We start from the raw sequence: 57,671 nt of genomic DNA on the forward strand, positions 1-57,671 counted from the left end.
CTCGGTACGCCGTCCCGCATGATCGATGAACGGGGCTTCGTCCTCTGATCGAGGGAGTGCGCCATCGATTTCGATCCTAAAGGTGTCCAGATAAACGTTGAGGTTGCGGTGCTTGAGCGGGGACAGCCGGGCAATGTCCTCGTCCCGCAGCTCGTGGCCCTCGGCGCGGAGCTGGGCGACGGCGGCGTCGATGTACTTCGTCGTCCACAGCACGATGGCGTTGAGGACCAGGCCGAGCGCGCCGAGCTGGTCCTCCATCCCGTCCCGGTACGCCTGGTGGATGGTGCCGCGCTTGCCGTGGCACACGTCCCGGGCCAGCTTGTGCCGGGACTCCTGCACGGTGAGCTGCCGGTTCATCTGCCGGCGGTAGGTGTCATCCACCGGGTCGACCATCCGCATCAGGTGCTCGGTCTTGGCGATCCGCCCGTACTCCGCGAACGCCTGACCCAGCGGCGTGGGGTGGCCCTCGCGGCCGAACATCCGCAGCAGGTCATAGGCACGGACCTGGTTGGTGACCAGCGAGCCCGCGACCCGGAGCATGTCCGGCCACCACGTCTCGATCTTCTTCAGATTGACCCGGTTCCGCGCGAGCGGCTCCAGCACCCTGTACGTCCCCGTCTCCACCCCGGGCATCGCCGCCCGCCAGAACCTCTGGTCGTCCAGGTCCTTGAAGCGGGGGCTGAAGTTGTAGCCCAGGATCTTGAAGATCCCGAACACGATGTCGGAGTAAGAGGCGTTGTCGGTGGCCACCATCTCCGGCTTGCGCCCGCCGTCCAGGTTCAGCAGCGCGTCCAGGATGTGCAGGGAGTCGCGCGGCGTCCCGGGCACGACCATCTGCCCGATCCCGGCGACCTGATCGTTGACGGCGTTGAGCCACGTGATGCCGCGCTTGAACCCGAAGTACTTCGGGGAGGGCGCCGCGCTGATTGTCCGGACGGGGACGACGAACCGCAGTCCGTCGACCGAGGCCAGCAGCCCGTCCCCCCAGAACTGCACGATCGGCACCTCGGACTGGGCCTCGATCAGCAGGGCGTTCGCCGCGGCGATCGTGTCGGTGCGCAGGTAGAACTGGTCGACGTGGACCAGGCGGGAGCGGGTCAGGGCCTCGTGGCCGGGGTTGGTGACCGGGGTCATGCCGATGTTGCACGCCTCCGAGACCAGCAGCGCGACCACCGAGGTGGTCAGGTCCTTCATGCGGGTGGTGCCGTCGCCCAGGTGCACGAAGGCATCGAGGAACCCGGTCCAGGAGTGAACCTCGAACAGCAGGTCCGGCAGGTCGATCTTCGGGAGCATCTTCTCGACCCGCTTGCGTAGCCAGGCCAGCGACTTCGGCTCGCCGAGCGCGCCGAGCTTCTCCACATTCAGCTTCACCCGCCCGTTCGGCAGGACGTCCAGCGACACCTTCGCGTCCTTGCCCGCTGACTCCAGGCGCTCGGCCATCTGCTTCCAGCCCGCGTCCAGGGCCCGCACCAGCTCCGCCAGGTGCTCCGCGACGGGCATGTCCAGGCTCAGCCCGGCCAGTACGTCCTCGCAGACCGCGTCCCACGCCGCCCCGTCCAGGAGCCGGGCGCGCGGGTCCGACCACCGGTGCGACGGGGAGGCGAACACGTTGCGGTTGTTCAGCGCCCGGTGCAGCTGCTCCAGCACGCACACCACGTACGCGTCCCGGTCCACCGACCCCTGCGGCAGACCGGCGTTCGCGTACACCGCCTTGCGCCACGCGGCCGGCACCAGCTTGTCGTCGACCTCGCGCGGCAGCAGCGGCTTGTCCTTCACCCGCCGCCGCGCCAGCGCGGGCAGACGCTTGACCCCGGCGAGCACCCGCGCGCCGCCGGTCGACGCCGCCAGCGCCTTCGACTCGCCCAGCAGCGCCAGGAACGGGCGCACCGTGTTGTAGCGGGTGGTCAGCGCCGCCCGCATCGCTACATCGGCCGAGTCCTCGTCCTCGGGCACCAGCGACACCACCAGCGCGGCCGCGCCCATCACCGTCTCCCGCGGGGCGACCTCCTCGACCGCCGCCCACAGCGCCGCCGCGTCCAGGTCGGCGCCGTGCGTCTCCACCAGCTCCAGCTCCTCGAACAGCACCTTCGCCGCCCGCGCGAGCGTCCGGGACGCCTTCTCCAGCTGCGGCAGCGTAGACAGGCGCTCCTTCTCCGTCGCCCGCTTCGCCGTGCTGATCAGCCGGGTCGCCATCAGGACCTGGAACAGGTCCAGGGCCTCGTCGATGGCCTTCGCCTCCAGGTGCCGCATCACCGCGGTCATCATCGCGGTGCGCTTGGGCTCCTCCGCCCGCTCCAGGCTCGCCGCCTTCGACCCCAGCCCGTACCGGGCCAGCGCGGCCAGCCGGTTCGGCGGGACCTGCGACAGCCGCACCCGGCCCAGACCGAACGCGCCGATCTCATCGACCCGCTCCAGCGACCGCGCGAACGCCGTGCCCGTCGTCCGCGTCGGCGGCCGGCGCAGCCGCTCCAGCTCCGAGAACCGGGCGCCCTCCGGCGTCACCAGCGTGGCCACCAGATCCCCCGGCAGCGCCGCGTCCGCCCGGTGCGCGGCCCTGGCGACCGTGGCGTGCAGCCGCTTCTCCGCGACCGCCCGGACCTCCGACACCTTCCGGGCCAGTACCGACACCCCCGGCAGCAGCACCCGGTGCCGGCGCAGCCAGCCCACCGCCTGGTTGAACAGCGCCACCGGCCCCTCGGCGTGCGTCCAGGCCCGACCGTGCAGGAACGTACGGAACCTCCGCCCCCACTCCGCGACGTCGTACTCGTGGTACTCGTACACGTCCCGGATCTCCCACGCGTGCTCGTAAGCCGTCGGCTTGCGCTCGGTGTACTGCTTCACGCAACTGACGTCCTCGATGTCGAGCTGCTCCCCGAGGTACTCCACCACCGCCCACGGAACGTCCAGCGGGTCGTCCGGGAGGAACCGGCCGATGTAGCGCACGGTGCACATCTGAAGGGCGAACCCGAGCCGGTTGTGATCACCGCGCCGCTTCGCGATGAGCTTGCGGTCCTCGTCGTCGAGGAAGAAGAACCGCTCCAGCTCCGGCCGGGTCGGCTCCTCGTTGAACTTCCCGTACGAAGCCGCCTGCTCGTCGGTCAAGAACTGCACTGGCATGGACCTGACGCTAACGACGCCCGCAGCCGCTCAACGATCTTCCGCCGAACCCCCGCGCCATGCCGATCGCCTGTGCTAGAAGCCCATGATCACCGGCTTAGCGTTAACCGCTGTACCGCTGTTCCCCGAGGCCGCACCCGGCGGCGGCAGCCTTTGAAGGACGGCCCCAACCCTGGCCCCGGTCGATCGCCGTGAGCAGCGCAGGCTCCCAGCCGGCGGCCGCGAGCGACGCATCGTCGGTCAGGCCCGCGTCGGCGAGGACGGACAGCTGCAGTGTGTGCTCAACGCCTTCCGCCCACGCGTCGCGTACGGCCTGACGGGCGGCGACGCGAGCGGCCAGTTCGGCGGTGGTGCCCTTCTCCTCCTCCCGCAGCATCGACAGCTCTGCGCCCCGGGCGGCGACGAGGTCCAGAAGGATCGCGGCCTTCTCGGCGTCCGGCTGCATTGGCGCGGTCTTCGCCTTGGGGGTCACCCCGCGCCGTAGCCGCTCCATGCGCGTCGGCAGCGGCTCCCATCCGGGTTCCCCGGCCATCGCATCGTTCGTCTCGGCTACCGCACGGGTCCAGGCCCGCGCCAGCCCCCGCGGCTGCAGCGGCGTGCCGGCCGGCACCTTCTGCCCGTCGTGGTGGTTGCCGTGCAGGGACACCCACAGCGCGGTGGTCGTACCGCCGACTCGGGCCATGAGTGCACGCCGCTCGGGCAGCCAGCGGCGCACCGCGTCCCGGGACAGGCCGGACAGGGCCAGCAGTTCCGTGTAGGCCTCCGCTTCGCTGGCGCCCTGGGGCCGGCGCACCACCCGCAGCTCCTCGACCGTGGGGGAGAGGTCCTCCACGGTGCAGGCGCACTGTTCTCCGGCGCGGACTCCGGTGTCGCAGACGGTCGCCCCGATGGCGAGCATCCGGATCTGGCTCGTTGTGGAGCCCGGGGCGTCGGCGAGCTGCTGCAGCTGTTCCCGCAGCAGCGCGCGGGGCCGCTTAGCGACGGGGTTCTTGCTCGGCGGGTCGGGCTGCGGCGGCAGGTCGGCGTAGTCCTCGATCCCGAGTGCGCGCACTAGGAGTTGCAGGACCTCCAGCCGGATCTTCTCGCTGTGGTCAGAGGCCTTCTTCGGGTCGCGGGCCGCCCGCAGGCGCAGGGCCCCCGTTCCGGCGAGCTCCAGGTACTTCTCAATGGGGCCGCGGGCGAACAGGTCGTTCATCGTCGCGTCCTTGCCCAGCGGATGCTCCGGCTTCTCCAGGGCCCGGCCGTACTCGCCGACCACCCACGTCACCTGGCGTGCCCGGGAGGGGCTCGTCGATGGCCAGCCGGCCACCTCTGCAGCCGCCGCCGAAAGCAGGTCGCGGCCCAGCAGGCGCCGGTCCACCGCCCCGGTCACTGGCCTGCCTCGCGGGCGGAGCAGACGCTGAGCTGTACGGCTTCCTGCTCGGCGAGCAGAGCCGTCACCTCGTTGCGGACCTTCACGGCTGCCGCTGCCTGCTGCCCGAAGGGCTCCGGCTGCGGCTTGCCGTAGGGCGACAGGAAGAGATGCAGACGGGACAGAACGCGCATCAGCGTCACCCCGTTCCCGCCGGCGGTCAGCGTGGCGACCAGTTCGTGGACGATCGAGGCGGCGTGCGGGTCGGACGTGAGGTGTGTCCACGCGCTGGAGCTATCCACCAGGCGGTCACAGAGGTCGCGAATGCGGTCATCGTGCTCCAAGCACCAGGCCTCGCCCGCCCGCTGGCGCGCCTGGGACAGGCGCTGCGCGGCGACGTCGCGGCCGCCGGAGATGCTCGCGGCACGCTGCAGGCGAAGTGCCCTGGACTCTGCGGACTGTCGAGTGGCGAAGCCCTGAGCGTCCGCGAGCCTCTGCCAGGACGCACCACGGTGTCGGGCCTGCTCGATCAGCCCCCGCTCCAGGGAGTCGAGGCGCTGGCGCGCCTCGGCCACCTGGGTGAGCGCGGCCAGGACGTCCTCCTGCGGGACCGGGCCATTGCCGCCTGGGTCGCAGCCGGACGCTGCGGTGTGCACCTTGCGCATCGCCTCGAAAGGATCCCAGTAGGGACTGCCGCCGAAATAGCGGTCGGTGAGCCGGTCTCGGGCCGCTTCGTGGAGCTCGCGACGCTGCGCTTCATCCATTGCCATGGGTGTCAGCATTTCACTGACACATCGCAGATGTCAGCGAATCGCTGACATTCGCCCCAGGTGAGTGACCCCGACCCGGTCGCGGCATGCGTCGACGGGTTCCGCCCCCCAGGACACCTGACAGGTGCTCAGCACTGGTAACGGATTGATTGCAGCTGGCTCCCTGGAGGCGCCTTGGAGTTCTTTCGGAGGGCTCTGTGGGTTCGCATTTGCCCAGCTCAGCGGCACAGCAGGGGACGTGCATGAGTGCCGGAAAACCGAGGTGGCGCGGGCCTTTCGGAACCCGACAGAATGCACGGCATGACGAAAAGAAATCGAGCGTCCCGATACAGCTCACCCAATGCCCCGACATCGGAGAAGCAGGTCCGGTACATGAGTGTGGAAATAAGGGAGCCGAAGGTAATCGAGTTCTCCGAGATTTCACGTGACGCAGTGCGTGGACTCGAAATCGAATGCAGCTATGCGGACTGGTGCGGATTCGCTGCCGTGGCTCCCACTTCGACTGGATGGGGGATGCTCCATTGCACGGTCCGTGATAAGCGGGGGCGCCGTGCCCGGATGACTCTGGCGACCAATGACCTGACCTATCACCGTGCTTTTGCAGCGGCTGGCCAGTGCGAGCGTCAAGCGGTCGTGGAGCTTGCTGTGGCCCGCTACCCGTTCAGACGACCGGGGTGGCCGGGGCCTCCACGGCAGGGTGGGAGTTGGCCTCTGGGGGATCCCATCCCTTGGACGGCGACCTATCGCGACGCTTGCCCTGACACGAGCGACGCGGGGCATCTGCACGGAGTACAGATAACCGCGTCAGGGGCAGCTAGGGAAATCTGCGCGGTGTTCGTCGAAAGCCCCAGCGGGGCCAAGTGGACCATGCTCGACGACGACCCCGTCCACGAACACTCGAAGGTCGCGATCCCGCAGTCCGCGCTCGAATTCCACATCCCTCCCGGGGTGGCGGTCATTCCCGGCTGGCCCTTCCTGTCCGGACCTGGCCGGTGCTCCCTTCCCGGCTGCGAGTGAATAAACAGGCCGCGCATTCCGATCGGGGGATGCGCGGCATCAAATCGCCCAGAAAGGAACCCCCGAATGTTTTCACAGAACCTTGCCGCCCAGTACGGCTTCCTCGCCCTTCTGGCTCCGCCGGCCTTCACCTGGTACCTGCGCCAGGTACAGCGGCTCGCGCACCTCGCTGGTAGCTGGCTCCGCCAGTTCCGCGCGTGGCTGCGCAAGAGCGGACGGCGCCTGCTGCGGTGGATGCTGGCAGGAGGCGATGAGTGAGTCGTCACCCCACCGCAGACCAACAGCCATAAGGGAGACCCCCGGCAGCTACTGCCGGGGCTCTTCATGCGCAGGTAGTGGGGTGAGCCGGAACCGCCGCTCGTTCAATACCAGGGGTCCCCCGGTACCCGCATCGATCTTGCACAGGGCTTTCAGGTGAGGTCGGCGGAGGCGTTGTCGTCCCACCCGTCCTCGCGCTGCATGTAGCCGAGCATCGAACGGGAGTGGCGTGCCCACCCGCCCTGGTCGGCGATGGCGATGGCGTCCTTGCCCTTCGTCCGGCCGATGGAGGCAAGGCCGATGCGCAGGGAGTGCCCGGTCCAGGAGATCGGTACCCCGGCCCGGGCGGAGATGCGTTTGACAGCGCGGGTGACGCTGTCGGGGACCAGCCCGCCAGTGATGTGGCCGTGCTGATCAATGCCAACGAAGGCCGGGGTGGAGGGGGCTGCCCACCGCGGCCCGTGCTCGGCGACCAGGCGCTCGCGGTAGGAGGTGTACGCGCGGACCGGGCAGATTTCCGGATCCTGGGCGTAGCCGATCTTCGCGTTGCGGACGGAGTGCTTGGTCTTGCCGGTGAGGACGGCGACGACCAGGCCGCGCGGGTGGAGGGTGACGTCGCCGCTCTGGAGTCCGGCCGGGTCCTGGGAGCGCGAGGCGTAGTGGAAGCCGGTGAAGACGAGCGCCTTGTCGCGTAGACCGGCCAGGGTGTCGGGGCAGGAGCGGGCGATAGCGTACAGGCCGTCGATGTCGGCGCTGACCGCCTGGCCGCGGCCGCGCCGCTCCCCGGCCTGCAGGAGTTTGACCTCCAGCCCGCCCAGGGCCTTGCGGGCCATGGCCTGGTCATCGCCGCTGACGGCGACCCCGCGCTCGCGCAGGCCGACGACGACCGCGGCAAGGTGGGTGCCGGCGGAGCTCGGCGCGTACCCGTTCCCGTTCTGCTGGCCCTCGCGCAGCATCCAGGCCACGAAGGCGACCAGGGCGCCGCGGGAGCCCTCCAGTTCGGGCAGGCCGGCGCCGGTACAGAACCGGGTCCACACCCGCCACGACTTCTTGTACGTGTCGACGGTGTTGTCCGGGGTGATCTCGGCGGCGACCGCGTCGGCCAGGTCCTCGGCCTCGGCCAGCCGACGGGCGGCGTCCACTCCGTGTCGTTCGGCCCACCGCTCGATTAGTGCGTGTCTCTCGGCGGTCGGGCCCGGTGCGGTCATGGGCTGGTGCCCGCCGAGGCCATCGGCTGGCGCCAGGAGAGGCGGGGTAGCCGTCGTCACGGGTGAGCCCGCTCGGCGCGCTTCTTCTCCGCGAGCTGCTCCCGCGACTTGAGCAGGCGGCGGGCTCCCTCCACGGCGTCCTCGATGTCGGTGTGCTGCACTCGCCTCCACCGCTTCACGTCGTACCCCTCGGTGCCCTTCCATCCAAGCCAGACGGTGAACACGACAGCGTTCCAGGCGTCCATACGGGCCTTGAGGGTCTCGGGGTCCTCGTCGTGGAACAGAAGGTTGAGCTGGTCGACCAGCGTGCCGGCGGACTCCTGCAGCGCACGGGCGGCACGTGCCTCGGCACTGCCCGCAGGGTGGCGGTCGAGCAGGTCCTGCACGCGGGCCTTAAGGAAGGCCGAGATGGCATCCGAGTCGGCCTTGGTCAGCTCGTCGGCGTTGAACGGGGCAGGGCGAGGCTCGTCGCTCATGAAGTAGGACACGGGTTGGTTTCCCCTCCGTTCGGATGCGCAGGCGACGGGGCGTCATGTCCCGTTCTGTCGCATCGGATAACGGGAGGTTATCCGACGTGAAGGGATGTGAATTGCATCAGACGCGAGAACTCGCCCCTCCGCGATAGGAGCCGCCGGAGCAGGCAAGATCCGACGGCTCGCCACGTGGGTGAGCCGTCCACGAGCCCCTTGAGCTGCGCCGCAGCACCCCGCGTGACCTGCCAAGACCTCGGTCGTTCTCATCTAATGAACGATTCATTCGCCCTACTCGCGGCGTGTTGGGGGTTGGCGTGGGCGGTTCTTCATGGAACGTGCCGGGGGCGGCACCGTCGCTGTTCATCGTGGGCGGTGCACCCCTGCTTCATCCGGAAACTCAGGTCTTCGAAGGCATGCTCGCGGGGTGGCGGGACCAGCAGCTGGCCCGAAACCTGAGCAAGGGAACGATCGAGGACCGCCTGTCGGCGGTCCAGCGGTTCCAGCGCTTCACCAACGAGTGGCCGTGGACTTGGCGCCCGGCCGATGTCGAGGAGTACACCGCCCACCTCAGGAGCGATGGCCGGGAACGGTCCCACTCCACCATCCGCGGATACCACGGCCACGTCCGACTGTTCCTTGAGTACGCCGCCGACCCTCGCTACGAGTGGACAGCCGTCAGCGAGCGGCTCTTCGGCACCCATCCGTCGCAGGTGTTCTTCGAGTGGAACACCGCCGTGCACGTGGCCGAGTACGAAGGCCGTCCCGGGCGGCGAGCCCTGACCAAGGTGGAGCTCCAGCAGTTCTTCGACTACGCCGACGACCAGGCCGCCGCTGCCCGCACGTCGGGCCGCAAGGGCTGGCTTCCGGCCATGCGTGACGCGACCGCAATGAAGGCCACCTACGCCTGGGGGCTGCGGCGTCGTGAAGTGATCAAGCTGGACCTGGCGGACTTCGGACGCAACCCGCATGCTCCCGAGTTCGGTGATCTCGGCGTCGTCTATGTCCGTTGGGGCAAGGCGTCGAAGGGCTCAGCGCCCAAGCGACGCAGCGTTTTGACGGTCTTCCCGTGGTCGGTCAAGGTCCTTGAGCAGTGGGTCGGCAGCTACCGGACCCTGTTCGAAACCGCCGCCAGCAGCGGCGCCCTCTGGCCGAGCGAACGATCACCGCGCCTGGATATGGGAGCGCTGGGCGACCGGTTCGCCTCCTACCGGGACGCGCTCGGTCTACCGCAGGAGCTGACCCTGCACTGCCTGCGTCACTCGTATGTGACGCATCTGATCGAAGCCGGATACGACCCCCTCTTCGTCCAGCAGCAGGTGGGACACTCCTACGCCTCCACCACCGCGCTCTACACATCGGTGTCATCGGACTTCCGGACCCGCACGCTGCGCAAGGTCCTGGACGGCACGATCAGCCGCGCGATCGGCGCCGCGACCGGAGAGGGACTCGGATGATCAGGCGGTTGGGTTACCACTGGCACCTGCGGCGGATCATGGCCGCGCACAATATCTGGAAAACCACCGAGCTCATCCCGCTTCTGCGCGAGCGAGGCATCAACCTCTCCACAGCACAGGTCTACCGGCTGGTCACCGACCGGCCCGAGCGCCTGTCCCTGCCAGTCCTTGCCGCGCTCTGCGACATCCTCGACTGCTCTCCGGCCGACCTCATCGAGCCCTACGTCGAAGCGGACCGCCGCAAACGCACCGCCGGCGAAGCCGCCGTCATCGAGATCAACTCCGACTTCCGGCCCGAACGCGCCGGCATCATTGAGGACTGAGAGTGCCCGCACCGCGCAAGTACACATCCGACCCGAACCGTTGGCCGGCCTGCGTCCGCTGCGGCTCCTGCTACCCCGCCAGCCAGCAGTGGCCCGAGGGCACCGTCTGCTTCTACTGCGTCCGCGCCGCCCGCAACCGCCTGGGCACCTGCGCCGAGTGCGGTCACACCGGCATCCTGCCCGGCCTCGATCCCCAAGGCCGCCATGTCTGCGTCCGTTGTTGCGAAGTACCGATCGAGGTCCAGTGCAAGCGATGCTGCGAGGAGAACCTGGCCAACGACAGCAACGTCTGCTGGCGCTGTCTGCTCTCGGACAGGATCAACAAGCTCCTCGTCGGGCCCGGCGGCGCAATACCCGAGGGTCTTCAACCACTCGCGCAAGCCATCGTCGGGATGCCTCGGCCGAACAGCGGGTGGGCCTGGATCCACATGAACCAACGCGTGCCTGATCTCCTGCGGGGACTGGCCAGCGGCGACATCCTCCTCAGCCACGAGGCTTTCGACTCCTTGCCGCGGTCCAGGACGGTCGAGTACTTACGCGGTCTTCTCGTCACCCATGGCTGCCTGCCTTGGCGCGACGAGCACCTGGTCGCATACGACCGCTGGCTCGCATCAAAACTCGACGCCATCGCCGATGCTGAACAGCGCAAACTCGTCGAACGCTACACACGCTGGCATGTCATCCGACGCCTGCGGGACAGCTCCCACCAAGGGCCCATGACCGCGAACTCGTTCCTGCGGGCCAAGCAGCACACCACCCTCGCCATCCAGTTCCTTCAATGGCTGGCGGACCGGGGGCGACAGCTCAACGAGTGCACCCAGCACGACGTCGACGCCTGGTTCGGTGGCGGCACCAGCACACGCGGCCACGCCAATAACTTCCTCTACTGGGCCATCAAGCGGAGACTGGTCCGCAAGATCGCAGTTCCCTGGCAACCACACGGGAACGGCCCGCTGGCCAGCGAGAAGGACTACATCGAAGCGCTTCGCGCTCTCCTTCTCCATGAAACTCTGCCCACCGCACACAGGGCCATCGGCATCATGCTCGTGCTCTTCGGACAGCCGGTCTCCAAGATCGTCACCATGCGCATGGACGAGTTCCGTGAAGGCCAGGAAGGGCTACAGGTCAAACTCGGCAAGGACTGGACGGACGTACCCGAGCCAGCCGCCGCTGTGATCCGCTTCCATCTCGCCTCACGTCCCGGCCTCAGCACGGCGGCGAATCCGCATTCTCCCTTGGCGTTCCCCGGCCGGATGCCCGGTCGAACGATGCACGTCTACTCCGTCGCGGCGATCCTCCGCGAAAGCGGTATCCCCGCCATGGCCACGCGCTCCAGAGCCTGGATGCAGATGGTCCGCCACGCACCGCCGTCCGTCCTCGCCGACGCTCTCGGAATCAATCCCAAGACCGCGATGCGCTACGCCGAACGAGCCGGAACGGACTACTTGGCTTATGCGACCCTGCGCTGGCCCGTGGGCTCCGATGATTCGTGAACTCGTAGGAAACGGGGCCAGGCCTCGTGCACTACGGGCAGTCGTAGCGCTGTGTGAATGGACGCCCAGGGCAGACGTGGCACTCAAAGAGGTAGACACCACCCAGGTCGCCCAGCACCAGGTTCGGGCCCGCGGAGGGAGTGTGCCCCTCTTCGACCGGGGTCCAGGCACGCCGGGACACGGCGTCGGCTTCCGTGCTCTCTACTGTCAGTAGGTGTTCCATTCGATTCCCGCATTCGGTACATTCCGGCCACTCTGGGTCCTGGCACCAGCCGGGATATCCAACCAGTTTCGTCCCGGGCGCGGTGGAGAGGTGGCTTTGGTAGTCCCAGCCCGTCTCCTGGTCCAGGTCCAAGAATCGGAACTCCAACTCGTCCCACATGTCGTCATGAAGATCCCAATAGGGGTACTCCGTCACCAGCTCTGGATGCACCACACAGGGACGTGGGACGTAGTTCTCCCACAGCTCAGCCGGGGTTGGAGGAGTCTCCAGCACCTTCCCGACCGAGCCCGCCTTTCGCCATTGGACGTGCGGAAGGACCCAACGATGGCCGCTGTGCTTCCGTGGGCACCACAGAACTTGGAGTAGATCGCACCCTTCGGGAAACGGGACGATGCCAGGAACGCTGGTGCGGTAGATCTGTACAACCGGCACCATCGGCGACCCCTCGTGCTCGGGGCACAACGGCCAGGCCTCCTCGGCCGGCCACAGCAGCGGGCCTCCGACCGAGCTGTCTTGGCTGGTCGGCTCACCCACACGTGGGTGAAGCCGCACGGTCTCCTTCCGAAGGGGTGCTACCTCGGGAAACAGCTGCTCAACGTCCACTGGTCGCGGCGGTGTATGGCGGGTCACGTCGACAGGCTACGAGAGAGCGACTGCGCACGGACTGGCCGGTCTCACGCGTTCTGCGGAGGAGGGTACTCGCCCCTCATGAATAGCCGTCATTACCAACAACCTCGTCCACCGCTACCGTTCCGCCATGACGACCACGCCCCGCCCGCGCTTCTCCGTCCGTACCGGCCTGGCTGCCGCTCCGGAACACGACGGCCCCTTCGAGGACGTGCCCAAGCACTTGCTCGTGCCGCTCCAGATCTGGGTGCGCGGCGTCTTCACCTCCGGCGGCTCGTCGCGAGAGCACGTCGCTGCCCCGGTCTGCGTCCGGTTGCGCATCCCGCCGTTCACAGACCCGCGCTACCAGGACCCCCAGTACGTGAAGCCCCTCATCGGGACGACAGGCGTCCAGCTGCTGGACGTGGTGGACGAAGTACTGCACACCGGCCTCGCGACCGGTGCGAGAGTCGAAAGGCTCAGTGAGCTCCTCGACGACGCCGGGTCGGCCTACCGGGTCAATGAGGAGGAGGACGGGTTGGAGATACGGGTCACCCCGGCCGTCCGCGACGCGGTACGCCAGACCCTCGCCGACGCGGCGGCCAGCCCCGCCGCCGGATCGGCCGCCGACCACCTGGCAACGGCGTGGCAGGCGGCCTACGGGCGCAGCCCTGATCCGGTGCGCGCGTACAGCGAATCCATCAAGGCGGTGGAGGCCGCAGCACACTCCGTCATCCAGCCGAACAACGCGAAGGCCACCCTGGGGACGATGCTCGGCGAGATCAGGAACGCCCGGCACAAGTTCACCACCGCGATCCCCAGCCCGGCCGGCGACCCGGTCGCCCCGGTCGAGGCGATGATGCGCACGCTGTGGGAGGGGCAGACCTCGCGCCACGGCGCCCAGAGCGGAACCGTGCCCGAGACCCTGGAAGCCGCCAGGGCGGGAGTCCACCTTGCCGCTGCCCTGGTGCAGTGGTTCGTCTCGGGAGCAGTGATCCGCACGCCCTGACTGGCTCGGCGCATGGCCGCGAGAGCTTCTTCGAAGTCGACCTGCTCGTCGCCGCTGGCTTTCGCGCAGCTCAAGGCCCGTTTCAGGAGTGCGTTTCGTAGGCCGACTGGAAGGAAACGACCCCGTGAAACGCAGCGGCTGCATGGATGCCCTAGCTGCGTGATGTTGCAACGGGGCCCACCTATGAAACGGCCTCGCTCATCGGCACCGCAGCGCCGGACAGGCGCGCTCAGGCACCCCGCTTTAACCTTTGATCATGGAATCCCCTGTCGCTCCACGCGAGCGACCGAAGGTGACGAAGCGTGCCCGGGCGGCGGCCTCGATCCGGGACTGGTGGAATCGCCCGATCGTGACTTGGGTCAGATCGAAGGCCTTCTGGTGGTTTGCCGCGTTTGCCGTGCTGTGGGGCGTGACCGCTTGGCAAATCTCGGTCAGCTATGCAACCCAGTTCATGATCGGCCTGGCAAACCCGTTCAGCCCACCGATCTGCCTCTCACCGTGCCAGCAAGCGCTAGCCGTCAGCTTGCGCCTCGTGGGGTGGATTCTCGTCCCAGCGGTGGTGGGTGCGACGGCCGGCGTCATCGCAAGGGAGCAGATGTACCGGCTCTTTAATGTCGAGAGCAAGCTGCCTGACCCACCCAAGCGTGAGGGAGGGCGGCGATGAGCGAGCGCGAGCGTCTCTTCTTCGACAGCTCCGACCCGGCCGAAGACCTCGTGATCGACTACTTCAACGAATGGCACAACTGGGAAGCTGCCGTCACACAGAGTCACTACGAGTACATTTACAACGACTTTTGGCACCGCCAGTACATTTCGCAGTCGCCGAAACCCAGGGTGGCCTGCCGAGCAGCGGCCTTCGGGTACATCCAAATCTACGTTTTGGAAACTTCTGGCACAGACTGTCCAGCTTGCCTGAAGAGGTCACGCAACCCGGATCGGGGGTAGCGTGGACGCCATGGAGCGGACCGCACCTCGCCCGGACACGGACACCTCTTCCCTTGGGGAGGCCCTCCGGCACCTGCTGCACGACTCACTCCCCGCCACTGCTTCCGAAGCAGCCGTGGAGGAGATGATCGCTGACGGCGTGCCCAAGCTCAGGCTTCGTATCGAGGCAGCCGTGAGGCGTGCCGAAGAGGAAGAGACGCTTGCCGAAGAGGAAGCGTACGAAGCGCTTGCCGAGTACCAAGCACTTGCCGAGTACGAAGCACCTGCCGCAGAACCCGCCGAAGACGAGGCCCAGCGGTTGTGCGACCACTGAGCACGACGCAGATCGCCACGGCGAACAACGGCAAGGCGGCTGAGGTAGTCGGCCAAGCCCCCTGAGCAGCTCAAGCCAGTCAGTCCGGTTCGACCGCTAACTGGCTGTTCTTTGGTCACGGTGAGGGTGGCCCTGGCCCCAGGGGGCCACTCAGCCAGCGGCCGCGGCCGTGCCATCTCCGAACCGCGGCACGTCCTCCACCGTCACGTCCACGCGCAGCCGCTTGAAGCGCAGCGGGTGACGGAAAACGCCCCGGTCAACGGCCCGATCGGCGCTGACCTCCGCTACCAGATCCGGCCGGACCAGCACCGCGTCCAGAACGTCACGGCTCCCCCACGCCGCGGTAAACCGCAGCCCGGTCCAGGGATGCTCGGGGCCCGCTGCGGCCAGGTGCTCGCCGACCTGCTGGGCCGCGTCCGGGCGCAGCGGTACCGTTCGGCCGACCGCGCGCAGCCGGCCCGCCGGGTCGTGGCGGCCGAGGAGGAGCAGCTGGGGGCGGGCGAGGGTGCCGGTGATCGCGCCGATGATCGCCTCTGTGGTGTCCCGGCGGCGGATCTTCGTCCACCCGCGGTAGCCGGGGAGATAGCGCTGGTTCAGGCCCTTGATCAGGATGCCTTCGACGCCGGACACGTCGGTCCAGGACCCCAGCCACTCCTGGGCCTTGACCGGATCGGTCGTCATCGGGACGAGCGTCCATGGGGCCGTCAGTCCGTGCTCGGTGAACAGGGTCTCCAGGCGGGCGCGGCGCTCCCGGTAGGGGAGGTTCAGCAGCTCCGCCCCGTCCAGTTGCAGCAGGTCGAACGCGGCGTAGTAGGCCGGCCACCGGGCGGCGAGGCCCGGGGCGCTGCGGCCGCGGGCGGCGGACCGGCGCTGCAACGCCTCGAATGACAACGCGCCGGCCTCGGGATCCCACACCAGCAGTTCGCCGTCCAGGACCAGGCCGCCCGGCAGCTGCTGCCTGGCGGCGACGAGGTCGGGGAACCGGTCCTGGACCAGCGATCCGCGCCGGGTCTGGAGCAGCACCCGGCCGCCCCGTTCAGTCGGGGTGAACAGCAGGGCCCGGTGGCCGTCGAGCTTCTGCTCGAACGCCACACCGCCGCGGATCACACCCGGGCCCGGTACCGACTCTGCGGCCTGGGCCAGCATGGGCTCAACCGGTGGTCTCAGCGTCACCCCGGACCTCCTCTCCTCACGGTCGCCCCCTTCCAGGGTCTGCCGGATCACGTGGGCCCGGCCCGATGGACGCCTGGGCGCGTCATCCGTCCGAGGGGCGCGTCGGGGCTGCTGGGACGCTGACAGGCGCGGGTGCGCCACGGTGACGGCATGCGCCGCTGGTCTCTGCCTCTAATCCTCGCCGCCCTGCTCGCGGCCTCCGGGTGTGTCACCGTCCACACCACCCCGGCCCCGCCCGCCGGCACCCGCGCCGTGGTGCCCGAAGACCACAAACACCCGGCCGCGCCCCGGCCTGCCCGGCTCGATGCCGGGACGGCACTGCCGCTCTCCCCCCTGCCGTCTGCCGCCCCGGCCGGCCTTGCTCCTGAGCCAGACGCCAGGTCCGGCCCCTACCGCCCTGCAGCCGCGGCCCGGGATGCATCCGGCGAGGCTCGACATGCCCGGTCCGCGCCCCACCGGACGGCCGGGCCAGGACCGGCCCGGCCCCGTCGAGCCGCCCTGCCGAGGCCGGCCCCGCACTCCCAAGCGAAGCCCAAGCCCAAGACGAAAGCGAAGGCGCGGCCGAGCAGCCGCACGCCCGCACCGCACGGCCCGGTGCGACCTGCGGCCGGAGGCGGCGCGAACATGGCGGAGCTGTGCCGCGCGGCGCACGGCGTCACCAGCCCGGCCGTCACCGCGCTGTGCCACCAGACCTACGGCCGCTGACCCTGGCGGGCCACTGGCGAAGAAAATCGAACACATGTTTCACTTGGAGTGTGAGAGCACCGTTCCGCTTCCCCGATGACCTGCTCGCCCTCCAAAGGGCCTGGCAGCAGACCTACGCGGATCTCGCGCAGGCGGCCGCCGGAGCCGGTACGACCACGCTGCGGCGCGGGCTGATCGACCTCTCCGGGCGCCTGTGCACCCATCCCTCCTGGGCGGGCCCCGCCGACTGGCGGGCCGGCGGTGCCGAGCTGCGCCGCGCCGCCCGCAACCACGCTTCCGCCCCGACGGAACGGCAGGCAGCATGAGCGAGCAGACCATCACCAAGCCCCGCCCGCAGGTCGTACCGGTCACCTGGGCCCCAAGTCAGACCGGACCCTGCGCGCGGTGCCACCAGCAAACATGCCGCTACGGCCACGGTGGGAACCCCTTGTGCAAGCCGTGCCAGCAGGCCCGGCAGGAGCAGCTCGCCCGCACCTGACCGTGACCGACCCTGCACCACCGCCCGTGCCGATAACGCTGCTCCTGCCGGACGGACAGCAGATCGAGCGCGTACGGCTCTACGAACGCCAGCAGCTCGACAGCGGCTTGTGGATGTACCGCATCGGCGTGCCCCTGTGGCAGACCGCCGTAAATGAGGGCACCTCACGGCAGCCGACTGTCACTACCGACACCCCACGAGACCAGGGACGACCAATCCACATCGGCTACCTGATTGAAGCCTGCGGGCACGGTGGCGAGTCGAGACCGTCTGCCCCCTCAACAGCGGTGACCACCCGTTTGGACGCGCCCACGTCGCCCGGCACGCGGGCACGGCCCAGGATGGGCCCGTGCGGGGTCCGACGGCTTTCGGTGGTTGTCCATGAATGCGAATACGCCGGCTCCCGACGAGCGGGCCGAGAAAAATGCCCCGCGGCCGCCGCCGTGGAAGCGGGTGAGTGTCTGGCTGTGGGGCCTCGTTGTCGCGTCTGTCACCGCGGCCGTGGTGAGTCTGCTGACAAATGCTCTCACCGACGTCGGGACGACCGTGATCCGCATCGTCTCTGGTGACAACCGCGAGGTCGTCATCAAGGACGAGAAGGGGCCGATTCTCGGCGTGCACGTCGAGCAGGGCGACGGGGACGGCTGCAACGCTCCCGGCTGGGTGTACCCGGAATCCCCCGCCGCCCCGATCATGAACACGCCCCCCGGCACGGGGATCCGTAAAGACGGCAAGACCTGGGACGAGGACCCGCCCGCCCTCGGGGCCGCCCCCGCCGGGCCGGTCACCCTCTACATCAGCGCCCGCGCCAGGGACGAGCGCGCCATCATCATCCACGACATCCGCTTCCGGGTCGTGGAGCGCCGTCCGCCGATCCGCGGCACCCACATCAGCCTGGCCGGAGCCTGCGGCGACAGCCCCACTTACCACGTCGGACGCGTCAATTTCGCTGCTAGGCCGCCCTACTGGGTACCGGTCGGCGACTTCAAGGAAGGCTTCCGCAAGGACGAACTGAAGTTCCCCTACACAGCCACTGCATCCGACCCGGCCACACTGCTCATCGACGTGAACCCCGGCAAGTGCCATTGCGCGTGGAAGGTGGAGCTGCGCTGGACCGACGGAAAGGAGTCCGGCACGACGATGATCGACGACAACGGAAAGCCGTTCCAGATCACCGACTCCAGCGGTCTGCCCGTCTTCACTTGGCAGGAAGGAAGGCGGGTGCCCGATGAACGCCGGTGACAGCAGGGACCGTATACGCACAGTCTGCTTCATCGGCGCCCTGGCTGTCCTGGGTGCGCTCCTGGGATGGGCTATCGGCACGTGGCCGCAGGACCGGTGGCCGCGCCGCGCACCGGGCCCGGCGGTGGTGATACGTGATGTGGTGGTGATGGTCAACGGGCAATGGGTGGTGCCCACCTCCGCTGAGGAGACAGGCATCCCTCCAGACCGCGATGCCTGCCAACCTGCGGTACGCACGTGGCTGCGCCAGCTGGGAGCAGCGCCGACCGGCCTGCAGATCAGGTTCTTCCTTGTGTCGGAACGCACCCAGAGCCTGGCGATCACCGGTGTTCGCGCCCGCGCCCACGGCCACCCCAGGGTTGTGACGCGTACCCATATCAGCGCTGAATGCCCCCGGGACTACGTCGACTTCAGCGGCCACGAAAGGCAGTGGCTCGACGTCGCCCTAGGCGCCAACGGCGCCACCACCCGTTTCGGAGAGCCCGCCACGGACGAGCGCCTGGAACTGGACCTCGGCCGCGGCGACACGATCGAATTGCGCCTCCTCCTGAATGCCAAGCCGCCTGGTCCAGCGCAGCGCTGGTCCCTGGATCTCGAATTCACCGACGACGGCCGGAAGTGGTACCTGCCCATCGCGGGGCCTCCAGGCTCGTTCGTACTGGCCCCGCCCCTCCCTGAGAGCGCACCGACGATCCACGTCGACGAGGGCCCACCAGGCACAACAACACGGTCAGCTGAAACGTCACCTCGGAATGCCCAGAGGCGAACAACGGGGAGGACTGCCAGGCCTGGCCGTCACCCATGGTGATCACCTTGGCGGGCGGCCGCCGTGCAGTGACCCGTCCACCCAGCCGAAGACCAACAGACCCACAAGGGCAGACCGCAGGAAGGAATAGCGCAGCATCGGAATACTGCCTCTCCACCAGTACGGCGGCGGCGTCGAGGCGGCCGAGTACGGGACATGGGTGACCTCCGACCAGCTGCGCCCGATCCCCGGGGTGAGCCTGGACGGGGTCCCGAAGACCCCAAGGCCCACCACTGCGGCAGCGTCCGCCAGCCGGTGGGCATGGCTCCTCGACGGCCGGACCCGCAGCCGGGCCGCCACCGTCCACGCCGAGGGCTGTCGGCTGGCCACCGACAGCGCGGTAGCGGTGAAGACGATGGCAGCGCTCGATGCTCTCTCGCGGCCCGGCACGGCGGCGTGCACCGGGTGCGACGCCGCCGAGACCCTTCTGCCGATCCTCCGCCACGGCCAGGACGAGGCGCCGGGCCCCGCGAGTGACGGGGATTGCGACAGGTAGTCACCGCAAACCGCTCAAGGCACGGATGGCTTTGTTCACGAGGACGGGCAGCACTTCGACATCGGTTCGGGAGTCGCAGCCTGGCCGAAATATTCACGAGTTTCGACAGCACCTGGGCCTGCTGGGGCTGTCTCGTAGCAGTGGACCTTGCAGAGGTCAGATCCACCTTGCGTTTGATCTTGCGTGGGCGGGAAAGATCCCCGCATGACCGATCCTGTGAACGACGGCGTGGCCACGCCGACAACCGTGCCGATCTCGGTGAAGGGCCTCTCGGACGCCGGTCTGGAACCGCAGCTGCGGTCCTGGATCAGCTCCGGACCCAACGAGCCCGTGACCGCCGAACAGATCACCCGGGCCATCGGGGAGGACCGGCTCGCCCAAGCCGCCGAATCCCTGGGCCGCGAGCCCGGCGACCTCGCCGCAAGCCTCGCCGCCGATCTCCCCGGCCTCATCGACACCGCCTCCCCCAACGGCCACGTCGAATTGGCCCGCGCCCAGGACGAAGCCGGCGCCATCCAGGCCCGAACGGCAGGCAGCATCCACGCCTACATCGAAGGAGGACCCGCCGCCCTCTACAACGGGTCCGATGCCATCGCACTGACCACCAAGTCCCACGGCGTGACGCTGACCGCACTCCCTCAAGAGGTCGTGGACGACGCGACCTCCACTCCCGGAACCCAAGCCGACATGACGATCGTGGCCGCACGCCCGCTCGACACCCGGAACGGGCTCTACACGGCCGACATGACTGTGATCTTCGACGCTGTGCCCCGCGCGCAGTAAGCCCAAGACCGAAAAGCCGCCTCCTCGTAGCCACGGCGTTGGCACCGTGTGTGACGCAGTCCCGACGCCGTGGGATGGAGTCCCCCGGAGCGGCCTGGCCGCCCGGTCCCGCGCCACCAAGACGCCGAAGCCCGGCGGGGCGCGGCCCAACCGACGCGTACCCTCCACCCGGCCCGCGGGAGGGCCCGCGAGGTGCCTCCCGTTCTCGTGAACACCGCCTATTCGCGCGAGCGTGCGACTCCGAATGACGCGTCAAAACGACGTCGCTACTCGTGTACAAAGCCACACGGACGACGGCCGCCTATGAGTTGACTACCGCCTCCTTCTTTCCCTGCACCTTGGCGAAGGCCTCCCCTGCGCGATCCTGCACGAACTTGGCGGCCCCGAACGGGACATTGGGCTTGGCCTGCCCGGCGGCCCCGGCCAGGGCTGCTTCGGGCACCTTGTCGGCGGTGATGTCGCCAAGCCCACTGGGCTCGTCGGCGTGGGCGGGGGCGGCGACAGCAAGCGAGACGGCTGCCAACAAGGCAACAGTGAGGATGCGCGGCATGGGCTTCATGCGCTGGCAAACGATCACGCCCGAGGAACGTCACCAAGGCTTTGGGCACCCGGAAGCTCTTCCCCAGGGCCCCTCTGCCGCCGCCTGAAGCCCGGGCCCGGCGCGGAGTGAGAGCAGTAGTGAGGGCCCTGGACAGCCCCAGCGCCTGATGGTCAGACGGTGGGGGATCCGGTGTACTCGTGACGCTGGTAGCCGCGTCCGTCGCCCTGCCAGTCCAGGAACAGCACCGCATCCGCCAGCGCCCCCGCGCCGGCTCGGTGGCTGATGGTGCCCGACCGGTAGCGGCCGTCGTAGTCGGCGCTGGACGTGCTGTCCTCCAGCCGGTCCTCGATACCGGTGAAGTCGCGTTCGATCACCACCGGGTCGGTGCCCTGGCGGGACTGCTTGATCTGCAACCGCAACTTCGCCCCATCGAAGATCGTCGGATCGTCCACGGGATAGAAGCCGGGGCCGTCCCACCGGGCCTCGGCGTAGGCGTAGACCGTGTTCCCGGACCGGGCCGCGCACGTCTTCACCGTGACCTTCCAGTTGTCGGGCCAGGGCCCGTCGTAGCTGTTGTCGTCGATGTCCTTCGTGCTGCTGGCGCACTTGTAGTGCAGCGCCGGCGCAGCCGTAGCCGCGGTGGCGGCCGGTGCCGCTACCGCGGCCACGGCCAGCGCGGCCACCGCTGCCTGCTTGATGGTGTTCATGGCCAGTCAATGCCGGTACCCCAGGTGGCGACACGGCCAAGCTCCTAATCCGCCACCGACGGGGGACGCACCCCAAGGTGTCCAGTCGGGGTTATCCACAAGGCGGGCCTTATCCACAGACCGGCTCGCCGGTCGCGATCAGGGTGGGACGATCATCCCCATTCCGACACGTAGGAGGGGATGTTGATGTCTACATCAGCACTGCTGAGGCTCGACACACAGCTGGACTCCGAAGACGCAGCCGCGGTCCTGGCGGCGGCCTGGGACGTCTTGAGCATGACCACCGGGCTGTGCGACAGCATCACGTTCGACGAAGACAGCGACGAGCTTCAGGCGATGATCGCCGCGCAAAAATGCTCGGAGGGACGGGATCGCCTCCCACTCCCGGAGACCGGCAGGCCGGTCACGGCTCCGCCGCCTGAGCCCGGCCCTGCAGGGCTCGCCCCGTACGTACGACTCCTGGAACACGTCAGCAGTTCACTGACGCGTCTGTCGGCCGCCGAGACGGCAGACGAAGGAACCTCGCGCGCCCTGGGACAGGTCAAGGACCTGGCGTCCGGCGCCGCCGCGGCACTGGCCGCAGTCCGGGGGCAATGAGGTGGCGACACTCGGGGAGCTGTTCGACGTCGCGGTCGCCCGCCTCCAGGAAGTGGCGCAGACTCCGCTCGCGTCCGTCACAGCTGACGAGCGGGCCGCCCTGGCCGGCGAAGTCGACGGCTTACTGGCACAAGTGCAGAAGGGCCTCGGTCCGCGGGCGTACACGCCTGCCCCGACGACCGAAGAGCGGGACCTGACCAGGGCGGAGCAGAACCTGGAGGACTGCCTGGGGCGTGCACGGGAATCGCTGGCCACCGCTCGCCGATACCTGTCCCCGCAGGAAGGAGAGGGCGGGCCGGCTGCGGAACGGATCGCTTCCGCGACACAGGCCATAGGCGCCGTGCGCGACACGATCAACAGCCATCTCGGCCCCGACCGTGCCCCGCTGACGCCCTACGCCTACCTTCTGCGGCACCAGAAGGCCTTCGACTATCTCGCCAGGCGGTACTCCGAGGTCGCCTGGGAGGCAGGGCACGTCGTGCACCGGCTCGCTCAGGGAGCCGAGCATCCCGGCGCGATCGATGCCTTCGAGCAAGCCAGAACCTCCCTCGACCATGCGTCCGTCTACGCACGGGCGTCGACCCGCGACGCCGATCACGACGTGGCCAGCTTCCCGGCCGCCCTGCCCGTGGAACCGGTCCAGGCCGCGGCAACGGATGCGACCAGTGCCGTAACAGCTCGCCTTGCCGAGGACAGTGAGCGGCTTTCCCGCGCCGCGTACGCCGCTCTGCACGACCGCTCGGAGCAGCGGCTGAGCGGCTCGGACCTCAAGCAGCTCTCCCGCTGGAACGCCATGGGCCGGCTGCTGGCGGGACGGACACTGCTGCACGTCGCGCAGGACACAGCGGACGGCGCGGTCCGGGACAACCTCAAGAACGCCGCCACGGCACTGAGGGAGTCCTCAAAGACCTGGAGGGCCGCCGCTGACGCATGGGAGGACCTCGTGGACACCGGTGACCCGCGGGAGCATCCCCGGCTCCCGCCACCGGGCTACGCACAGGTCCAGCAGGGCAAGGCCGTCCAGATGCCGTCGACCGACCCCCACCCCGCCGTGGTGATCTCCCGGACCAGTGCCGTACGCCTGGGCCAACTGCTGTTCGGCCCCCAGTGGACTCCCGAGCAACCGCCGGGAGCGGCCCGGCCGGCCGCTGACATCGTCGCCGATGCCGGGGGAGAGGGCGCCCTGGCCGCCTCGGCGTACCGGCTCTCCGCCACCGGCTGGCAGATGGCCGCCGCCGCCCCCTGGGTCGTCCGGCGGGCAGAGACCGGCCTGGTAACCAACTCCGCCGACTACCGGCCCCCCACCCTCGACAAGGACAGGCGCTTCTACCCCGTCCACCCCCGACAGGTCGAGTCACTGACCGAGGCCTACTCGGCGGTGATGGGCGCGGAACAGAAGGGCGCAGCCGCCCTCCTGGCCACCGCGCAGAGCGCGGGCACTCCCGTGCCACGCGCCATGCTCGACGCGGCCGCCCATCGGTCGATCGCCCAGGAACAGAAGTGGGTCACCGCGAAACCGGTTCAGGCTCCGCAACGGGCCCTGCCCCGGGCGCACGTCCCGACCGACCTGGTGGTTGGGCGCCGGCCAGGGCTGCGCCAGTAAGGCCGCTCGCGTTCAAATGGGTGGCCGCCGACTCGACGGTGGCGAAACAGCTCCGGCAGGCCCCGCCGCGGCACAGGACTGCTGGCTTCGCGCGCCGTGGCGGCAGCGGTAAGCGCCCGTTTGCACTCCCGGCTCCAGTCGCCCCGCACCGCATCAAAGATCTCGGCTGAACCGTTCGCGTTGCCATAACTGTGACGGCAACGCGAACGGCGGGAACACCGGAATCGAAGGTCGGAGAGGCGGTTGACCTGCCCTTGAGGGGTGCGGAAACAGGAAGGCTCCCTCCCGGCGATCATCCCGGGTGGGAGCCTTCAGCGTTATCGGGACGCGCCTTTTCCTAGGCGCCGTTCGATGGAGCCGGGATGACCGACTTGGGCTCGATCCCGAGGACGTACTGGGTCCCGGTGCTGCGGTCCACCTTGGACGGGAACCGGCGGAAGCGCTGGAACTTCTCGTCGGAGAGGGGCTTGATCGCGTTGGCCTCGCACCAGGCCGTGTAGTCCTTCTTGACCTTGATGGCCTGGACCTGGTGAGCAGGCATCTCCTTCCCGGCGAAGACCTGGTAGGTCTCGGTAAAGAAGCGCGCTGTGATCTCGATGTTCTTGCGGAACTCGCTGCTCACGTAGTTGACCCGCACGGCTTCGGCCTGGGCGTGCCGGTGGGCTTCGTGCAGGAAGCCGCTGGCGAACTTGAGCGCGTGGTAGGCGTCGAGAAGCTTGAGGTGGGCGCCCGTCGAGGCCTCAGCTAGGCGTTCGGGCTGTGGACTGTGCTGTCCTCCGAGCACTCCTACGCCAACCTGAATGCTGCTGATGAGCCCCATAAAGGTCTCCAAGGCTGCGACGTCATCAGGGTGGTCGTGGAGGTGCTGGATGAAGTCGGACATCGCGCGGACGATGGGGTGGTCGAAGCCGGACGTCTGCTGTTCGGCGGTGCTCTGCTCGGTCACTGCGTCCCCTCCTGGTTTCCTCTGATCTGACGGTGCTATCAGAACGCAGCCGGGTTTTCAGTCCATCCGGCGAGAGCGGCCACGTTCGGACCCGCGAGAATTGCCAGGTGAGTACACCAACGCAGTCCCAGCGGGGCGTCGGACGCGGCGTCAGCACCCTCATCCCGCAGAGCGCCACCGACCAGGCCATGGCCGCGCTCACCGGGTTGGAGACCGTGCCTGTGCACGTCGGGCTCCTCCAGGCGGCAACCCTGCTGCTGGAGGACGCCGCGCGCACTGCTGCCGACGAGTCGACGAAGGCCGCCATGGCCAAGACGGCAGGGATGCTGCGCTCCGCCATGTAGTTGGTGGTCACGCCCTTGCGGGTGGCTGTGCCGGGCAGCTGCTGCCCGGCACAGCCGTCGGTCTAAGCCGATGCCCGGGGGGTGCGGGCTGCAGGCGCCGTGGGAGTGGCAACCCGCGGGGCCGGCGCGGCCGCCCGCTGGGCTGGCCTTGCTGTCCCGGGCGGCAGGGTCACCGAGAGGCGGGCCGAGTGATTCTCGGCCGCCTGCGCCAGGCCCTGCAGGGCCTGGACGTCTGCGGGGGCGAAGCGGGCTGACCTGACGGCAATGGCCACGAGAGCCTGGGCACGTTCGGCGACCGCACCGTACGGGCCGACGGCAGGACCAGGCCCGGAGTCGTGCGGCGGGAGCTGTCGCCAGGCGTCCCGGAAGGCCATCACCCTCATGTGACTGGAGCCGACGGCCTCCTGCCCCATGGGGGTGTTGATCCACTTCTGGAAGCGGGCCGTGACCTCTTCGGCGGCCCGTACGGCGTCGTCGCGGGTTGCGTACGCCGTCGGGGTCCTCCGCTCGACGAGCCGCTGCATCGCCGGCTCGGCGGCGTCGGGCGCGTTCTCCGCCACCGGCCGCGCAGGCGTCGAGGCAGCCTCGGCGGCCGCGACGGTGCTGTAGGTGATGGTGGCGTCGGAGAGCCTCAGCAGGGCGTCGGCGGCGGGAAGGTCTCCTGTGCCGGGGCGGAGGCGATTCGCGAGGGCCGCCGCGTGTACCGAGATCGCCTCGCAGGCCCGGATGGCCGCCGTCTTCCAGAAGCCCTGGAACCGCACGTCGGCGCGCAGGGTGTCCCAGTAGGCGCCGGCCTTCTCCTTCATCACGTCCCAGACGTGTCCAAGGGCGCCGCGGACGCTCTGGATTCGCTGCCACTCGGGGTGGCCTTCGAGACTCTCGGCGTGGGCGTCAGCCCCGGCCAAGGCGGTACCGACGGCCGCCTCCGCATCCGAAACGGCCGGTGCCACGGCGGGTGCGGGCGGCGAAGCAGGTGTGGCGGGCGACGCGGGAGCGGCCGCGGGCGCTGGTGGTGTGACGGGCGACGCGGGAGCGGCCACGGGAACCGCCGGGTCCGGGCCGCCGGGTGCGCCGGCTACCGGCGCGGGCTCCGCCGCTGCTGGCGACTCCGCCCGCTGGCTCAGTACGGCCACGTCCGCGGCTACCGCGGCGCGGACCTCCGCAGCCGGGACAACGAGGCCGAGCTCGTCCCAGGCCGCCAGTGCTTCTTCGAACTCCGGCCAGTCGACGCTGTCCGGGGGCTCGGGCAGGTCGTGACCGGCCTCGCCGGGCGGTGCGGGGTCAGCTGCCAGCGGACCGCGCTGGGGAAGGTATACGACAGGGGTCGGTAGGTGCGCCGGCCGCTGAACTACTGTCCGCGGAGCCGTACGGGGACGGTTGTCGACTGGTTGCCCGGGCACATCGGAAAGGCCGTTTGACTGGTCTGCTGGTGTGGCCATCGCGGGTACCTCCATGGGGTCCTGCGCCGCAGGCGGCGCGTTCTGCGGGTCGGCGGTTCGTTGCGGCGGGTCGGAAACAGGCTCGGGGTGATCCTGCTCTGCGGGATCGGGCTCGGGTTCCGGCTTTCCGCCGCCGGCGTCGCGGGCGGCGGATTCCAGTACGGCTTCGAGCACGGAGGCGTCGAGAGGGTCGTGAAGGCCGGGGGTCGGGGTGCCCTGCGGCTCGGCCTCCTCGACGGTCGCGACCACCGGGATTTCGGGCGCCACCGGCGCCCGGTCCAAGTTGACGTCGTGGGCCTGGTCGACGCCGGGGTCGCCGACCGGCTCCGCATCGCCTGCCGCTGCGCTGGTGGACTCCGTTGGACTCTCCTTCGGGCCTGCCTCGACCTGGGGTGCGGGGGCTTCCTGCTCCGTTTCGGCGGTCATGGTCGACTCCTCGGGCCCAGGTGGCGTGGTCTGCGGGTCAGGCTGCCCAGGCGCCGTCTCCTCGTCCGTTTCCGTCCGGTCGAGCTCGGCGTTGGGGGCGCCGAAGAGGTCCAGCTGCATCTCTTCGGCGGCTGGCGCGGAGACCTGCGGTGGGGTCATCTCCGCTGGGGGAGTGGGCGCCGCGTCGGGCTCGGGGCCCTCGTTCGTCCGGTCGGTGACAACAGTGGGCGAGACCTCGATCCAGGCGCCATCTCGGAACTCGTACCCCGTCTGCCGCTTCGAGGCGTGCGCCCGCACCCAGGGCACGAGCTGCTCCGGGTCCTCGAATCGCCGTAGCCGCTTCGGCGTCACCCCGAGCGGCGCGTCGTTGAGCGCCACCGAGTAGTGCGTCCGCCGATATTCGACGGAGGGGTAGAACATGAGGTAGCTGGCTCCGGGCAGTGTCAGCTGGTAGCGGCCGTCCCCTTGGCCCCGGTAGGTAATGCTTTCGCCCTCGACGAGACCCCAGGAGAAGGTCCGCAGCCCGCCGTTCGCGGTGGGAGCCGGTGACGGCTCGCCCTGGGCGGAAGCGGCGGCAGGCGCCTCGGGGGCGGGGGTAGCGGGCTGGCCAGCATCGGCCGGCCTCGGCTGCTCCTCGGCCGGGGCGGCCGCTTCAGGCGGACCGAACAGCCCGAGCTGCTGCTCGGTCTGGGTGGCTCCGTCGATGTCGAAGTTCATTTGCTCGGCGGGCGGCGGCTCTTCGTTGCTCCGCTGGCCCGGATCATCGCTGCCGGACGGCTGGCTCTGGGGCGGGTCGGGCTCCACCGCAGACAGGTCTAGCTGTTCGTCGGTATCGGCGTCGACCAGGCCCGGAGTCGGTTCGGGCACCACGGTCATCTGCTCCTCGGGGGCGCCCTCGGGATCGTGTCCCGGCTCGGGGGCGGGGCCTTCTTGCGGGGCGGAGCCGCGCTCGGGCGTGTTCAGCCCGGACTCGTCGAACAGGCTGGTCGTTCCGTACCCGTCGCCGTCCGGCTCCGTGGCCTGCACTGTCGGCTCCTCGGGTGTGAAGGCGCCGTTCAGCTCAGGGGTAGGGACGGCGACCACCTGTTCCTCGGTGGGCGCCGGCTGCGCGGTCAGGCGGTTGAGGGACTCGATCGTCGCCTGTGAGCGGGCCGTCAGAAGGTGAGCCGCCGTGTATACCTCTTGCAGGGGACCGAGCAGCTCCTCGTCCACAGCAGGCTCCAGGGCCTGGCTCCAGACGGCGACCGCGTAGATCCGGCGCAGGCTCTCGTCCGGCCCTCCGAGGTCGGAGCCGCTCGGGGCCGCCTTCGCCCGCGCGTAGGCCACACGCAGTTCGGCGATGGGGTTCTCAGGGGTGCCGAAACCGTCGGGGCGAGCGTCGTGATCCTGGTTAACGTAGGCCTGAACGGTAGGTGCCTGGCTCCACCGCTCGAAGGCGCTGTCCAACCGTTCGACGTCCAGCCGCATGTCGGTCGCGTCGGTATACGCCGCATACGACGACGCAGCGGCGAAGAGGCGCGGCACCTCTGCCAGGTCCGGCAGGGTGACGTTCAGGACCGGCAGCCGCGCGGGCTGTTCGGCGCGCTGACGCTCCTCACGGTCGGTGTACACCGTAACGGTGCGGCCAGCGGCCTCAAGGACCCGCACGGCGGTATCGACCCGCTCCCGCCGGGTCGGTTCCTTCCAGGTGCGGGGCAGGTACCAGCCTCCGGCCCGCCGCGAGTCTTTGAAGCCTCCGCCGGTCCACATCGCCGCCTTGGCGGTGTTGTCCTCCGGGCGCACGCCGAAGACCAGAGTGTCGCTGCCGTTGTGCAGGATCCAGACCGGGTCACGGCCCTGCTCGTCGAGCTGCGGACGGTGGACACTGCTGCCGTAGATGGCGGCATGGTGGTGGGCCATGCGCTTGGCGACGGTGGCGGCCTCGTCTGTGCCGCGCACAACGTCGCCTCGCACGTCGCCCTCGTACCGGTACTTGCTGTAGCTCCACTTCGCACTGCCGACCTGGTCGGCGTCCTGGTAGAGCGTCACCGTCCGGCTGGTCTCCAAGTACGTGTATCCCTCGGCGCCCGGTACCGGTTCGGTGGGCAGCGGCTCAGACGTCTGTTCCGTTTCCGGCTGGCTCTGCTCCTCGGGGTCCGCTCCCCCGACGGTGGCCCGCGGGCCGTGGCGGTCGCGGGATTCGGCGAGCTGGTCGTCGCTGGGCGGGGCGGTCTCGCGCAGGGCGAGGTACAGGGCGTTGAGCGCCAGGGCGCGGGCCTGGTTGTCCTCGTCGCGCCGGAAGTGCAGTTCGTGGTCCAGCCGGCCGTAGCGCCATGCGGGCAGGGAAGCGGAGCGGTTGGCGGTGTCGTGGGCGACGGCGGCGTCGATCCAGGCGGGGAGCTCCTCCCACAAGATGGTGCTGGAGACGTCCCGCTGGGCGATGGTCAGCCCTTCGGCGTTGGTCGACAGCTGCACCTCTCCGTTGCCGGTCAGGGCGGGCGGCAACGAGCTGGAGGTGTCGGCGTAGTACGCAGCCGTTGGCGCCTGCTGCTGCTCGGCGATCCACTTGCGGACCCGCTCGGTGGGCGAGGCGCCGGGCTCCGTGCTCACAGGCTGGCCGTCGACGGCGACCGCGCTCACCAGCCCCAGCACCTGCTGTTCGCTGAGCACGGCCCGGATGGCCCACCCGGCGGACTGGTGGGTGCGGGCCGCCTGCGGGCCGTCGATGTGCCCGACCATGACCCGGTCGCCGAGGCCGTCGATCAGCTCTCGCAGGGGGGAGGGTTCGGCCGCCGCAACGGATGCGGTGTCCTGCGTCCGGCTCGGGGCCGGCACCGGCGCGGGCCCTGCCGGGGCGGCAGAGATCTCGGTGGCGCGCAGCTGTGTGTAGACGGCCGCCGCGGCCTCGGTGTGCAGCTGCTCGCGGTTCTCGTACGCCTCGTCACCGTTTCCGAAGTAGAGGCGGGCCCACTGCGGCCACCGTGTGGTGTCGGGGCCGTTGTACTGGTCGAGCAGCCAGTCCTCGGCCCAGTCGGCGAAGACGATCCGGAAGTTGCTGGAGTCGTTGACCCGTGCGGCTTGCTCCAGCCGCTCAACTCCGGCGGCCCCGTGGACGAGCGTGCGTAGGCCTTCCTCCCACAGCTGGGGGTCGGTCAGGTCGCGGGCATCGGCGGCCGCGGGCTGCGGTTCGGCCTCGTCAGTGGCGGGCACAAGGTTCCGCTCGGCAGCCGGCGCCGGGATCGACGGTGGTGAAGCCTCCTCGGCCGCGGCGGGGCCGGGGGCGGGCTGCGCGGTGGTGCGCTCCGGGGCGGGCTCCGTCTGCGTCTGGGCTTCGGTCCCAGCCGCTCCCGCCGGGACGGGAGCCGCGTCGGGGGCGGTCCGGGCCTGCTGCCAGACGACCTTCGCGGCCTCGGCGTGCAAGACGTCCCGCGTGGCGTATGCGCGGTCGTCGAGGTAGGCGTGGACCCATTGCGGCCGGTCCTGGGGGCGGTTCGCGTACTCCTGAACCCACTCCTGGGTCCACTCGGCGAAGGCCTCGCGGAACCGGGCGCCTTCGTTGCCGTCAACCTGCGCCCAGGCAATCACGTCGCTGTCGGCGGCCCCCGCCTCGGTGACGGCTTGCAGGGCTTCGTCCCACCGTCGTGGGTCGGCGAGGTGCGGCAGGGGTGGCTCGTCTGCGGGCACGGGGGCAGCGGTGCGGCGGACGGCGCCGACGATCTGTCCTTCGCTGCGGACGACGGCGGAGCCGCCCATCATGCCGACCATGACGGCGGCGTCTTGCATCGCCATGTCCACCTCGGACATCTCCGCGCCGGCGGCGCCCGGGTCGAACTGCGGGCCCGACTGGCTCTCGCGGCCGGAGGAGACGGCGGTCTCCGCAATCTGCGCTTCGAGGGCGGCCCTGCGCGCGCGCACGTCCTCCAGCTCGGCGTGCTTATCGAAGGGGCGGCCGAGGTGGGGCCGGGTGTCCTCCAGCGAGGCGCGCATCTTGGCGACCTTGACGCGGAGCTCCTCCGGGGCGGTCACCGCGGCGTCGGCGGCTTCTCCCAGGGCCTTGGTGATGCGCCAGGTCTGGCCCTTGCCGAACCAGGGCAGGTTCAGCCGGACGTCTACCTGGTGTTCGCCGGGGAGCACCAGGTGCGCGTACGACTCGTACGCCAGGTTGCCGAACTGCTGCTTGCGGTGCCAGGTGAAGCCGACGCTCAGGCCGCGCCAGGTGTATCCGGCGTCCAGGTCCAGGGTGGATTTCGCGCCCTGGGCGGACTGCGCGAGCGCGGCCGGGACGTCATCGGGCTGGACCAGGCGCCCGTCGGCTGTGCGCCATGTGTCGTCGTCGGCTGCGGCCACCGCGTCGGCCATGGCCTGCATGGGGGCAAGGGAGCGTTCCGCCTGGCCGATCTCCTGGTCAAGGATCTCGACCTTGCGCTGCATGCGGCCCTGCGCCTGACGGTGGCCGTCGGCCGCGTTGAGCAGAACCTGGAGCTGGCCGTTGACGTCGGCCAGCTCCATCAGCAACGGGTTGCCCGCCACGATGGCCTTGGCCTGCCCGAAGCCGGCTCCGACGGCGTCGATCTCCTGAATGACGCGGCCGACCCTGCGGCCCGACAGGATCTGCACGATCGGCTTCTGCTTGCGCTCCAGCTGCTGGAACATGTAGCTGTCGAAGGAGTTCAGGGCCAGGTAGCGGATGAACTTGACCGGCTTGTCGAGCTTGATCATCCCGTTGCCCGGGCGGTCGAGTCGCCCCTCTCGCTGCTCCCACTCCGACGGCTTGTGCGGCGGGTCGACGTGGTGCAGCGCGACACCACGGGACTGGACGTTGACGCCCGTCCCGCCCTTCTCGGAGGACATGAACAGCACGCTCACCTTGCCCGCGCGGGCGTCGCTGAACAACTGCTCCTTGGCCAGGTCGCTGTTGTAGTCGTGGATGAACCGGATGCGCTCGCGGGGGATGCCGGGGAATCCTTCCTCCGGCAGGCCGGAGATCAGCCCCTTGCGGATCTTGCCGTAGACCTGACTGCCCCGCTCCTTGCTCGGGGTGCCCAGGTCACAGAAGACGACCTGCAGTCCTCCCGCGACGTCCTCCGGATCGTCGGGGAACTTGAGGGTCTTGGTCTCGTTGTGGATCTCCAGGACGTTCCTGATGACGGCCCCGGCCTTGCCGGGGCCGTCCGGTTCCATGCCGACCAGCTCAAGGTCCAGGGCGGCTTTGCGGCCGTCCGTGATGACGTTGAGCATGTTGTCCTGCCACGGCTTGACCTTGCCGTTTTGGATGTCGTCGATACGGCCGGAGATGCCTTCGACGTACCGGATCAGGTTCGGGGTGGCCTCGATCTCCACGAAGCGCTCCTCGCGCTCCGGTCGCACGATCTTGAAGTCCTCGCGGGGGCGCAGCTCCGCAACCTCGTTGAAGAGGGCCAGGGCTTCATCGGCGTTGACGTAGTCCACCGGCCGCCGCTTGAGGCGGAAGCTGACCCCGTCGACGCCGACCTCGGGGCGGGTCTCGAAGTTGATGTGGTTGGCGGCCCAGGCGTCCGGAGTGCCGAGCCCGAGCTGTTCCAACCGCTTGGGCATCGTGAAGTGCTTGAAGACGTACATCTCGCGGACCGAGTTCGAGATGAAGGTGCCGCTGTAGAGGGCGACGACGTTGTCGCGGCCGGTGCGCTCGCGGGTGACGAGGATCTTCAGGTCCAGGTCGGTGGCCCGCTTGGACGGCTTGCCGAGCGACATGCCCTCGGTGGTGGCCGGCAGGGCAAGATTCTTGAACAGGTGCGCTTCGTCGATCTGCAAAAAGTCGACGCCGAGGTTCTCGAAGGTGACACCGGCGTCGACGGCCTTGGACCGCAGGTCGGATGCGCGAGCGTCGAACCGGTCGACCTGCTTGGCGATCTCCTTGATCCGCCGCTGGTTGGCGTCGTCGCCGTCGATCGCGCCAAGGGCCTCGCGGTAGTCGTTGGCCAGCTGCTCCAGGTACGTAGCCTCGGTGACCGGGTGGACCCCCAGACGGCCGAAGGAGTTGTGCGTCATGACGATCGCGTCCCAGTCGCCCGTGGCGCAGCGGGCCGCGAAGAGCATGCGGGAGCGGGCGTCCGCAAGGTCCTTCTTGCCCGCCATGAGGATGCGTGCGTTGGGGAAGAGCTTCTTGCCGTCGCGGGAGATCTGCTCCAACAAGTGGTTGGGGACGACGACCATGGGCTTGGCGACCAGGCCGAGCTGCTTGAGCTTGAGCGCCGTCATGAACATCGTGGCCGTCTTGCCGGCACCGACCGGGTACGGGCACAGAGAGCCCTCGTCCGCGGACAGGACGCGCTGGACGAAGTCCCACTGATGCGAGTACGGGTCGAACTCGGGGTCGAGGCCGTCGACGGTCAGATGGGAGCCATCGTTCTTGCGCAGGACGGTGGAGTTGAAACGGCGGTTGTAGTCCGCGGCCAGCCGGTCGGACCGTTCGGGGTCCTCCCACACCCAGCTCGCGAAGCGGCGGTTCAGATCGGTGAGCTTGGTCTCGGCAAGGAGGGTCGCCTTGTCGTTGCGGACCCGCTTCGAGCCGCCCTCCGGAGTGCGGAAGACGTCGTAAACCCTCGGGCTCTGCCCGTTGAGGGCCAGATCGAGCAGCTCGAAGGCGTCGACCCTGTTCGTGCCCCATTCGCTGGTGGCGGCCTCGGGGAGCGTCATCGGGGTGTCGACGTTCCAGGTCGCCGTCTTGGCGACGTGGGTGATGTCGACGTCCACGCCGAGGAGCTCCTCGGCGAACGCGATGACGTCCTCCACCGGGATCCAGGGTGCACCGAGCTTGGCCTTGATGTCCTCGGGCTGGAGCGGCTCGGGCTGGACCTCCCGCAGGGCCTCCACGTGGCGCTGGAGGTCCTCGCGGCCCTGCGAGAGCAGGAACTCGGCCCGCTCCAGCTTGTCCACGACCGGCCCGGACAGGTACTCGCCCACGGTGAGGAGTTCGTCGGTGTCCGGGTCGGCGAAGACCAGGTCCCCGAGCGCTTCGGCGACCTGGTCCGCCTCGATGCTCAGCAGCTGCGCGATGTAGGGGACGTCGACCTGGTTGCGGAAGTTCAGGCAGAGCGACAGCGCTTCCTCGGGGGTGTCCGCCGAGGTGGGACGTTCGATCCGCCGGTTGACCCGGCGGGTCTGAAGGGCGGCCTTGGACGCCGTCTGCGTCTCGTCGTCGAAGTCCTCCAGCGCAAGGACGGCCACGAAGTCCGGGTCGCGGCGGAACCCCCCGAGGCGCGGGTAGCGGCGGCTGACGGTGGCCTCGCCGGTCTCCTCGTCGACCTCGCCCTGCGCGAGCGTGTACCGGTTGATCGGGCCGTGCGCACGGGCGTAGGCGTCGTAGAGGCGGTTCACCTCGGCGCGCAGCGGCTCCAGCTGCTCGTCGGGGGTGTCGTGGTCGGTCTCCGCCTCGATCAGCGCCAGGGTGGCGTCGCGCAGCCGGATGAGCTTGGGCAATTCCTTGCCCGCGCGCGCGACGGCGACGAGTTCACCGTCGATGACCTCGTGCGGTGCGCCCTCCACGAGGTGGAAGGAGCCCTCCTTGCGTCCGTCGTCGCGGACGGGGAAGGGCAGGTTGTCCAGCGTCCAGGGCTGCGCCCTGGGGGCGACCTTCCACTCGCGGCCGGCAGCGCGGGCCTTCGTGGTGATGGAGGCGAAGGCCTCGCCGAGCGCCGCGGTGAGGTCTTGGTCCTCGGGGGCCTTCACCGCCAGGGTGTGCCCGTACTGGGCCGCCCGGCCCGACTCCCACGCGCCGAGCACGTGGGAGGGGTTCGCCAGGAAGTAGTCGTTGCACTCCTGGTCGCTGACGCCGGGCACGCCGCTGGTGCCCATCCAGCTCTCGTCGATCGGCCCCTCGGTGTCGCGCCGGCGGATGACGAGGATGTCGGCCAGGACGCCGGTGCCGCCCTCGGCGAGCGCGCCGTTGGGCAGTCGGATCGCGCCCAGCAGGTCCGCGTGGCGGGCGATGGCGCGGCGGGCGGAGTCGTCCCCGGCGTCCATGGTGTAGCGGGAGGTCAGCAGGATCGCGACGCCGCCCGGCCGCAGGGCCTGCACCGAGCGCCAGATGAAGTAGTTGTGGATGCTGCTGGTGACCGCCTTCGGCGCGGTCTTGTCGAACACCTGGTAGTTCCCGTACGGCACGTTGCCGAGCACCGCGTCGACCGAGTTCGACTGGAGGGAGGCGTCCTGGAGCCGCGCGTTGATGATCTCGGCGTCCGGGTGCAACAGGGCGGCGATACCGGCGGTGGTCGGGTCCCGCTCGACACCGAACCAGTCGACGTTGAGCCCGTCCGGGGTGTGGTTGATGAAGGTGCCCGCGCCGCAGCCGGGTTCCAGGATGCGGCCGCCTTCGAAGCCGAGGCCCTGGAGGGCCGACCAGCACGCTTGGGTGATCCGGTCGGGGGTGTAGTAGGCGGTGGGCGTGCCCTGTTCGGCATGCCGGTACTCCCGCGGGGACAGCAGCCGTTGCAGCTGCTCCCCGATTTCCGCCCAGGTGCCTTCCCGGTTCGGGGCGAGGGCGGGAGCCAGCGGCCCCCAGCCGGGCCAGTGCCGCAGCGCGCGGAGCTCTTCCTCGGTGGGGTCGGCCTGGTCCTCTCGCAGCCGCAGCAAGATCTCGACGGCCGCAACGCTCGCGCGGGCACGTCCGATCGGCCCCAGACGGGATTCCGACTCGGGCGGCTCAGGGGCAGGGGCAACCGGCGTGATGGACATGTCTTTCTCCAAGCAGCGGGGCCCGGCGCGGCCTCAGCGCCGACGGCCCGCGGGCGGTCGGAAGGGCAGCAGGCGCGTCAGTCCGACACGGCGTAGGCCGACAGACGCGCCTCGAACGCCTCGTCCTCGCGCTCGGGCAGGCGCTGCGGCCCGTCCTCCCTGCTGGGCGTCATCCCGGGGTAGGCGAGCACCATGTCGGCCCAGCGCGCCACCCGCTCAGGTGAGGGCACCAGGTCCTCCCCCATGAACCAGTCGCTTGTGCCAGCCTCGGCGGGCAGCCTGAGAACCCAGCCGAAGGCCTCGTCCCAGGCGAGCTCGATGTCCTCGTCCTCGTCGGCGTACGGCCCGCTATCCGGCACGGCCAGCGTCACGACGGCGGTGCGGACCGCCGGCGGGCGGCCCGTCACGGCGTGCCCGAGCACGGTCAAGCCGATCTCTTCGACCTCCGCGACGACGGCCTGGACGTATGGCTGGTGATCAATGCGGGTGAACACAAGGGTCTCCTTTCTCCTGCCCGGGCGGGCAGTCGGCGTGCTACAGCGGCGCGTTCAGCTCGGCTTCGCGGCGGCTGAGTTCGGCGGCCGCCGGGTGGACGGCAGAAGCGCTCGTCGCATCGGAGAGCTTCAGGTACAGCTCGAAGGCCTCGTCGCTGCCGGACGGCGGGGGGACGATGAGCGGCGGGTCCTGGTGGGTGCCGGTCGCGCAGGCGGCGAGCTGCAGGCGCGGGACGAAGGCGTGCAGGGTGTTGATCCAGTCGGCTTCGGCGAGCTCGCGCCCGGGTGCCTCTTCCCCAGCGTAGGTGCGCATCCAGCCTGCGTAGAGGGCGGTGAGGTGTTCGACGACCGCGGAGTGCTGGTACCAGCAGTGCGTGATCGTGTTGTGGAGCTCGAAGGTCTTGCGGAGCCAGTAGACCCAGTCGCCGAGCTCGCGCATCCGGATCCGCCGCTCTTTGGGGTCCATGGCCGCCCACACCCAGCGCTGCGGCTCGGGCTTCTGGGGGGCTCCGGGCGGCATCGGCCAGAGGTCTGCGGGGTTGAGCGGGTCGGGCACGTGCGCCTCCTGGGCTCGGTCTTCGTCGGCTCTACTTCTTGGCGGGGCTGGCCTTGGGCTCGGCGAGGAGCTTCTTGAGGTCCTTGTCGCGGAAGGTGAGGCGCATCTTCACCTTGATCGGCGGCAGGTTGGTGTACTGGGCGATGGCGGTGAAGTCGGGGAGCTGCTGCAGGGAGTGGACCGGTGCGAGGTCGGTCTCGGTGGCCTGGGTGTTGGTGGAGTGCTCGCCGCGGGAGCGTCCGTGGCTGGTCTTCATGACCTCGGTGCGTCCGTACAGGCCGGAGAAGTAGCGCAGGGTCTCCAGGTCGCCGCAGCCGGGCAGCAGCATGCGCAGGCCGCTCGCGGACAGGACGGTGTTGGCCTTCTGGACGCCGAGGGATTCGCGGAGCTGGGACAGGTCGTGCCACACGGTCAGCATGGTGATGCCCATGCCGCGGCCGGTGGTCAGGATGTTGGGCAGCCGGGGGTAGCGCAGCATGTTGCCGGCCTCGTCGACCAGGACGCCGACGCTCGGGTTAATGGGCTTGCCCGTCGAGTTGTAGCGGGATTCCGCCGCGTGGATGGCGCCGGCGATCAGGGAGCTGATGAGCGGGGCGAAGCGGTCCGCGTCTGCCTCGGAGGCGATGATGCAGATGGTGCCCCGCTTGTCGAGCCACTCCTCGAAGGTGAAGTCGGAGCGGGAGCAGGTCTCGCGGACCTCCTCGTCGGCGAAGACGCGGGCCAGGACGTTGAGGCTGAACTGGATGGAGCCGATGCCGTCCTCGTGCAGGCGAAGCCAGGGCGAGGCGTAGTCGTCGGCGACGTCGGTGAAGCCGTGCGCGAGGAGGATCGCGCGGACGTGGTCGACGGCGTCCTTGCCCAGTGAGATCCAGCGGCGCATGTCGGAGATGCCGCCGCCGGAGAGCTGGGCGGCGAGCAGGATGCCCTTGAGGACGCTCTTGGCCTGGTCGATCCAGGGGGCTGCCCGCTTGTCGTCACCGGAGGAAGAGGCCTCGGCCAGCCAGGACGCCATGCGGTCGGCAGCCTTGGCGTCGGTGCAGTACTCGACCGGCGACCAGTGGTCGCCGACGCGGCCGGGGATGCCGGCCGGGGCGATGACCCAGACGGGACCGAACCAGCGGCGGCGGGCGTAGATGATGTCCAGGTCGGCGGCCTTGGTGGTGGTGACCACCAGCGGCCCTTCCCATTCGGCGGCGTTGGGCAGGACCAGGCCGGTCGTCTTCGACGATCCGGGTACGCCGAACACGGTGGCGCTGATGTTGGGCTGGGCGGCCACGACCTTCTTGGTCCGCAGGCCGCGGCCTGCGGTGATGCGGTTGACCCGCTTTGTCGGGTCATTGGCCGCGGACATCTTCCGCTCGATCTTCGCTCCGCCCCACTGGGCGCCCCCGGAGCGGCCGCCGAAGGACACCACGCTGGCGATCTTGACGATGACGGTGCCCAGGGCGAGCACGAGGACGACGGTGAGGGCGTAGAACAGCCAGGGGGGCGGGGCCGGCTGGTAGACGGAGCCGGGGCCCTTGGCGAGGGCCGAGATCACCGTGACGGGAACACTGTCTGAACTGCCGACCCAGCCGTTGCCGGACAGCAGTCCGGCGAGTGGCCCGGCCAGCAGGACGGAGCTGCCGATGGTGACGACCATGCCCGCGCCGTAGGCGGCGAGCAGTGTGTTGTCGTCTAGTCCGGCGGCGGACGGGCCGGTGCGCTCGGACATGTCAGATCACCATCTTCTCGTCGGTCTCGAAGAGCCGTTCCTCGGTGCGGGAGAGCATCAGCTGGACGGCGTGCCCGCCGCCGCGGCCGACCTTCCACAGGGCGCGGCCGCGCTGGCCGGCGCCCCAGGAGCCGATGAGGCGGCATTCGGAGTCGGTGAGTCCGATGGCCTCGCGGGTGATCTGGAGGGGCCGGGTGTCCTGGGCGAGCTGGATGCGGGTCTCGCAGGAGGCGATGAGGTCGCGGGCGATGGCGACGGCTTCGGAGCCGGCCGCGCCCACGCTCTCGAAGTCGGAAAGACGGTGGGTGGCCAGGACCTGGATGGTGCCGGTTGCCCTGGACAGCCGGAGGTCGCTGTCGATCTTCTTCACCATCGTGGCCCCGCCGGAGCGCATCTGCCGCCACAGCTCGTCGCGGACGACGATCCACGGCTTCTGTCCGGGCTGGTCAATTGCCGATTGCGCCCAGGTCGAGACGCAGGACAGGACCATGGCGACGGTTTCGTCGCCGTATTCCTGCAGGGCGGAGATGTCGACGGACTGGATGGGGGCGTCCCAGTCCAGGTCGATGGAGGTCGCCTCGTCGAAGAGGCCGCCGAGGTGGCCGGTGACCATCCCGCCGAGGGCGGAGCGGATGGAGGCCATCTCCTCGCGGGCACGCTGGACTTCCCCGTCGCGGATGCGCAGCTCGCGGGCCATCGCGTCGGTGGGGTCGCGCAGGCGGTCGTAGACGAGCGGGATGGTGGGCACGGCGAGGCGGGTGGTGCCGTGGAGTTCGCCGGTGACCTCGCGTACGGCGACGTCGAGGGCCTCCTCCTCCTGGGGCTGCAGGGTGCGTCGCAGCTGGAGTTCGAGCAGCGCCTTGAGCAGGGTCAGGCGGCGGCGGTGGATCTCGGTGAGTCGGCCCCTGAGTTCGGCCGGGTCCTTGATCAGGTCCAGGCCGACACCGAGTGGGCCCGCGTCCAGGGGGTTCAGCCTCCCGGGCAGGCCGGGGCCGAGGCGTACGGGTTCGACGCCGAGGTGGCGGCACATGGCCTGGTACTCGCCCTTGACGTCCCCGGCGATCAGCGTGCGGTGCCCGAACGCCATCAGGCGCAGCGAGAGGGCTTTGACGTGCGCGGACTTACCCGATCCCGGGATCCCGGTGATCATCACATTGGGATTGGTGCACAGCCCTTCCTTCACCCAGACCGCGGGGTGGGCGCTGAAGGCCTCCGTGGTCAGGACGTTGCGGCCGATGTACGCGCCAATGGGCGGCAGGCTCGCCGCATGCAGGAACGGGTAGAGGCCGGCGGCGTTCGCCGTGTCCGCGCGTACGACTTCGGTGCGCGGCACGGCGGCGGCGCGGCCGGCGAACGGCTGGCTCCAGCCCTTCCTGGGAGCCACCCGCATCGAGGTCGCCGGGTCTTCCAGGAGGCGGGCGCGGCGCAGCTCGCGGGCGGTCCGCTGCGGCGGGAGCGATACGGGCGGGCGGTCGGCGACGCCGGCTGCCTCGTCGATGCTGATGGCGTCGAGGAGGGTGTCGCCCGCCGGGCGGCGGGAGAAGAGGCCCATCAGAACCCCATCCGCCGGTCGGGCAGCCCCTGGCCGAGAGGGAGGGCACCGGTGGCGAAGCCGGTGTCCTGGGCGCCCCACATGCGGCGCACCTCCAGCCCGGAGGCGGCGGCGTCCGCCTGCAGTTCGGCGCAGGCGGTCTCCAGCTCGTCGAGCTCGGTGACGGTCACGGTCAGGACGGCCGTCATCCGCATGACGCCCTGGCCGGAGGCGCGGGCGGCGTCCTGCCGACGGGAGATGGCCTCCTCGCGGCGCTCGTCCTCGCTCTCGTCCCGACCGGACTTGGCGCGCAGCACGCGGGCCGAGCTGCGCTTGGCCTTGTCGCGGGCCAGCTCTTGGCGGGCGCGGCGCGGGCCGATCGGCTCGTAGAGCAGGCTCATTGCCCGGCGGGCGTTCTGCCGGGGCCGCATCAAAGGCTGAAGAATCGTCGCGAACACCTCGGCCTGCGGCCAGGTGCGGACCTGATAGGACACCGACCATGCGCCGTCGTGCCGGTAGACGCCCCAGGCGGTCTCGGCGGCGGCGGGGCCGGCGAGATCGGGGTCGACGCCGGGCGCGGTGCCCGTCCAGCCGGGGGCCTGGGCGGCCGCGCCACGGGTGGCGAGCGCCTGCTGGGCCTCGGGGTCGTACGCGGTGCGCACGGTCTGGGCCACCTTGCGGGGCGGGAGCCACTCGACGACCTGGAGGCTCGCCGTCGACAGGCCCTGACCCATCGCGTGCAGTTCGCGTACGAGGACGGCCGCGGCGCCGACCTGCCCGCCGCCGGCGCCCTTGATGGCGAGACGGGCCCGGGAAGCGGAGAGGGTCACCGTCAGGTACGTCTCGCGGGTCGCGGCGGCCGGGCCGGCGCCATCCATCAGCTCGGTCAGCGCGGTCACGGCGGCGGTCGGCGCGTCCGCAGTCACGTGGCGGGCGGTCCAGGAGGCGAGGGCGGCGCCGTCGTCGGGCAGGCACCGCTGGTGCACGGCGATCCGGGTGACCGGGGAGTCCTCCGTGCAGTAGCCGCGCAGGAACTGCGCCCAGGTGGACACGCGGGCGGCCTGCTTGTCGGTGTCGACGAGGGCGAGGCCGGGGAAGGCGATGCGGGCGACGGCGCTGTAGGTGCCGGCCACGGGGTCGTGGACGACGCCGAGCTGTCCGCCCAGCCCGTCGGGGGCCTCCAGGATCCGCAGGCGGGCCAGAACTCCGGGCAGATCCATGGGCTGGCGGCCGGTGTCGGCGGAGCGGGGCGCGAAGGCGCCGGAGAAGAAGAAATTGCGTCGGGTAGCCACGGAGATCTGGTGCCTTACTGCGAGAGAGATCCATTCGTCGGCGCTGAGCCCCGCGACCCGCCCGAAGGCAAGAGCGAGCAGGAGCAGCGCGATCGGCACGCACACGAACGCGGCCTGCCAGCCGACGTTGAACGGCAGGAGCGCGAGCAGGGAGGCCGCGGCGACCATCGCGAAGCCGGGCCCGGACAGGCGGCCCATGAAGCCGGTCGTCTCGGACTGCCAGCCTCCGTAGGAAACGGGTTGTGACATCTCATCCCTCGTCTTGGGGGTCCGCAACGGGCCGCGGGGGGATCAGCGGTACCTCGGCCGGCGCGCCGGCCGGTACGGGTGCGGGTCGGGAGGACGGCTGTCGGCGCGGCGGGATGACCACGTGCCGGCCGCCGCCCCCGCCCTGTTCGAGGCCCGCGTGGGCGGCGGTGCTGCCCAGCCCGGACTCCAGGGAGTCCTTTCCGGCTGCCACGACCTGCAGGCCGAAGGCCGCCATGCCGATCGCCCGGCCGCCGAAGCGGGCGGCGGACTTGGCGGCCCCGCCCCCGCCGCCTCCGGCTGCGGGGGCGGCCGTGGGCGTGGAGTTCTCCGACTCCAGGGCCTTGGTGTAGCCGGCGCCGCCGCCGACCGCGCCGGCGCCGCTGGGCTCCGGGCGGTACCCGCCGGTCATGGAGGAGGCGGAGGAGCCTACGGAGCTGAGCCATCCCGAGGCCATGGCGCTGCCCGAGCCGTTGGTCGTGAACGTCATGAACTTCGCGAGGGCCGGCCAGCACAGCGCGGCCGCCAGGAACATGACGAAGCCCACGAGCATGTTCTGCACGCCCTTGCCCTCGGACATGGCGAAGAATCCGATGGAGAAGCAGGCGACGATCGCGGGCTTCATCAGAACCAGGGAGATGAAGGCGTTACGGGCCTTCGGCCACCACTCGGAGGTTGCATCGGAGAGCTGCCCGGCCAGGGTGATCGGCATCGTCGCGACGATGAGCATGATGCCGACCTGGCGCATCAGGATCTCCACCCACAGGGCCGCGATCGCCAGGATGCAGACGATGCCGACAACAATGACGACCCCGACCGCGGAGACGGCCACGCCCTCGCCGCTGATGAGCGCGCCGCCGACGGTGGCGGTGCCGCCGCCGCCGGTGATCAGACCGCCGAACAGGGTGCCGAGCTGCTTCTGCATCGCCTCGGTCGCGCCGCTGCCGCCGCCATCAAAGGTCTTGGTGATGATCCACGTCGACAGGGCGTCGGACCAATTCAGCGCGGTCTGGGCCACGACCCAGTACACGGAGGAGATGAACGCCCACTTAGCGAGACCGATCAGCGCGGTCGCGGCCGGTCCGCCGTTGTGGCTGACCGCGACCTTCCCGAACTGGATCAGGAGCAGGAAGACGGCGAGCACGGCGGAGAGCGAGGTCATCATCAGCGTGAACTTGGCGATGCCGACATCGCCGAGGTTGATGGAGGAGTTGTCGTTGAAGAGCTCCGCGAACTCGCTCAGCAGCCAGACGACCGACTTCCCGATGTAGGAGGCTGCCTCCTTCAGGGCGTTGGAGGCGAACTCGGAGAACTTGCCCGCGACCCATTGCATCGGGTCCTTGTAGGTGTCCGGGAACTTCCTCTCGCCGTACCACATGCATGCCGTGAACGGCTTCTTCTCGTTCACCACACAGTTGGTCAGGTATTCGTTGAGCTTCTCGTAGTTCGCGGCCTTCTTGTCCGCGCCCTTCCGCCATCTCTCCAGACGGCGGACCTCGGCCTCGTTCTGATCAGCGTCGCTGCACTCGGTCGCGCCGTTGCCGTCCGCGCCCTCGCAGGGGATCGTCCTGCCGGGGATGGGCGGGTCACCGGGGCCTGGCCTGTGGCACTTGTTGATGTCGGCGATCTGGTCGACCAAGCAGTATTTGCCCTGCGGGTCGAGGCCGACGATGTCCTGCTCCCACTCCTTCGGGATGGGGTCGGGCGGACCCACCTTCGAGTGGTACGTCGGATCGTCGGCCGCGACGGCGATGGACAGGCTCGCACCCACGCTCAGGAAAGCGAGCAGGGCGCAGAGCAGGACCAGGGCACGAGAGGCGCGCTGTAAGCGGTCAGCCTGCATGGAGGACCTGCACCCATCCGTCATTCCAGGCGACCCGGCTGGTGGGCTCGTAGGCCACGGGGAAGGTCCGCAGAGAGTCGAATTCGTCGGTGAACTTCCAGGCACCGTCCTGCCACTTCACTACGAAGTCCACCGTCTCGCCGCGCAGCGGGTTCTCGTCCACGCCGCCCTTGGGGCCGGTGGCGAAACGGTCGTAGGAGAGCCAGACCTGCATCACGTGCCCGACCGGCTGGCCGGGTGCGTGGACGGTGGTGGCCCGGGTGGCTTGCACGGAGGTGGTGAAGCTGATGTCGGCCGGGATGCCGCCGGAAGGGGGCAGGCCAAGGCCTTCACGCATTTTGCGGATCTCGGAGACCCGCTTGTCGGCGTAGCCAGGGGAGTCCTTGGAGGCGACGGCGTTGAGCTGCTGGGCGGCCTTCTCGTCGTCGAGCCAGGCGTATTCCTCCCAGAAGTAGACGACAGCGGAGATTCCGCCGCTGGGAGAGGCCGGGAAGCCGGTGGACACCCCTTCCTTCTGGCCTGTGGGCTTGCTGAGCGTGGTCTTCTTCCCCTTCTCCGGGGTCATGGGGCCCCCGGAGAAGGCGCTTCCCGTCGGCGAGGGACTGGCGGAGCCCGAGGGGCCGGCCTGCGGCTTTCCCCCGGGTTCGTCCCGCATCAGGCTGGCGACGGTGAATCCGCCGGCGACCAGGAGGGCGGCAACCGCGATGACGATGGCGGCAAGGACGAGCCGGGCTCTGCGGGCCTTGAGCCCGTTCGAGGAGTCCACGCTCAGGCGCTCGTCATGGTGAAGACGGCCAGGACCAGCGAGGACGTCAGCCCGATGCCGCCCGCGCCGATCAGGCTCCACAGCACGCTTTGCTTGCCCCTGGCGGCCAGTGCTGCCCGCTCGGTGTTGTGGCCGATCGCGACCAGGGCCCAGCCGCTGAGTCCGCCGAGGACCGCGAGGGCGAGGCCTCCGCCGGCGGTCCAGGCCAGGATCGTCTTGGTCGGGTTGTTGACCGCGGTGGGAAGCGCCGGGTCGAAGTCGGGCACCGGTCCCACACCGTCGGCGAGGACGACCAGGCCAGGGTCGGTGGCAAGGCTGTGCAGATTCATCAGGAACTGGCTCATGTTGGGTGATTCCTCGTCAGACGGCAGCAGGGACTGCAACGGCGGGGAGCGGGGCGGGCTGCGGAGCATCGGGCAGCGGGTCGCCGAAGGATTCGTGGGCGGCGGCAAGCACGGCGGTGACCAGCTCCCGGGCAGCCTGCCGGGTTCGCGTCCGGATCCGGACCGGCTGAGCCTGGAGTCCGCTGGCGCGGATGTCCGCGTCGTGGGGCAGGTGGACCACGGCGGCCGCACGGGCGGAGAGCATGGTGGCGGCTGCTCGGACAACGGCGGGCGGGCGTCCGTCCGCGGTGGCGGCCAGGACTACCACGGTGCGCTGCAGCGGCAGGCCTTCGGCGTGCAGCACCATCACGGCTTGCTGGAGAGCCTGCATACCGTCGGCGGTGGCCTGGGCGCACAGGACCGGGATGGCAAAGGGCAGGTCGCACCAGGCTCGGGTCACGCTCGGGGATCCTGAGCACCGGGCCGCGAGGAGGTCGTACGCTATCGGGTGGGCGGTGTCCGCGACGACGACCTGCCATCCGCCGGCGGCGGCCAGCTGGTACCAGGCGGCGGGTTCGGGCGGCAGGCTCAGCGGGGCTGCATGCCACTCGCGTCCGTCGGTCACCACGTGCCAGCCGCTCTCGGCGGCCCGGCGTAATGCGGCGGCGTCCCGGACCGCACCACGCGTCAGGGGCCGGTCGTGCGGGAGCGCAGCGAGACCGCCGGCCTGTGTCCCGCCGCTCCACGTAGGCCAGGGCGAGGCAAGGCGGGGCGCCATGTCCAGCACGACAGTGTCTGCCGCCGCTGCCAGTTCATCAGCGAGGAGGTGCGCGACGGTGGAGCGCGCACTGCCTCCGGCTGCCGCCATCACCGGCACGACCAGCCGCGCGGTCTCGGGCGGCCCCCAGAGCGGCGAGTTGCCCCTTTTACCCATGATTCCCCCAAAACGCGCCACGCAAAGCCGTCGCAAATGTGAATTTCACACGGTCACGACTCGAAGGCGAAACGCATCGGCACCTTACACCGGCCATTCCGTATTGACTGAGGGATATTCAGCGACCCCTCTCGCAAGCAGAGATGGCATAGTGTCACGATCTGCCATGCGATCCCAGATGGATCAAATACCGGCCATGATGGCTGAATTGAATCTTCGTGGGCGCAAATCAGGGGGACGGCCGGGGGGAATTGGATGGGGGCGAAGCGGTGGCTGGGGGTAGCTGTTGCAGGGGTGCTGGCCACCCCTCTCGCTTTGGGGATTGGCGTCGTGATGCTCATCTCCGCGCTAGCGGAGGATGACAGCAAGGGACGCGGCGTCGGCACGTGGCCGACGGCCGGCTCCTTGCGGATCGGCGGACCCGACGGGGTTCCGGCGGAGTATGCGCCGCTGATCCTCGCCGCCGCCGCCAAGTGCAACGAAGGGTTACCGCCAGCCATCCTGGCTGCCCAGATCTGGGCGGAGTCGAACTTCGACCCCACCGCGATCTCCTACGAAGACCCGAAGACAAAGAGCAGGCCCATCGCGTTCGGCATCTCCCAGTTCATCCCCGACACATGGGCGGTCGAGGGAATCGACGGCGACGGCGACGGCGACCGCGACGTCATGGACCCCCGGGACGCCATCCCGAGCCAGGGCTCCATGATGTGCGGGCTGCTGAAGGACGCGAAGAAGCACCCCGACTACTCCGGCAGCCCTATCGAACTGGCGCTCGCCGGGTACAACGCGGGCTTCGGCGCCGTGGAGCGTTTCCGCGGCGTACCCCCGATCGGTTTCGCCGAGGGGCAGACGTACAACTACGTCAAAGCGATCATGGCGCAGTCGGTGAAGTACACCGCGGCCTTGAGCGGAGGCGGCACCGTTGACCTTCCGGCCGGCTTCGAGCTGCCGCCGGACACCCCGCCCCAGGTCCGCACCGCCGTCGCCTGGGCCCTGGCGCAGAAGGGCGGCTGGTACCAGCTCGGCGGCGACTGCACCGACGCCCTCGGCTCGAACTCGCAGCACTGGTGCGACTGCTCCTCGTTGATGCAGCAGGCGTACAAGGCGGCCGGCATCTCGATCCCCCGCGTGACCTTCGACCAGATCAACCTGCCCATCCAGGTCGGCCTCGACAGCCCGAAGCCGGGCGACCTCGTCTTCAACGCCGGCTCGGACGGCTCGGCCGCCAGCCCCGGCCACGTCGGCATGTACATCGGCTCGGGCCTGCTGACCGAATCTCCGCGGACCGGCGTCCGCACACGGATCGTCCCGTACAGCAGCTGGCGCAACTCGACGAACTACATGACGCGGGCGACGGGCATCCGCCGGGTGGTGGCCTGGTGACCGACACGAGCACAGGGGCTTCCATGCACGATCAGACCCTCTTCCGCCCCTGGGGCGTCGTCGACCCAGGGTTCTGGGCAGGCGCGGAAGCCGAAGAGAGCCCTGTCTCCCCTGCCGAGGCCCCTGAGGCCATCGAAACCGCTGCCGCCGCCGTGAGTGGTGAAGTCGCCGAACAGCTGGCTGCCATTCAGGCGGCCGCCTCCGTCGACCTCGTGCATGCGAACGTCCTCGCCGAGGAACTCGACGCAAAGACCACGGCCGCGCGCGGCGAAGGGCACATCGAGACGGTCCGGGTCCGTGAGGTCCGTGCCTACCTCGCCCTCCTGACTGGTCACCATGAGACCGCGGTGGCCTGGTACCTCCACGTCGTCCGCCTGCACGCCAGCCTCCATGGGCCGGAGCACACCGAGACGGTTCTCGCCGTCCGCCGGGCGTACAGCATGTGGAAGGCGCTGCCAGCCGCGGATGCGGCCCGTCTCGCAGAGGGTCTGATTGAAGCCTTCGCCGAGCTGCAGGGGGCGGGGGCGGAGGCGGTTCCCAGGATGCGGGAGCACCTCCTGCTGCTCCAGCGGTCCGGTGGCGGCCGGCTTGCCGCGACGGCGCCCACACCGTGAGCCGCAGCCGCTGGACGATTCACCGGCCGCGTCCAGCAGTGGCGGGGTGGTTTGTCGGCGGTCCAGGCCACGGTCAGCCTCAGCCGCCGGCTGGGTAGCTCGACAGCCGGCTGCCATCCAGGACCAGCCCCACGTAGGTGTTGACGAGGAGCGGTGCAGCTTCCGGCTTGGTGGGCATGTCCATGCCGGTCCGCGCGTCCAGAGCGACGGGGCCGCCCACTCCGCGGCCGTAGATCCGCCCGTGCCAGACCGCGGTTACCGTCGGGGGCTTGCGGCCCTCCTCGCCGTCCTTGAGGGCCCACAGCAGTTGCCCGGTGGCCGGGTCCACCGCGACGACCGCGAAGGAGTGCGTGCACACCAGTGTCTGGGCCTGGTCGTGGGTGCAGCTCATCGAGCCGAGCCCCGGGGGCATGTCGGCGCGGACCTGCCCGCTCGTCACGTCCAGCAGTTGGTCGCCCTTCTTGCCGTCGGGCCGTTGGCCCTCGACCCGGACCGTGGAAGGCCCGGCCCCGTCCATGGCCGCGTTATACGTCTTCTCCCCGCGCCACTTCTCGGTGCCGGTGGTGAGATCGACCCCGAGCGGGAAGGTGGTGAGGGGCTCGGCATGGAGCAGGCCGGCGGCCATCCCGGCGCCGACCCTTTTGACCTCCAGATCGGGCTGGGTCCAGCGCAGGGCGTGGGAAACGGTGTCGATGCCGTACGACACGGCGCTGTCGCTGCCGGTCACGGTGACCACCGCCATGCCGCTCTCCGCCCCGACGGCCGCGACCTTGACCTTGCCGGAGGACTGGAGCGCCCACTCGGGCAGATTGATGTTCGTCCGCCAGGTGGCCTTGTACGGGGGTGCCGTGCTGACGGCGATGAGCTCGACCATCGCGCCTCTGGTGTGCGTGCCTGAGGCGGGCACCGCCAGCAGGAAGGGCACCAAAACCTCGTTGCCCGCCATGACCGGCGGCAGGATGTAACCGTCGGAGTCCTTGCGCAGCGTTTCGCCTCTGGCCGTCTCCTCGCCCACGGTGCGGCCGCTGGCCAGGTCGATGACCTGCACGTTGGTGGGGGAGGCAATGAAGGCCCGGGTGTCGTGAAGGAGGACTGGCAGGTCGGTGCCGCCGCCGCGGATCTGCCCCGCCAGATTGACCCGGCCCTTCGTGGCCGCCTCGGGCAGCGGCACCTGCCCACGCGCGTCAAACCAGGACGGCGGGTCGTGCGCCACCAGCTTCGGTCCCGCTGACGGCGCCAGCGTGCTCGCCGCCACCGGCGGCGTGCTGCTGCTGGGCTTGGCGTCATCGGCTCCCGGACCGCACCCGGCAACCAGACCAGCGGTCAGAGACAGAGCGAGCGCTAACGGCCGCACAGGAGCACGCACAGGTACCTCACTTGGAGTCGGCAGAGGGTGATGATCACGTTACGCCTCGGCGCCTCGCGGGCCCGGCACGATGGGAGGATCTGGCCGCCCCCGCTATGTCGGTGCCTGAGCGGCGGGGTTCCCTCGTTGGGCGGCAGACGTAGTCCAGTGCGCCGTTCGTCGGCTGTCCAGGATCGGGCTTGCCCGACCGCCGCAGGCGGCGCCGGAGGTGTCCTGGATGGCCGGCGGGCGGTGTGCTGCCCTCCGGGAGCCGACCGACGAGGGGGCCACGCCGCGCCCGCCCCTCACCACCCACCGGCCGTCAGGCAGGCCCCCACCCTCCGCAGGGTGGCCGGGGGTGTGGGGGCGGAGCCCCCGCAGCTGTGACCGGCACCGGCCGCGGACACGAGTCCGCGGCGAGTTCTCAGGCTGAATCCCCCCAGGTGCCGCCGTACTTCGGCAGCCGTCGCCGAGCGGCCTTGATCTCCTCTGGGGTGACGCCGAGGGCGACCGCCTTGTCGGAGATACGCTCCGCTTCTGCGAGGGCCTCACCTGCTTCCCGGGACCCAAGGCCATGGTCACGAAGGGCCTTCGCTGCGAAGGCGCCTGCCTCTGCTGCGCGGAAGGCCAGCTCGGTGTTCTCAGTGGTCAACGTCTCCTCCTTAGGGATCAAACTCTTACGGTCGTGGCGGCTGGCTCCCGCGGTCCGTCCCGGCTCCGGGCCTGGAGGGCACCTGGGACTGCTGGGAGGAGGAAGGAGTCCACGCGGTCCGCGGACGGGGTGTCTGACTTTGCGGTCCTCGCAGGGCGGCGGCGCGCTCGTCAGCCTCGCGGGCATGCCGTATGGGCGCCGCGGCCTGCATCTCCTCGCGCAGGGCGTTCTCCTGCTGCATCTCCACCACGCTCGCGCGGTGCCGCGTGGCCGCCGTGCGCTGGGATCGTGCACTGACCCGTAGCTGCTGGACGTCCTCGGCGACGCGGGTGTCGAGGCGAGCGGCCAGCACGGGTACGCGCTGCTCCATCGCCTCCAGGACAGCTTCCATCGCCTGGACGTCCTTGGGCGGGATCGGGGTCCCGCCCTGCGCGAGCAGGGAGATGTGCGGGTAGGCGGTGAGGGCCTGCCAGCCCTCGCGCAGCGCCTGAGCGGAAGCTCGCGAGGCCCGCTGAACCTCGTCGATCGCGGCCGCGTGCTGCTGCTGGTACTGGGTGGCGAGTGCCAGCGTTTCCTTCCGGCTGGTGCCGGCCAGCCGGAGAGCTATCCGGCCCTTCTGCGCGGACTGCTCGATCCGGTCCAGGATCCGGCGCATCGACTCGGCATGCAGCTCCGCCGCAGCGTGGCGCGCTGCTTCTTCTCGCGCCCTCTGCGTCCAGCCACCGGACCGGGACAGGACTTCGTACGCCTCGGCGGCAAGTGCCCCTCCCGGGGTGACCGGGGCGTCCAGCCTGCTCTGCTGTTCACCGGCCTGGCGCTCGTGCTCGGCGGCCCGGTGCTCGGCGCGCTGCGCGGCAGCGGTCTCCTCGGCTGCCCGGGCAGCCAGGTGCTGTGAGGGAAGGTGCCCGTACGGGCGCTGCTGCCACGGGGTGTAGGCAGGCTCTTCCCTGACCAGGGTCCGGGCGGCCGGGATGCGGGTGAGCTCGTCGGTGACCATGGTGTCTTCGGCGTCGGCCTGCAGGATGCGGCCGTACGCGGCGACCGCGCGGTCCAGGCGGTCGGCGTCGGTGCGGACCGGCCCGAGGGCGGCCCGGGTGGGGTGGTCCTCCAGCTCGCCGAGCGGCAGGTAGAGGTGGCTCTCCTGCCGGGCCCGGGACATTGCCGGGTAGAGGCTGTGGGAGTCGGCATGCAGGCCGTAGGCGATGGCGACTTCGGCGGTGAGGCCCTGCGCGGAGCCGATCGTCATGGCGTAGGCGTGGGTGAGGCGGCCCTCGGCGATGTCGCGGGCGGACATCCAGGCCTCGTTCATCACGAACCCGCCGGCCGGCTGGGAGCGGCGCCACTGGACGAGAACACCCTGCTTCGCGTTCACCTCCAAGACGATGCCGCGGAAGCCGTTGAGGACGTCGACCGCGGACTCGTCGCGCCGGCTGCGGTAGTCGTTGCGGCGAATGTGGACCAGGTCCCCAGCAGCGAACTGAATCCGTCCTCCGCCCGCGACCGCGTACGTACGTCCCTCCGCAAGTTCTCCGGAAGCGACGAGCGCGGCGCGGGCACCGGCGTTGAGGGCGGCGACGTCCGCGCGGCGGGCGGCGAGCAGCAGAAGGTCGGAGACCTGTCCGTGGGGGTCACCGGCCCAGCGGGTTCGCGTTTCATTCCAGGTTCCGAGCATCGAGGTCAGGGCCTCGGTGGCGGTGTCCTCGGCGTGCACGCGGCCGTGTGCGGCGAAGGCGGCGAGCGCGCTGGTGCGGCCGCCGCTGCGCCAGTCCTGCAGGGCGGTCCGCTCCACGATGTCGCGCTGGCGGCGGTTCTCGGTGAGCTCCAGGCCGTCGACGATGCGGTGGACCCTCGCGAAGCCGCCTCCGATGCCGACCGCGCGCAGCTGGAGCGGGTCGCCGACGGTGACGACCTTGGTGCCGGTGTCGGCCGCGTGCCGCAGGAGTGCGGCGAGTGCCCGGTCGTCGACCATCGCGGCCTCGTCGATGACGAGCACGCCGACCCCGTGCAGGCCGCGGCCGCCGCTGACCTCGCGGGTCCACGCAGCGATGGTCTGGGACTCGATGCCCGCCTCGGCGGCCAGGTTCGCGGCGGCGACGGCCGCGGTGGAGGCGCCGACCACGCGCAGCCCGGCGGCCTCCCAGCCGGTGCGGGCGGCCTGCATGAGGGTGGTCTTGCCCGCGCCGGCGACCCCGATGACCGCGTCGACCGCGTGCCCGGCGGTCAGCAGCCGCAGCACCACGGCGCGCTGCTCGGCGCTGAAGACGAAGGGGCGGCCGTCGGTGGAGTTGGCGACCTCGACGGAGGAGAGCGTCATCTCGGCTGCCTCGGCGGTCAGCTGGGCCAGGTGCTGGTCCAGCCCGGCCGTGGCGCACTCGATCACGGTCTGCTCGGCGGCCACGACCGTGGTGTGCGTGTACCGCTGCCGGTGAGCGTGATGGCCACGGTTCGAGTCGGCCAGGCGGACCGCGTGCCCGCCCACCGCCAGGACTTCGTCCGTCAGCGCGGTCAGCTGCTGCACCAACAGCAGGTAGGGCAGCGTCTTCGCGACGGCCGCCATCACGTGCGTGTGAGAGACCGTCTTGCGGGACGCGGTCAGCCCGTGCTCGGCATCCCAGATCAGGGCCGCGATCTCGGCCGGACTCGGCATCCGCGGGCCGCCGCCCGCAGACAGCGGCGGCGCCGAACCGTCCCGTCCGGGCAGCGCGGCCGCGACCATCGCGTCGACCGCGGCCTCGCCGCCGAGTTCGGCGGCCGCCCGGGTGCGCCAGGCCTCCCTCGGCGCGCCGGGGCCGGCGTCCTCCTTGGCCTCCGCGCTCTTGCGGGCGGCCGTCTTCTGCTGCTCCCGCGAGGCGCCCTCGCCCGCCAGGTCGATGACCTGCTGGTGGCGCCGGGAGAACGCGTCGCGAAGGCCTTCGTCGACTCCGGCGAGCTCCCACGCGCCGGTGGTCTCGGAGCGCTCGAAGCGGGCCCCGTACGTCTCCGTGAGGCGGCCCCGGAGCCGTCCTTCGGCGATCTCGTTGATCAGGTGGGCGTAGCGGTGGAGGTCCTCGCCGCCGCCCGCTATGGTGCGCCACTTGCCGTCCGCGCACTTCGCCATGTGCGCGATGTTCACGTGGACGTGCAGGTGCGGGTCGCCAGGCGAGCCGTCCACCGGGCGCGCCGAACGGTGCAGGGTCGTCCAGCCGATCAGGCCGGACGTCTCCACCCGCTCAGCCTGCTGACCGTCCCCGTGGTGGCCGGCCATCCCGTATGCCGCCCACTCCTCCAGCGCGTCCACGGCTTCGGTGACGGACGCCAGCCAGTCCTCCTCAATTCGCCCGGCGAGCTCGGCGCCGGCCAGCCCGTAGGCGGCGGAGATGCTCTTCGGCAGATCGAGGGTGATGTCCACGCCTCGCAGGCCGACGTCGACGTGGTGCCGCATCCACTTCCTGGCTTCCGCCACCGTGTCCGCGCCGTACAACTCGTCGAGGGCGAGACCGGCGGCCGCGGCCAGGCGCTCGGCGTCAGCCAGCGGCAGCAGATGACTCTCGCCGTCGCGCAGGATGCAGCGCTCGGCCCGGTCGAACCGCTTCGCCAGCACGGGCCGGCCCAGGTACTCCGAGACCGTCTTCCCGGCCGCGGCCGCCGCCTCGGAGACAGCGTCCACGAGCACGCGCGCGGTGACCTTCCCCCGCGGATCGAGCGCCTTCTTCCGGGCGACCAGCTGCTCGCCGGTGCGCCAGTCCCGACCGTCCATCAGGGCGTGCGCGGCGTCCGGATCGACACGCTCACCGGCCACCAGATCCAGCTCGACGAGGCCCCCGCCGATCCACCGCAGGGCGCTCTCTCCGGCGAGCCGGTACTCGACCTGGGCGTCCTCGGCCCGGTCACATCCGCAGTCTTCGCTCAGCCGGTACTCGACCTGCTCGGGGGCGTAGATGGGAGTCGCGTACCCCACCTGCCCCCCCTCATCCGGTGCCAACCACATCGCGATCCATGATCGCGTATCGAAGATACCTGGAGTGCTAACGGACTTGGAAGTAGGGACGTCTTCGTCGGCTACAGATTCCTGCGGATGTGGGTGTCACACAGAGCGCTTGTCGTACGCATGTCGTACGCAGGGTTGATGTCAGTGGGATGCGCAGGGTTATGACAGTGGGATCGCAGAGTCCGTGTCAGTAGGCGGCGACGGCTCGGAGAGCATCCGAAGGCTGTAGAGCACGTTGTCGTGGAACCGGTCGATGATGTCGCCGCGGGTGACCATCTCGGCGGCGGCGAGGTCTTCAAGGGCCTGGCGCTGGGCGGCGTCGTGCGGGTCGATTCCGCCGTCGACCCAGACGCGGAGGAGGACCTCGGCCTCGGCGGGCTGGATCGGGCCGCGTACCGAGGCGTGCGGCTTCTTCCGCCCGGTCAGGGCGTCGACCTGGTACGAGTCGAGGACGTCGAGGCGCGGGGTAGCGGTGTACGCCTCGGGCGGGACCTGGCGCAGGACGAGCACGCCGCCGGCGTCGGGGTGAGCACGGGCGTAGTCGAGGGCGGCGTCGAGCCGGTGGCGGGTCCAGGACATGGCAGCGGCCAGGGCGTCGGTGGTGAGGGGACTGCCCGCGTGCGCGAGCGCGGTGATGACGGTGAGCGCGTCGTGGGCGGCGCCGGCCGGGCGTCGGTCGATGACCTGGCGGTGACGGGGCAGCTCGAAGAGTTCGTCGGAGCCGGGCATCAGGTCGGCCGGGTGCATGTCGAGGCGGCGGGCGAGTTCGAGCAGGACGCGGACGGGCAGGTCGGGGAGTTCGTCGAGGTCGATCTGGTGCTCGTGGACACCGAGGAGATCGGCGAGCTGCCAGCCGGTCATCCCGGCGGCCAGGAGGCGCCGCTTGATGACGTGCGATCTCTGCACCGAGTCGCGGCGCCTCTGGGGGCCCTCGCGGCGAAGGCGGCGGCTGGAGGAGATCGGCTCGGTCACAGGCGGCTGCGCACGTTGTCGCTGAGGGCGATGAGGTCCAGGCCCCGGTAGTGCATCCAGCCGGCGGCCGCGGCGTCGTGGGCGGTCTCGTCGCCGTGGCGGCAGTGGGAGCGGTGGAGCCAGGCCGGGTTGAAGTGGATGCGGTGGCAGGTGCGGATGACTGCTTCGCGCAGGTGGAGTTCGGGACTCGTGTTGCCCGGGTCCTTGTCGTGGATGAACAGGGGGTCGGTGTCGGTGGCGCCCTGGCTGCGGCGGTAGGCGAGGTGGGCGGCGACGAGCGGGGCGGCGTGCGCCGGCAGGAGCACGGGGTCATCCGATTCGAGGTGGAGGACCTGGAGGGCGTTGAGCTCGTGCGGGGTGTGGTGGTGGAACTTCCACCTCCAGGGGACGCGGAGGTAGCGGGTCTCCTCGGGCTCGTGCGGGCTGCCGGTGACGGGGAGGCGGACGCTGCTGCCGTCGGGGGCGGTGTTGCCGCAGGTGATGAGGCCGAAGCCGGTGGGTCCGTGGGAGAGGTGGATGGACAGGGCGGTCGCGGCGGCGGCTTCGGGCGGGGCGACGGTGCGGATCTTGCCGCAGACGCGTTCGGTGAGCCGGCTGAGCAGGCGGGTGGTTGGGGTGGCGCCGAGGGTCTCGTACTGCCAGCGCAGGAGGTAGCCGCGCAGGAACAGGGCGACCTGGACGGCGCGGAGCCGTACGAGGGCGTGGGCCTGGTCGGGGGCGGGGCCGATGCGGTGGTCGCGCAGGTAGAAGGTGAGGCGGGCACCTAGGGCTCGGGTGTGCCGGAGGCTGCCGGGGATGGTGTGGTGGCTGGCCAGGCCGCGGCGGCCCAGCCACTGGTCGGCCAGGTGGACCTCGCGGCCGTAGACCTCGTTCAGGGCGGTGAAGGTGTTGCCGGGGAGCTTCGCGCGGCAGTGGGCGAGGAAGACGGGGAAGTCCTGCATGGGCAGGACGGGGCCGACGCCTTCGGCCCACGGGGTCTTGGCGTCGGCGCGCAGGGGGTTGGTGAGGGAGCGGGGCGAGGGCGGGAGCTCGCGGGCGAAGGCGGCCAGGTCGATCGCCTGAAAGCGGTATCCGGCGTCGTGGAAGGTGCGCACGGGCGGTTTCACGTACGCGTCGTCTTCGGTGACGGGCCAGATGAGCCAGACGGTGGCGTCGGCGCGGGTGCCGAGTTCGGCGAGCAGGTCGAGGGCGCCGTCGGGGAGCCGGTGGGCGCGGTCGATGACGAGGTGGCGTGTCTGGTCGGTGGTCAGCCAGGCGGCGGCCTGGCGCCAGGCTTCGGGTGCGGGGGTGCGGTCGGCGAGCAGGGTGGCGGGGCTGCGGCCGGTGGCGGTGAGGATGTCGAGGGCGAGGTCGCTGGTGCGGCCGCCGGGGGTGGGGCGCACGACGAGCCGGCCGGGGCCTTCGACGGCGGCGAGGCGGTGCACGATGCGGTGGTCGTCGCCGGGGTTGCGGACGAACACCAGGCGGGGGCCGGGCGGCAGGTCTCGGTTGACGACGTGGGCTGCGGGCGCGGTCTCAGGCATACACGCCGCCGCCGAGGAGGGTGAGGGCGTTGTCGAGGACCTCGACGTCGATGCGGGGCCGGGCGGCGGCCTGGCAGAGTCCGGCGGCGGTGTGGGTGAAGGCGGCCCAGTCGCGCATGGTGCCCTGCCCGTACAGCTCGTCGATCTGCCGCAGCAGGGCGTCGTCCGCGCCGGTGTAGATGGGGTGGTAGTCCCGCATAAGGGCGGGGATCTCCTCGGCGGTCAGCGGGCGGAAGGGCAGGCGGCGGAAGACGCGGGAGCGGAGCATCGGTTCGCGGGAGAGGACTTCCCAGCAGCCGTCGCCGCCGACGTAGAGCAGGGCGAACTTCGTCTTCGGGTCGTCGTGCAGGTGCCGCAGCAGTTCGATGCAGTCGCTGTTGAGTCGCTGGGCCTCGTCCACGACGACCAGGCGCTTGGGGTGGGACAGCAGGTCCAGGAGCCGGTTGGTGATGTGGAACCGGTTGCGGGACTTGGGGGCCTCGATGCCGGTGAGCGCGGCCAGGAGGTGGTCGGCGACCAGGCGCATGGTCGGGCGGGCGGTGAAGGACAGCGCGCACACCGCGGGGCCGCCGCGGCGGGCCTGGTCCTCCAGGGCGGCCTCGACCGCGTACGTCTTGCCGGTGCCGGCCGGGCCGTGGATGACGCCGGTGGCGTTGTTGGCGACCAGGTCGTCCACGACGCGGTGGGCGAGCTGGAAGGTGCCGGTCGGCAGCGTCGCGGCGCCGGTCAGGTCGGCGAAGTGCCGGGGCATTCAGCTCTCCTCGTTGTTCTTGGTGATCGGGGTGATGCCCAGCAGGGAGGTGGAGGAGCGGGCGCGCAGGGCGGCGTCCAAGGCTTGGCGGGAGGAGCCGCGGCCGACCTTGTCCGGCACGAGCCGGGATTCGGCGGCCGGGTTGCCGTCGCCGGTCATCGGCGCCAGTTCGCGGCGGGCCCGGCGGGACGCCTTGCGGCGTTCGCGGCCGAGGCGGGCGGCCTCCTCGCGCTGCTGGAGGCGGAAGGCGTCGGTCTGCTCGGCGGTGAGCGTTCCGGTCGGCAGCGCGGTGCATAGGTGTTTGCCGCCCAGGTAGACCTCGATGGACCGGTCGTCGTGCGGCATGTAGCGGATCTGGACGACCTGGCCGACCCGTCCGTGGATCTCGGACGCGACGTAGGCGTGGCCGCCCAGGTGGATGCCGTCCTTCTGGATGGTGCGCTCGTCGCCGGCCAGCAGCAGGTGGCGCAGCTTGTCCGCGTCGATCCGGTGCAGAGGTGCCTCGTCCTCCTGCCAGGCCGCCAGCGGCGTACGGCCGGCCAGCATCCGGTGCGGGCGCTCGGTGTTGTACCAGCGCACCCACGCGGCGAGCCGCCCCACGAAGTCGTCCAGCAGCATGGGGCCGCCCGTCTTCTCGGCGGCGCGCTTGGCGGCCGGGCTGTCGCCGACCGGCCCGTACAGGCGGCCCGACGCGTCGCGGGGGCCGCCGGTGAAGCCGGGCATCAGGGAGATGAGGGTCTGCTCGATGGTGAGGTTGACCCGCTCGACCTTGCCCTTGCGGTGTGGGGTGAACGCCGGGAGGCGGTGGACGGTGACGCACAGCGCGGCCATCACGTCCTTGATGGTGGCGGCGGCGAACTCCAGGCCGCGGTCGATCCGTACACGGCTCGGTACCGCGCCGAACGGCGAGATGTCGGGGTCGTGGACCAGGGCCATGCGCATCGCGGTCAGGACCGTGCCCGCGTGCGGGCTGACCGCGAGGGACCAGCCCAGCAGGGCGCGGGTGCCGTCGTCGACGATCGTGGTCATCCACGGGGAGATCGGCTTGCCCTTGGGCGGGTGCACGAGGATCGGCAGCTGCTTGTGGTCCATCTCCCACACGCGGCCCCGGACCTCGTCCGGGCGCCGCAGGTACACCGACTTCGCCCGGCGCCCGGACTCGCCGACCTTCCACGCGGCCCGCTCGGCCGGGGTCAGCTCACGGTTGAACGCGACCTGCATCGTGCGGA

46 protein-coding genes (1 of these 46 running past the window's edge) are annotated in these 57,671 nt (G+C 70.2%); 20 read left to right on the top strand and 26 right to left on the bottom strand.

What is annotated here, in order from left to right:
• From ACFCZ1_RS26640 to ACFCZ1_RS26650, 3 genes are all read right to left on the bottom strand, one after another.
• A partial coding sequence (locus tag ACFCZ1_RS26640) for a Tn3 family transposase (RefSeq protein WP_376680790.1) occupies nucleotides 1–3,117 on the bottom strand: 3,117 nt, incomplete at its 3' end.
• 103 nt (nucleotides 3,118–3,220) lie between these two features.
• Complete coding sequence (locus ACFCZ1_RS26645; RefSeq protein ID WP_376680791.1) at nucleotides 3,221–4,489, bottom strand: hypothetical protein; 1,269 nt, start codon at nucleotides 4,487–4,489, stop codon at nucleotides 3,221–3,223.
• A complete protein-coding gene (locus ACFCZ1_RS26650; protein ID WP_376680792.1) occupies nucleotides 4,486–5,238 on the bottom strand; it encodes a hypothetical protein in 753 nt (250 codons plus the stop codon). The genes ACFCZ1_RS26645 and ACFCZ1_RS26650 overlap by 4 nt, the downstream gene beginning before the upstream one ends.
• A gap of 831 nt (nucleotides 5,239–6,069) precedes the next feature.
• Here ACFCZ1_RS26650 and ACFCZ1_RS26655 point away from each other — a divergent pair.
• Both ACFCZ1_RS26655 and ACFCZ1_RS26660 read left to right on the top strand, forming a co-directional pair.
• Nucleotides 6,070–6,255 (top strand): hypothetical protein, encoded by a 186-nt coding sequence (locus tag ACFCZ1_RS26655; RefSeq protein ID WP_376680793.1) that lies wholly within the window; start codon nucleotides 6,070–6,072, stop codon nucleotides 6,253–6,255.
• Between the two features lie 66 nt (nucleotides 6,256–6,321).
• A complete protein-coding gene (locus ACFCZ1_RS26660) occupies nucleotides 6,322–6,513 on the top strand; it encodes a hypothetical protein (protein ID WP_376680794.1) in 192 nt (63 codons plus the stop codon).
• Between the two features lie 152 nt (nucleotides 6,514–6,665).
• Here ACFCZ1_RS26660 and ACFCZ1_RS26665 read toward each other — a convergent pair whose 3' ends face one another.
• On the bottom strand, nucleotides 6,666–7,655 hold the full coding sequence (locus ACFCZ1_RS26665; protein ID WP_376680795.1) for an integrase: 990 nt from the start codon (nucleotides 7,653–7,655) through the stop codon (nucleotides 6,666–6,668).
• Nucleotides 7,656–7,777: 122 nt separating this feature from the next.
• Nucleotides 7,778–8,197 carry a hypothetical protein gene (locus ACFCZ1_RS26670; protein WP_376680796.1) on the bottom strand — a complete coding sequence of 140 codons (420 nt, stop codon included), beginning with the start codon at nucleotides 8,195–8,197 and terminating at the stop codon, nucleotides 7,778–7,780.
• A 311-nt stretch (nucleotides 8,198–8,508) separates the two neighbouring features.
• Here ACFCZ1_RS26670 and ACFCZ1_RS26675 point away from each other — a divergent pair, with 311 nt between their 5' ends.
• From ACFCZ1_RS26675 to ACFCZ1_RS26705, 7 genes are all read left to right on the top strand, one after another.
• A complete protein-coding gene (locus ACFCZ1_RS26675; protein WP_376680797.1) occupies nucleotides 8,509–9,648 on the top strand; it encodes a tyrosine-type recombinase/integrase in 1,140 nt (379 codons plus the stop codon).
• Complete coding sequence (locus tag ACFCZ1_RS26680; protein ID WP_376680798.1) at nucleotides 9,645–9,971, top strand: helix-turn-helix domain-containing protein; 327 nt, start codon at nucleotides 9,645–9,647, stop codon at nucleotides 9,969–9,971. The genes ACFCZ1_RS26675 and ACFCZ1_RS26680 overlap by 4 nt, the downstream gene beginning before the upstream one ends.
• 2 nt (nucleotides 9,972–9,973) lie before the next feature.
• On the top strand, nucleotides 9,974–11,464 hold the full coding sequence (locus ACFCZ1_RS26685; protein ID WP_376680799.1) for a hypothetical protein: 1,491 nt from the start codon (nucleotides 9,974–9,976) through the stop codon (nucleotides 11,462–11,464).
• Between the two features lie 980 nt (nucleotides 11,465–12,444).
• Nucleotides 12,445–13,302, top strand: coding sequence for a hypothetical protein (locus ACFCZ1_RS26690; protein ID WP_376680800.1), 858 nt, complete (start codon nucleotides 12,445–12,447; stop codon nucleotides 13,300–13,302).
• A 256-nt stretch (nucleotides 13,303–13,558) separates the two neighbouring features.
• On the top strand, nucleotides 13,559–13,966 hold the full coding sequence (locus ACFCZ1_RS26695; RefSeq protein WP_376680801.1) for a hypothetical protein: 408 nt from the start codon (nucleotides 13,559–13,561) through the stop codon (nucleotides 13,964–13,966).
• Nucleotides 13,963–14,247: a hypothetical protein gene (locus tag ACFCZ1_RS26700; protein ID WP_376680802.1), complete on the top strand. Its 285-nt coding sequence runs from the start codon at nucleotides 13,963–13,965 to the stop codon at nucleotides 14,245–14,247. Before ACFCZ1_RS26695 ends, ACFCZ1_RS26700 begins: the two co-directional genes overlap by 4 nt.
• A 10-nt stretch (nucleotides 14,248–14,257) precedes the next feature.
• Nucleotides 14,258–14,560, top strand: a complete 303-nt coding sequence (locus tag ACFCZ1_RS26705; RefSeq protein ID WP_376680803.1) for a hypothetical protein — start codon at nucleotides 14,258–14,260, stop codon at nucleotides 14,558–14,560.
• A gap of 150 nt (nucleotides 14,561–14,710) precedes the next feature.
• Here ACFCZ1_RS26705 and ACFCZ1_RS26710 read toward each other — a convergent pair whose 3' ends face one another.
• Nucleotides 14,711–15,733 (bottom strand): ATP-dependent DNA ligase, encoded by a 1,023-nt coding sequence (locus tag ACFCZ1_RS26710; protein WP_376680804.1) that lies wholly within the window; start codon nucleotides 15,731–15,733, stop codon nucleotides 14,711–14,713.
• A 755-nt stretch (nucleotides 15,734–16,488) separates the two neighbouring features.
• Here ACFCZ1_RS26710 and ACFCZ1_RS26715 point away from each other — a divergent pair.
• The 6 genes from ACFCZ1_RS26715 to ACFCZ1_RS26740 all read left to right on the top strand — a co-directional run bounded on the left by ACFCZ1_RS26715 (nucleotide 16,489) and on the right by ACFCZ1_RS26740 (nucleotide 20,242).
• Nucleotides 16,489–16,743: a hypothetical protein gene (locus ACFCZ1_RS26715; protein WP_376680805.1), complete on the top strand. Its 255-nt coding sequence runs from the start codon at nucleotides 16,489–16,491 to the stop codon at nucleotides 16,741–16,743.
• Nucleotides 16,740–16,916, top strand: coding sequence for a hypothetical protein (locus ACFCZ1_RS26720; protein ID WP_376680806.1), 177 nt, complete (start codon nucleotides 16,740–16,742; stop codon nucleotides 16,914–16,916). The genes ACFCZ1_RS26715 and ACFCZ1_RS26720 overlap by 4 nt, the downstream gene beginning before the upstream one ends.
• 381 nt (nucleotides 16,917–17,297) lie before the next feature.
• The gene (locus ACFCZ1_RS26725) at nucleotides 17,298–18,158 is read left to right on the top strand and encodes a hypothetical protein (protein WP_376680807.1); all 861 of its coding nucleotides are present in this window, start codon (nucleotides 17,298–17,300) and stop codon (nucleotides 18,156–18,158) included.
• Nucleotides 18,145–18,966 (top strand): hypothetical protein, encoded by an 822-nt coding sequence (locus ACFCZ1_RS26730; RefSeq protein WP_376680808.1) that lies wholly within the window; start codon nucleotides 18,145–18,147, stop codon nucleotides 18,964–18,966. Before ACFCZ1_RS26725 ends, ACFCZ1_RS26730 begins: the two co-directional genes overlap by 14 nt.
• 157 nt (nucleotides 18,967–19,123) lie before the next feature.
• Nucleotides 19,124–19,459: a DUF6233 domain-containing protein gene (locus ACFCZ1_RS26735; protein WP_376680809.1), complete on the top strand. Its 336-nt coding sequence runs from the start codon at nucleotides 19,124–19,126 to the stop codon at nucleotides 19,457–19,459.
• 204 nt (nucleotides 19,460–19,663) lie between these two features.
• Nucleotides 19,664–20,242: a YidB family protein gene (locus ACFCZ1_RS26740; protein WP_376680810.1), complete on the top strand. Its 579-nt coding sequence runs from the start codon at nucleotides 19,664–19,666 to the stop codon at nucleotides 20,240–20,242.
• A 301-nt stretch (nucleotides 20,243–20,543) separates the two neighbouring features.
• Here ACFCZ1_RS26740 and ACFCZ1_RS26745 read toward each other — a convergent pair whose 3' ends face one another.
• Together ACFCZ1_RS26745 and ACFCZ1_RS26750 are read right to left on the bottom strand one after the other, a co-directional pair.
• A complete protein-coding gene (locus ACFCZ1_RS26745) occupies nucleotides 20,544–20,801 on the bottom strand; it encodes a hypothetical protein (RefSeq protein ID WP_376680811.1) in 258 nt (85 codons plus the stop codon).
• 152 nt (nucleotides 20,802–20,953) lie between these two features.
• A complete protein-coding gene (locus ACFCZ1_RS26750) occupies nucleotides 20,954–21,490 on the bottom strand; it encodes a hypothetical protein (RefSeq protein WP_376680812.1) in 537 nt (178 codons plus the stop codon).
• 186 nt (nucleotides 21,491–21,676) lie between these two features.
• Here ACFCZ1_RS26750 and ACFCZ1_RS26755 point away from each other — a divergent pair, with 186 nt between their 5' ends.
• Nucleotides 21,677–22,087, top strand: a complete 411-nt coding sequence (locus tag ACFCZ1_RS26755; protein WP_376680813.1) for a hypothetical protein — start codon at nucleotides 21,677–21,679, stop codon at nucleotides 22,085–22,087.
• Nucleotide 22,088: 1 nt separating this feature from the next.
• A complete protein-coding gene (locus tag ACFCZ1_RS26760) occupies nucleotides 22,089–23,690 on the top strand; it encodes a hypothetical protein (RefSeq protein ID WP_376680814.1) in 1,602 nt (533 codons plus the stop codon).
• 337 nt (nucleotides 23,691–24,027) lie between these two features.
• On the opposite strand, the gene ACFCZ1_RS26765 is transcribed toward ACFCZ1_RS26760, so the two are convergent.
• Entirely contained in the window at nucleotides 24,028–24,636 is a 609-nt protein-coding gene (locus ACFCZ1_RS26765; RefSeq protein ID WP_376680815.1) for a hypothetical protein, read from the bottom strand.
• Between the two features lie 107 nt (nucleotides 24,637–24,743).
• Between ACFCZ1_RS26765 and ACFCZ1_RS26770 the strand changes: the two genes are divergently transcribed.
• The gene (locus ACFCZ1_RS26770) at nucleotides 24,744–24,980 is read left to right on the top strand and encodes a hypothetical protein (RefSeq protein ID WP_361950773.1); all 237 of its coding nucleotides are present in this window, start codon (nucleotides 24,744–24,746) and stop codon (nucleotides 24,978–24,980) included.
• A 62-nt stretch (nucleotides 24,981–25,042) separates the two neighbouring features.
• On the opposite strand, the gene ACFCZ1_RS26775 is transcribed toward ACFCZ1_RS26770, so the two are convergent.
• From ACFCZ1_RS26775 to ACFCZ1_RS26820, 10 genes are all read right to left on the bottom strand, one after another.
• A complete protein-coding gene (locus ACFCZ1_RS26775) occupies nucleotides 25,043–35,536 on the bottom strand; it encodes a hypothetical protein (protein ID WP_376680816.1) in 10,494 nt (3,497 codons plus the stop codon).
• 77 nt (nucleotides 35,537–35,613) lie between these two features.
• On the bottom strand, nucleotides 35,614–36,030 hold the full coding sequence (locus ACFCZ1_RS26780; RefSeq protein WP_376680817.1) for a DUF6292 family protein: 417 nt from the start codon (nucleotides 36,028–36,030) through the stop codon (nucleotides 35,614–35,616).
• A 40-nt stretch (nucleotides 36,031–36,070) separates the two neighbouring features.
• Complete coding sequence (locus ACFCZ1_RS26785; protein WP_376680818.1) at nucleotides 36,071–36,586, bottom strand: hypothetical protein; 516 nt, start codon at nucleotides 36,584–36,586, stop codon at nucleotides 36,071–36,073.
• Nucleotides 36,587–36,617: 31 nt separating this feature from the next.
• Nucleotides 36,618–38,300: a type IV secretory system conjugative DNA transfer family protein gene (locus ACFCZ1_RS26790; RefSeq protein WP_376680819.1), complete on the bottom strand. Its 1,683-nt coding sequence runs from the start codon at nucleotides 38,298–38,300 to the stop codon at nucleotides 36,618–36,620.
• Between the two features lies 1 nt (nucleotide 38,301).
• Nucleotides 38,302–39,852: a type VI secretion protein gene (locus ACFCZ1_RS26795; protein ID WP_376680820.1), complete on the bottom strand. Its 1,551-nt coding sequence runs from the start codon at nucleotides 39,850–39,852 to the stop codon at nucleotides 38,302–38,304.
• On the bottom strand, nucleotides 39,852–41,372 hold the full coding sequence (locus ACFCZ1_RS26800) for an SCO6880 family protein (RefSeq protein WP_376680821.1): 1,521 nt from the start codon (nucleotides 41,370–41,372) through the stop codon (nucleotides 39,852–39,854). The genes ACFCZ1_RS26795 and ACFCZ1_RS26800 overlap by 1 nt, the downstream gene beginning before the upstream one ends.
• 1 nt (nucleotide 41,373) lies before the next feature.
• The gene (locus tag ACFCZ1_RS26805; protein WP_376680822.1) at nucleotides 41,374–43,212 is read right to left on the bottom strand and encodes a hypothetical protein; all 1,839 of its coding nucleotides are present in this window, start codon (nucleotides 43,210–43,212) and stop codon (nucleotides 41,374–41,376) included.
• The gene (locus ACFCZ1_RS26810; protein WP_376680823.1) at nucleotides 43,202–43,978 is read right to left on the bottom strand and encodes a hypothetical protein; all 777 of its coding nucleotides are present in this window, start codon (nucleotides 43,976–43,978) and stop codon (nucleotides 43,202–43,204) included. Before ACFCZ1_RS26810 ends, ACFCZ1_RS26805 begins: the two co-directional genes overlap by 11 nt.
• A gap of 2 nt (nucleotides 43,979–43,980) precedes the next feature.
• Nucleotides 43,981–44,322, bottom strand: coding sequence for a hypothetical protein (locus ACFCZ1_RS26815; RefSeq protein WP_376680824.1), 342 nt, complete (start codon nucleotides 44,320–44,322; stop codon nucleotides 43,981–43,983).
• Between the two features lie 16 nt (nucleotides 44,323–44,338).
• Entirely contained in the window at nucleotides 44,339–45,235 is an 897-nt protein-coding gene (locus ACFCZ1_RS26820) for a hypothetical protein (protein ID WP_376680825.1), read from the bottom strand.
• Between the two features lie 333 nt (nucleotides 45,236–45,568).
• Here ACFCZ1_RS26820 and ACFCZ1_RS26825 point away from each other — a divergent pair, with 333 nt between their 5' ends.
• A complete protein-coding gene (locus tag ACFCZ1_RS26825; protein WP_376680876.1) occupies nucleotides 45,569–46,618 on the top strand; it encodes an NlpC/P60 family protein in 1,050 nt (349 codons plus the stop codon).
• The gene (locus tag ACFCZ1_RS26830) at nucleotides 46,615–47,232 is read left to right on the top strand and encodes a hypothetical protein (protein ID WP_376680826.1); all 618 of its coding nucleotides are present in this window, start codon (nucleotides 46,615–46,617) and stop codon (nucleotides 47,230–47,232) included. Before ACFCZ1_RS26825 ends, ACFCZ1_RS26830 begins: the two co-directional genes overlap by 4 nt.
• Before the next feature lie 79 nt (nucleotides 47,233–47,311).
• On the opposite strand, the gene ACFCZ1_RS26835 is transcribed toward ACFCZ1_RS26830, so the two are convergent.
• From ACFCZ1_RS26835 to ACFCZ1_RS26865, 7 genes are all read right to left on the bottom strand, one after another.
• A complete protein-coding gene (locus ACFCZ1_RS26835; RefSeq protein ID WP_376680827.1) occupies nucleotides 47,312–48,487 on the bottom strand; it encodes a hypothetical protein in 1,176 nt (391 codons plus the stop codon).
• Between the two features lie 514 nt (nucleotides 48,488–49,001).
• Complete coding sequence (locus ACFCZ1_RS26840) at nucleotides 49,002–49,229, bottom strand: hypothetical protein (protein ID WP_376680828.1); 228 nt, start codon at nucleotides 49,227–49,229, stop codon at nucleotides 49,002–49,004.
• 25 nt (nucleotides 49,230–49,254) lie between these two features.
• The gene (gene mobF / locus ACFCZ1_RS26845; protein ID WP_376680829.1) at nucleotides 49,255–53,166 is read right to left on the bottom strand and encodes a MobF family relaxase; all 3,912 of its coding nucleotides are present in this window, start codon (nucleotides 53,164–53,166) and stop codon (nucleotides 49,255–49,257) included.
• Nucleotides 53,167–53,355: 189 nt separating this feature from the next.
• The gene (locus tag ACFCZ1_RS26850; protein WP_376680830.1) at nucleotides 53,356–54,102 is read right to left on the bottom strand and encodes a hypothetical protein; all 747 of its coding nucleotides are present in this window, start codon (nucleotides 54,100–54,102) and stop codon (nucleotides 53,356–53,358) included.
• Between the two features lie 62 nt (nucleotides 54,103–54,164).
• Nucleotides 54,165–55,691, bottom strand: coding sequence for a hypothetical protein (locus ACFCZ1_RS26855; protein WP_376680831.1), 1,527 nt, complete (start codon nucleotides 55,689–55,691; stop codon nucleotides 54,165–54,167).
• Nucleotides 55,684–56,442 carry an AAA family ATPase gene (locus ACFCZ1_RS26860; RefSeq protein WP_376680832.1) on the bottom strand — a complete coding sequence of 253 codons (759 nt, stop codon included), beginning with the start codon at nucleotides 56,440–56,442 and terminating at the stop codon, nucleotides 55,684–55,686. Before ACFCZ1_RS26860 ends, ACFCZ1_RS26855 begins: the two co-directional genes overlap by 8 nt.
• Nucleotides 56,443–57,671, bottom strand: the 3' portion of a protein-coding gene (locus ACFCZ1_RS26865; RefSeq protein ID WP_376680833.1) for a Mu transposase C-terminal domain-containing protein. 352 nt of this gene lie beyond the right edge of the window; the window shows 1,229 of its 1,581 coding nt (coding positions 353–1,581); its start codon lies off the right edge, out of view — the gene reads right to left on this strand; it ends in the stop codon at nucleotides 56,443–56,445.

Origin of the sequence: Streptomyces sp. NPDC056224, from assembly GCF_042267665.1 — a bacterium.
GTDB lineage: Bacteria > Actinomycetota > Actinomycetes > Streptomycetales > Streptomycetaceae > Streptomyces.

Excerpts from the sequence above, each read along its gene's own strand:
- ACFCZ1_RS26650 (WP_376680792.1), bottom strand. The coding sequence starts at position 5,238 with ATGGCAATGGATGAAGCGCAGCGTCGCGAGCTCCACGAAGCGGCCCGA.
- ACFCZ1_RS26660 (WP_376680794.1), top strand. The coding sequence starts at position 6,322 with ATGTTTTCACAGAACCTTGCCGCCCAGTACGGCTTCCTCGCCCTTCTG.
- ACFCZ1_RS26670 (WP_376680796.1), bottom strand. The coding sequence starts at position 8,197 with ATGAGCGACGAGCCTCGCCCTGCCCCGTTCAACGCCGACGAGCTGACC.
- ACFCZ1_RS26680 (WP_376680798.1), top strand. The coding sequence starts at position 9,645 with ATGATCAGGCGGTTGGGTTACCACTGGCACCTGCGGCGGATCATGGCC.
- ACFCZ1_RS26690 (WP_376680800.1), top strand. The coding sequence starts at position 12,445 with ATGACGACCACGCCCCGCCCGCGCTTCTCCGTCCGTACCGGCCTGGCT.
- ACFCZ1_RS26695 (WP_376680801.1), top strand. The coding sequence starts at position 13,559 with ATGGAATCCCCTGTCGCTCCACGCGAGCGACCGAAGGTGACGAAGCGT.
- ACFCZ1_RS26700 (WP_376680802.1), top strand. The coding sequence starts at position 13,963 with ATGAGCGAGCGCGAGCGTCTCTTCTTCGACAGCTCCGACCCGGCCGAA.
- ACFCZ1_RS26705 (WP_376680803.1), top strand. The coding sequence starts at position 14,258 with ATGGAGCGGACCGCACCTCGCCCGGACACGGACACCTCTTCCCTTGGG.
- ACFCZ1_RS26720 (WP_376680806.1), top strand. The coding sequence starts at position 16,740 with ATGAGCGAGCAGACCATCACCAAGCCCCGCCCGCAGGTCGTACCGGTC.
- ACFCZ1_RS26725 (WP_376680807.1), top strand. The coding sequence starts at position 17,298 with ATGAATGCGAATACGCCGGCTCCCGACGAGCGGGCCGAGAAAAATGCC.
- ACFCZ1_RS26730 (WP_376680808.1), top strand. The coding sequence starts at position 18,145 with ATGAACGCCGGTGACAGCAGGGACCGTATACGCACAGTCTGCTTCATC.
- ACFCZ1_RS26740 (WP_376680810.1), top strand. The coding sequence starts at position 19,664 with ATGACCGATCCTGTGAACGACGGCGTGGCCACGCCGACAACCGTGCCG.
- ACFCZ1_RS26745 (WP_376680811.1), bottom strand. The coding sequence starts at position 20,801 with ATGAAGCCCATGCCGCGCATCCTCACTGTTGCCTTGTTGGCAGCCGTC.
- ACFCZ1_RS26750 (WP_376680812.1), bottom strand. The coding sequence starts at position 21,490 with ATGAACACCATCAAGCAGGCAGCGGTGGCCGCGCTGGCCGTGGCCGCG.
- ACFCZ1_RS26755 (WP_376680813.1), top strand. The coding sequence starts at position 21,677 with ATGTCTACATCAGCACTGCTGAGGCTCGACACACAGCTGGACTCCGAA.
- ACFCZ1_RS26775 (WP_376680816.1), bottom strand. The coding sequence starts at position 35,536 with ATGTCCATCACGCCGGTTGCCCCTGCCCCTGAGCCGCCCGAGTCGGAA.
- ACFCZ1_RS26790 (WP_376680819.1), bottom strand. The coding sequence starts at position 38,300 with ATGTCCGAGCGCACCGGCCCGTCCGCCGCCGGACTAGACGACAACACA.
- ACFCZ1_RS26795 (WP_376680820.1), bottom strand. The coding sequence starts at position 39,852 with ATGGGCCTCTTCTCCCGCCGCCCGGCGGGCGACACCCTCCTCGACGCC.
- ACFCZ1_RS26800 (WP_376680821.1), bottom strand. The coding sequence starts at position 41,372 with ATGTCACAACCCGTTTCCTACGGAGGCTGGCAGTCCGAGACGACCGGC.
- ACFCZ1_RS26805 (WP_376680822.1), bottom strand. The coding sequence starts at position 43,212 with ATGCAGGCTGACCGCTTACAGCGCGCCTCTCGTGCCCTGGTCCTGCTC.
- ACFCZ1_RS26815 (WP_376680824.1), bottom strand. The coding sequence starts at position 44,322 with ATGAGCCAGTTCCTGATGAATCTGCACAGCCTTGCCACCGACCCTGGC.
- ACFCZ1_RS26820 (WP_376680825.1), bottom strand. The coding sequence starts at position 45,235 with ATGGGTAAAAGGGGCAACTCGCCGCTCTGGGGGCCGCCCGAGACCGCG.
- ACFCZ1_RS26825 (WP_376680876.1), top strand. The coding sequence starts at position 45,569 with ATGCTCATCTCCGCGCTAGCGGAGGATGACAGCAAGGGACGCGGCGTC.
- ACFCZ1_RS26855 (WP_376680831.1), bottom strand. The coding sequence starts at position 55,691 with ATGCCTGAGACCGCGCCCGCAGCCCACGTCGTCAACCGAGACCTGCCG.
- ACFCZ1_RS26860 (WP_376680832.1), bottom strand. The coding sequence starts at position 56,442 with ATGCCCCGGCACTTCGCCGACCTGACCGGCGCCGCGACGCTGCCGACC.